Here is a 57,671-nt window from a genome sequence, read left to right on the forward strand (position 1 = left end):
TATCCGAGCAGACATCCATTTTACGAATACGCTTACGGGCTTGAGTGAGAATAAATTTGCAGTTATGGAACCAAGGGATGTTCTATATCTGGAAGCGGGCTCTGAAGGCATTATGGCCTATACAAAGGGTAGTCGTTACAGCATCAAGGAAACCTTGCACTATTATGAGAACATATGGGCGGCAAAAGGTTTTATACGAATCAACAAATCACAGCTCGTTAATTTGCTGCACGTTAAAGAAATTATCCCGTGGTTCAACTCCAGATATGTCCTTCGAATGGATAATAACACCGAGCTGGAAGTATCAAAAATGTTCTCGAAAAAGCTTAGGAACACACTCAATATATAGGAGACAACTATGGAGAAAATTAATTTGGAAAATGTTATAAAGTCCTTTTTTCTTGGCCTCTTCATTGGCATTATCCTGCAGTTGTATGGCCATGCAGAGGTGCTGTTCAAGTATAAGGTTGTAACGGTATTAGCCAGCGGAAGTGTAGGGTTCATCATTGGATTTATTACCGAATGGCTAACCTCCATACTCCCGATTCGAATGGCAAATTCCCGAACGTACTTCTTCATAAACAACCTGATTGCAGTGATCGTTACGACATTTATTATGGCATCCTTGCTTCTGGTCACAAGCAGTGAAATGGAGGACGAAGGGGAATTCACGCCAGTATTATTGATCGTGCTCAGTATTATTTGCATCGCAAATCTGTTTGATTATATGATGTATCGCCGAGCTCAGAATAAGTTGAAAACATTTAAAGCAATGATTGAAGATAATGAACTTTAGGGCAAAAAGCACAGCATATTTTCCGAGTTATGGAAGAGGTGTTGTGCTTTTTCTTATAATAAAGTAAGAACATGGTAATTGGTCTTGTTCGGTTCGGGAGGACATATACTAGGGGGCGTAGAATTACTCAGAATAAGTAGAAAAATAAAAAGTTGCTTTTCACCGCAAATGCCCTTAAACTATAATAATTATTAAATAATATTAATTATAATTATAGGAGCGATGAGCATGGAGATGGGTAATGGCAATGCGGGAAAATGCCCGATGCATCACGGCAGCGCGACAAGTCATAAATCGAGTGGTACATCGAATAAAGATTGGTGGCCGAACCAGTTGAACCTGAACATTCTCCACCAGCATGATAGAAAAACGAATCCGATGGGCGAAGGGTTTAATTATGCAGAGGAATTCGGGAAATTGGACTACCAGGCGCTTAAGCAGGATCTTCGAGATCTAATGATAAATAGTCAAGATTGGTGGCCAGCCGACTACGGACATTATGGTCCGTTCTTTATACGCATGGCTTGGCACTCCGCAGGCACTTACCGTACTGGCGATGGACGCGGCGGGGCTGGATCAGGCACGCAGCGCTTTGCTCCCCTTAACAGCTGGCCTGACAACGGCAATCTCGATAAGGCGCGTCGACTGCTGTGGCCGATTAAGCAAAAGTATGGGAATAGGATCTCCTGGGCCGACTTGTTCGTTCTAACGGGCAATGTTGCTATTGAATCTATGGGCGGCAAGACGTTCGGATTCGGTGGCGGACGTGAGGACGTATGGCATCCGGAAGAAGATATCTATTGGGGTGCTGAAACAGAGTGGCTGGGAGACAAGCGTTACAAAGGCGATCGTGAGCTGGAGAATCCGCTTGCTGCTGTTCAGATGGGGCTTATCTATGTGAATCCAGAAGGTCCCAATGGCAATCCCAATCCGCTTGCAAGTGCTCGTGATATTCGCGAAACGTTCAAGCGGATGGGAATGAACGACGAAGAAACTGTGGCGCTCGTCGCCGGTGGACATACGTTTGGCAAAGCTCACGGGGCGGGTGATGCCGCACATGTCGGGGCTGAGCCGGAAGCTGCTTCTATTGAAGCACAAGGCTTGGGCTGGATAAGCACTCACGGCTCCGGCAAAGGTCGGGACACCATCACCAGCGGTGTTGAAGGAGCTTGGACCGCGAATCCGACGCAGTGGGATAATGGTTATTTTGAACTGCTGTTTGGATATGAATGGGAGCTTACGAAGAGTCCGGCAGGCGCACATCAGTGGGCCCCTGTAAATCCTGCAGAGGAGCATCTTGCACCGGACGCAGAAGATTCGTCTATTCGTATTCCGACGATGATGACCACAGCAGATATGGCATTGCGTGTGGATCCGGAGTACGAGAAGATTTCTCGCCGTTTCTATGAGAATCCGGATGTATTCGCGGAAGCATTCGCTCGCGCATGGTTCAAGCTCACACACCGCGACATGGGTCCTCGCGCTAGATATCTCGGCCCGGAAGTTCCGGAAGAAGTTCTGATCTGGCAAGATCCTGTACGGGCTGCTGATTATGAATTAACGGACGCGGAAACAGAAGAGCTTAAATCCAGGATTCTAAGCTCCGGACTTACGGCTCGCGAGCTGGTAACGACGGCTTGGGCTTCGGCTAGCACCTTCCGCGGCTCCGATATGCGTGGCGGCGCTAACGGTTCCCGAATCCGTCTTGCACCGCAGAAGGATTGGGAAGCGAATCAGCCGGTGCAGCTTGCGAAGGTGCTCGCCACATTGGAGGCCATTCAAGCTGATCTCGACAAGAAAGTAAGCTTGGCCGATTTGATCGTGCTGGGCGGCAGCGCTGCAGTTGAAAAAGCTGCAAGAGATGCAGGCTTTGCTGTGACCGTTCCCTTCGCTGCCGGACGCGGCGATGCCACGCAAGAGCAAACGGATATAGAGAGCTTTGCGGTGCTGGAACCGCTCGCGGATGGTTTCCGCAACTATCAAAAAAAGCAGTACAGTGTCAGTCCAGCAGAGCTTCTGGTTGACAAGGCACAGCTGCTAAACCTTACCGCTCCGGAAATGACGGTGCTCGTTGGCGGCCTGCGTGTGTTAGGTGCAAATTTCGGCGATACGAAGCACGGCGTGTTCACTGATCGCGCAGGCACACTCACGAACGACTTCTTTGTTAACTTGCTTGATATGGGTGTTCAGTGGAAGCCTGCTGGCGAAGGCATATACGAGGGACGTGACCGCGTAACTGGTGAAGTTGTGCGTACAGCGACTATCGTTGATCTTGTATTCGGCTCGAACTCTATTCTGCGTGCCATTGCGGAAGTGTATGCGCAAGATGATAACCAAGAAAAGTTCGTGCGCGATTTCATCGCCGCTTGGGTGAAGGTCATGAACGCGGATCGGTTTGACTTGAATTAAGCTGGCCGAGAGCCAGGTCTTCGAATTTTATAAGCGTTAGGACCTCAGTCTCCACTTTGCAGTGGAAATTGAGGTCTTTTCGTTTAATCGGCATCAGGGGAATAGCGTTGTTTATCTGCATGATTCATTGATCTGATGCAGCCATCGCTGCAATTCTTGACCAATGACATGGGGATTTTCTTCTGTCAAATAGTGGAATCCTTTCCCGCTATCGCAGAGGGTCAGGTTGTGCAAATGTGTCCGGCACCAGTTGATCTGCGGCTCGCGCACGGTGCAGCCGGGCGTTGCATAGATCAGCAGCTTCGGTATAGGGGAGGCAGTAAACCAGGCATTGCGGTTCATCACAGCTTCCACGACTTCGGACGGATGTCCTTCTATCGGGATTTGGTTCGGGAACACCCACATCGGCTTCCGATCCTCCGGATTGCGGAAAGGCTCCCGATACTGTTCATGCTCCTCCGCCGTGATTGGCCGGTTAATGATCGTGGTCGTCATCCCTTCGATAAACACGCTGTTGTCCCGCATGAACGGCCAGCCCTTCTCCGGATCGCGCAGCGTCTGGAACAATGACTGTGCTTCCGCAGGGGAGAAGTCTGACCAAGCGTGATTGGGGTACAATGCTTGCGGTTCAATCATCGCAACAGCTTTGACCTTGTCGCGATGATTCATCGCGTACTGCAAACCAATCGCCACTCCCCAGTCGTGTCCGACAAGAACGATGTCGCTAAGTCCCAGTTCCTCGATAAACCGGGTCACATAATCGACGTGCTCCAGAAACGTGTATCCAATGTCCGGCTTGTCGGATCGGCCCATCCCGATCAAGTCGACCGCAATGCAGCGGTTGGAGTGCTGAACATAAGGAATGATATTGCGGAATGTGTACGACCATGTGGGATTGCCGTGAAGAAAGACGACCGGATCGCCGGTTCCTTGATCCATGTAATGTAGGCGATGATCGTTCACTATCCTATATTGCGATTCGAACGGATAGTCTTGTCCGATCGGCTGCGTTTCTAGTGTGGACATCAGGGATACAACTCCTCTTTGGTTAGATGCGTCTATACCCAGATTGTATCATTCTGCCGGAGACTGCTCATTGTAAAAATGCGACAGCTTCGGCCGAAGCCAACCAGGCTGTGCCCAATGCGCAGAGCCAGGACGTTAGGTGGTATGATGGGATTAACGATAACGATAATACCTTCATGTACGCGATGAGAGGAGATAATAATGAAAAGCATATTGTTCAAGTATATGACCAGGTTTACATCTCTTAACGAGGAGGAGCAGCAGGCTATCGCTGAAGATATCCTTGTTGAGGAATATAGGAAGGGAACTGTGCTCCTCAGGCAAGGGGATGTCCCTGCAACATGTTATTTCGTGTTGAAGGGATGTGTCCGGCAGCACTCGATCGATGAAGCGGGAAAAGAAGTCACATCCAATTTCTATACCGAGGAGCAAGCGGTCTCGATCTTCAATCGCCATCAACAAGATAAGTCATCCCCGTACACCTTAACTTGTCTGGAAGACTGTATGCTGGTTGTTGGTGATCTTGATGCCGAGAATAGCATGTTTCATAAGCACTCCCAATTGGAAACCATGGTACGCAAGATGGTGGAGGACAACCTGGGCGAGGTACAAGAGGAATGGACTTCATTTATCGCTTCGACACCTGAAGAACGCTACAAGGCGCTATTGCAAAAAAGACCTCAACTAGTCGATCGTGTACCCCAGCATCAGTTAGCGAGCTATCTTGGTATTACGCCCGAGTCATTAAGCAGAATCAAGAAGCGGGTCCAAACCAGTGATTTGTAGGGAAGTCGAAGTTGTCATGCGCTTCTGGAGAGCTTGCCTCCCCGGAGCAGCAGCCAGATGCCAAAGCCTAGCTCTCCTGCAGTCATTGGTATAATAAATACAAAGTTAAGTATGGCAATTACTCCATCATCGTGCGGAAGAAATGTTTTGCCTAGATGAATGACCATGTAGCCTATGGATGCAAGCAGCAATAAAATGCTGATGGTTTTAGGAATGCCCTCTGATTGTAAAGCCACATAGCCCACAATCAACAGATGTCCGCCAAAAACGATCAAGCCAATAGACCAAATCGCTTCGAATGCTTCCATGAATAGCATCACAAGGGATTGTGTTTGTCCGATCTCGAATGAGGATGAATCGTTCGTATGCCTCAAGAGAAGCTGCACAACGAGTAAGTTCAGTATGGCAATTCCCAATATAGTCGAATAGGCAAGACGGAGCCATGCGCCGAGCAATGAAAGGCTTTTATGAATGGGCTCCAGAAACACATACAATGCCCAAGCGACCAGAATGTCAGCAATCAGGATGATAAGCCAGCCAAAGATTGCACCTTTGAAAAGGGTGCTGGATGCTGCGATGTTGTTGAACGTGGCGCTGGCATCCCCTTGCACAACAAGGCTTCCATGGACAAAGCCATAGGAAAAAAATCCGGCAATGGCCATGATGATAAGCGAAATGCCGGCAGTTAAAGCGGAGTTTCGCTGATTGGATCGTTCTTCGACTGAGATCGTCATAATATAGCCTCCTGGATGACATTTTTTATTTTCATTGTAATCAGGAGGAATGTGTCTGGTCATTGACTTAAATCAAGATCATGCCCGAAGGGCGTATACCTTCAAGGTGACGCGACAGGAGTGTTCCGTGCGAACGACATTCCTGCCGCGTCTTTTTGCTGTCGGCAAGTACGTATAGGATTGACAAATGTTCGTGGATTTAATAACATAAAGCAATTAGAATTACTCTGTACAGAGTAATATATACAAAGTAAAAGACTTGGAGGAGTAAGAGCCATATGAAAATTGTTGTGGATTATTTGAAGGACAAATTATTTGTTGGCGGAATAACGATGCTTATTTTTTACCAAATTATTATGATCACCATTTACATGGGTGGCTATAGTGCGGTTCCCAGGAATTTAACGGAGCTGACTGTCGCGATCGTTAATGAGGATGCGGAGTATGGGGCTGAGTTTGCAGAGCGGATCAAAGAAGAATTGCCATTCAAGATGAAGAGCGATCTAACGCTCGACCAGGCCAAGCAAGAGCTTGATGAGCATGATCTATCTATGGTTGTGCATATTCCGGCCGACTTCACCAGCCATTTAACGAAGCCGGAGGAGCAGGTTCAATTAAATTTTTTCATCAATAACGCAACGGCTCAGACTGTAAGCAGCACGATGCAGACGGTTGCGAACCAGATTGCCAGCGAGCTCAGCCAACAGCTGAAAGTGGAGAGTATGCAGAGCATTCTGCAAGGAATGCAGGTGCCTGAGGAGCAAGCGGTCTCACTTGCTGAGGGCGCAGTCAACAAGGTGAAGACGAATATGATTCCATCCAATGTTCCACCTGCGGGCATGCATAACTTGATGGCGCCGATGTTCCTTACAATCGTGTCTTATGTAGGAGCGATGATCTTCTCGATGATGGCGGTAAGCACGCTGAATAAACTGAAGAGCAAGCACGGGAAATGGAGGGCCTTCTTTACCTTGCAAGGCCTTATTATGGGACTGTCACTCATTGGACCACTTGTCGGTCTTGGCATCTACTTCGCAATTCAAGGGTACGGGGCTGATGTATTCTTCCGCATGTGGCTGTCTCATGCCTTGGAAATGTTCGTGGCGGTACAAGTGACCAGTGTCATCACTATGCTGTTAGGGCAAGCGGCGATGCTGATCAATATGCCTTATCTACTGATTCAAGTTATTGGCACCGGAGCGATCATGCCTCAAGAAATGATGTCCGGATTCTTCAAGTTCTTCAGCAGCTTCTCTGTTCTGCATTACAGTGTGGAGACGGATTATAGCTTGCTCTTCGGCGGGGGCAACGTGGCAGAAAGCATCAGCATGATGGGCGTCATTGGCGCGGCAGCCTTACTTATCAATCTGGTCATTCATAAGCTCAAGGCGGCTTCTAATACGACAAAAGCGGAGATAGAAGTGGAGTCGGCAGCGTTGGTTGGGAACGCAAACTAAGAGAAACAGGTAAGAAGGAGACGGAGATTCCATGAGAACAGTTATTGAATATCTTAAGAGCAAATCAATCATTGGCGGCATAGCGATGACGATTTTCATCCAGGCAGTATTTATTACCATATTTATGGCCGGGTTCAAGCCTGCGCTAGACAATGTCTCAGAGCTTACAGTCGCTATTATCAATGAGGATACGCAGTATGGAGCAGAGATGGCCGCGAAGCTTGAGGGCCAGCTCCCGTTCAAGATGGTAAGCGGCCTGCCGTTTGGGCAGGCTAAGGAGGAGCTCGACGAAGGCAATCTCCATATGGTTGTGCATATTCCAGCGGACTTTACGCAGAAGCTGACGCAGCAGAACGAACAAGCAGAGCTGGATTTCTATATCAATCAATCCAATCCACAGATGACAAGCATGACCATGCAAACTGTCGCAACCCAATTCTCAGACGGTATCAAGAATCAGCTGGGGATGGAGACTATGAAAGGCATTCTCCAAGGGTTGAATTTGCCGGAAGACCAGGCGGGACAACAGGCTGCGAACGTTGCCAATAAAGTGAAATCAAACATTATCAACTCCAATACGCCGCCAACGGGCATGCATAACATGATGGCTCCATTCTTCCTGACGCTGGCAAGCTACGTAGGGGCTATGATATTTACGATGATGGCGGCAGCCCAGCTCAAACAAATGAAAATGAAGTTTGGCAAATGGCAATCATTTTGGGCGATGCAAACGGGGAATGCCCTTGTTGCCCTCGTTGTTCCGCTTGTCGGTCTAACGATTTATTTCTTATTTCAAGGCTATGGGGCCGATGTATTTGTTAGTATGTGGTTGACGAATGCCTTGGCGATGTTCGTTGCAATGGGCGTAACCGGTCTCTTTGCGATGCTGCTGGGTCAAGCCGGCGCCTTTATCAACATGCCGCTCATGCTGATCCAGACGGTCTGCAGTGGTTCGGTCATGCCACAGGATATGATGCCAGCAGTGTATAAATTCATCAGTCACATCTCCGTAACGTATTACAGCGTCCAATCGGGATACAGCCTGCTGTTTGGTGGCGGCGCTGCTGCAGAGACTATAGGCATGATGGGGATTGTTGGTGCGGCAGCCTTGCTGATTTCTATGGTCATTAACGGATTCCAATCCGCTTCCGGAGCGAATAAAGGCAAGCAGGAAGTTGAAGCAGCGGCCTAGGCTGGGGAAATAAAATGGTCGATAGCATGGGGTTCGTGATACGATAATGGTATCCGTCTTCCCTTTTCTATAACCGTTCAGGAGGTTCGCAATGTCACTTCAAATATTCATTCTAGGTTTATTGAGCAAAGAAGACCATCATCCTTACAGTGTGAAAAAAATGATTAGCAAATATACGAAGGATGTTCTGGAAATTACGGACGGAAACCTGTACTATAATTTTGATTTTCTATATAAAAAGGGTCTCATTCAAAAAGTGCAGGATGTTCAGGGGGACAACCGGCCGAGTAAAACGACGTATGGGATCACGGAAGAGGGCCGGAAGGCACTTAAGGAAAGTATATATGAAACCTTTAAGCATGCCAGGTCCATTCAATTGTTGTACTCTTCGCTGCTATTCATTGATCTCGTAGATCATAGCCGCCTTTCCTATATGGTTAGTGAAACCATTCTCGAAATCAAGAAAAAAATCGAATGGATTGAAGCTCTTCATAAAGAAAGCAATGAGAACCTGGAATTTGACGAGTTTCGTCGTGTTGAATTTGCTGATTTTATTGTTATGAATTCTACCGAAAGCTTGAAGGCGGAGTTGAATGCATTTGAACGATTGCAGCTGCTGCTCCAGAAGCAATCTTGAATATACCAAGCAAGGACCCATTATACTAGCCCGTGGACTTGGAGGATGGTATTCCCGGTAACCAGTTGGCGCGGCAATCATATAGAAGTAAGCATTCCTGCGTCTTGCGCCCTATAGCCCGTTAGCGGTTATAGGGTATTTTTCTGTCCTTGGGGGAGGCGATCTGAAAATAAGCAATTTATAAGAAGCTATTTTCTCTTTTTCCAAACCGGTTACACTTTTATGATTAGTGGGTATAGAAGTACGCCAATCGGATGACATTAAAGAGACATGAAGGGGAGAACAATATAATTGAAGCCTGTCATACAACTCCTGCATTTTGGCTATCATCAGGCAATGAGCTGCATATTTCCTGTTGCGATCTTTGGAACATTAGCGCTCTCTAGCGTAATAGAGGTGCCTTTCATCCATCGTTATGATGCCATCCTGCTCGTATTGCTTGGCGTGCAATATCTCATGTACCGCAGCGGATTAGAGACACGTGATGAAATCAAAGTCATCTGTGTATTTCACTTTATTGGCCTGGTGCTGGAGCTGTATAAGGTATGGATGGGATCATGGTCATACCCTGAGCCAGGGTTTACGAAGCTGCTTGGCGTCCCGCTCTATAGCGGGTTTATGTATGCGAGCGTAGCCAGCTTTATGTGCCAGGTATGGCGGAGGCTTCGGATGGATATGACCGGCTGGCCTGGGTTTGCGCCTTCGATGCTGCTAGGCGGGGCCATCTATTTCAACTTTTTTACCCATCATTTTATTCCCGATTTTCGGTGGTGGCTAATGGGGCTTGTATGCATTGTTTTCTGGAAAACCTGGATCATATATCGTGTACGGACTGTAACTTACCGCATGCCCTTAACGGTTTCTTTTATCATTGTAGGTGTGTTCATCTGGTTGGCAGAGAATATAGCTACATTGCTCGGGGCTTGGCAATACCCTGACCAGCACGAAAGCTGGAAGCTGGTTAGCTTCAGCAAGATCAGCTCGTGGTTCCTTCTCGTCATCGTCAGCGTCATTATCGTAGCCCAGCTCAAACATGTCAAGGCCAATCGAACGGCGAACGATTCAAGCCTTTAACCAGGGGATGCCCGGTTCAGGGAGATGAGATATTTCTGGCGTTAATCCTGCTGCCGCGCATCCGGTAGATATAGCAATCCAAGAGAAATCCAACTGCCAATTCATGCTATAATAGTTTGGTAAGTTGTGTATCTCAGCCATCTAAGGAGGTTATGTAATGGGAACAAGTAATCCGGTAACGATAACAGTGGAAGCGATCGTTCATGCTCCCGTCGAAAGCGTGTGGGAATACTGGACAGAACCGAAGCATATCACGCAATGGAGCAAGGCTTCCGACGACTGGCATACGCCACACGCAGAGAACGATCTGAGCGTCGGCGGCAAGTTCGTCACAAGAATGGAAGCCAAAGATGGCAGCTTTGGTTTTGATTTCGGCGGAGTATACGATGAGGTGAGCACTTACGAGAGCATCGCTTATACGCTCGGCGACGATAGAAAAGTGAAGATCGCGTTTATTCGCCAAGGCAACGACACGCAAATCATCGAATCGTTCGAAGCGGAGCAGACCAATGCCGTAGAGATGCAGCAAGCCGGATGGCAGGCGATTCTGGACAATTTCAAGAAATACGCGGAAACAGCTAAAGCAGAGTAAGAGGCTTTCAATGCCTTGGAATTGAGATGGGCACGGCGGGCTTCCCGTCAACCAGGCTTCAAACCTGTGCCAGTGACTGACTGCAACTGACTGCAACAGATTCGGTTAGTGGAGTGAGGGGAAGCCTGCGAAAGAGCAGGAATTTCGGCTAAAAGAAGCCATTGAGGGCAAAATGCCTGCGATTAGGCAGGAATATAGGGCGGATTGGGCTGCTATCGGGAAAACTTGACGAGATGCCTGCGCTTTGGCAGGCATTCGGTCTTCAGCAGGCTGAAATGAGGAAAAGCATGCCTATTCGCAGGTATGTTCGCTGCCGTCGATGGATATCCATAGAATGCAAACAGGAACCTTCAACCCCACTATAAAAGTGGAGCTGAAGGTTCTTTTCTAACCCTTGTATAGTTCATGCGAAATAGAAACGTGGATAGTTTGTAATATTTCTGTATGAAAGCGTTTGTATAATATAAATTATTTGGAAATTCATCGGTTGTATTCGCTAATTTTCGGCAAAATTCCTGTTTGTTAATGATTCTTTATGCCCTTGATTATCTGATAAATACAAATAATCCTGATTTATTTGCTATTTATGATCGTTTAGTCATGGTTTCGGTGGATCATATCGATGGGCGTTCGCAAGACGTTCGCTTTCTCGATTTGGGATGTTGGTTACTGTCCAGCCAAGCCCCTATTGAAATGCCGGAAAGCTTACATAGAAAGTACTGGTTCATAAGACCTATTGACGGCTTGGGATGCGAGTTTGAAGAGTTGGCTGGAAACTGCCGCGCATCGGTCCTATTGTCAGAATTGACAGTTGGTTGATATATATGACTATGTATCTACTAATATTGCAAGGGAGGAATATTATGTTAAGCAAGTTTGTAAAATGGACAGTTGTCGCTTCCATGATGACGCTGTCTATCGCCGCTGCAGGTCCGGTATCAGCAGTTGCCAAAGAACCGCAAAAGTTTGTGGACGAGCAGCTGTTGAAAAATCCATCGGAGGAAAAAAGGGTCATTGTACAGTACAAGCCCGAAGCAGCCGCAGAGCGAAAAGCAAGCAAGAAGAAGTATAAGAAACATAAGCAATACAAGCATATTAATGCCGAATCGATGACCGTAACTCCACAGGAGCTGGAGGAATTAATCGCGGACAAATCCATTCTTTCCATTGAGGAGGATGGCATTATTCAAGCCGAGGCTCAAACTGAGGACTGGGGAATCGATCGCATACAAGCGGATAAGAGCTGGGCGAATGGTCTTACTGGCGATAACGTAAAGGTTGCCGTATTCGACACCGGGATAGCCGATCATGACGATCTGACCATTATGGGCAAAATTAATTATACGGTCAGCAGCACGGATGGCGATCTTAATGGACACGGGACGCATGTGGCCGGAATTATCGCAGCGCACGATAATACGATTGGAACGGTAGGCGCCGCTCCTGATGTTGACCTGTACTCGGTCAAAGTGCTTGGAGATGACGGTCAAGGCCTTTTTTCGTTCCTGTTCGACGGTCTTGACTGGGCCATCGACAACGATATCGATATTATCAATTTGAGCTTATCCTCAGCGACCTATTCACCGCTATTGGAGGATGCATTCGATACCGCCTATAATAACGGCATTCTGATTTTCGCTGCGGCAGGGAACAACAGCACGAACTCCAGCGGCGATGATACTACACGCTATCCTGCCGGTTTTGATTCTGTAATTGCGGTCGCTAATGGAAATAAATTGGATGAGAGAAGTATAGACTCCAATAAGGGTCCTCATCTGGAGTTGACTGCGCCGGGCACAGCCGTATACAGCACAGCTATCGGCAATTCCTATACGTACAAGTCCGGTACCTCTATGGCATCGCCGTATGCAGCCGCGGTCGCTGCCTTGTATATGGAGCAGTATCCTACGTATACGAATGTGCAGATCAGGAACAAGCTTATTGAAACGGCCTATGATCTGGGCGTTCCAGGGCGCGACAGCTCCTACGGCTATGGATGGGTTCAGGCGCCTTTCAGCACGCCATATGGAACTGGGCTTTATGCTGAATATTATAACAATGCGAATCTCACAGATCTCGTCATGACAAGGATTGACAGCAAGGTTGTATTCGATTGGGGATGGGGCAGTCCGGCAGCTGGCATTGACCCGGAAACATTCAGTGTAAGATGGTCAGGTCAGGTGCTTCCGCTGTACTCTGAAACCTATGAATTCTCGACGAATGCAAACGACGGTGTTCGTCTGTGGGTCGACGGTCAATTGATTATTGACGATTGGAACAATCACCCAACCCCAGCATTCAACACTGGAACCATCTCGCTTACAGGCGGGCAGAAATATGACATTGTTATGGAATTCTATGATAATGTCGATCACGCAGGCGCTGAATTAATATGGTATAGCCCTAGTCAAGCTTATGAAAATGTTCCTAAGCGACTGCTCTACCCTGATGTGCCTGTGTCTGGTCCGGCAGCACCAACCGGACTTACAGCAACGGCCGGTGTGGGCTCTGTGGCATTGAGCTGGACCGCTTCCACCGGAGCAACAGGCTATAATGTCAAACGCTCAACAACAAGCGGCGGCCCTTATACGACAATCGCTTCGAATGTAACAGGAACAAGCCGTTATGATATCGGTCCAGCGAACAATATGACCTATTATTATGTTGTCAGCGCTCTGGACGGTCCGGCGGAAAGCGCGAATTCCACCCAGGCCAGCGCTCTGGTAGAGGCTAGCGGACTACGTGGCGAATATTTCAACAACATGGATTTCACGAGTCCGATAGCATTGCGCACCGATAACAACGTCAACTTCAACTGGGGTACGGGCAGCCCTGCACCCGGTGTTGATCCCGATACATTCAGCGTGCGCTGGAAGGGAATGATCAAGCCTCAATACACGGAAACCTATACCTTCTATACCAATACGGATGACGGAGTGCGGCTGTATGTGAATAACGAGCTGGTCATCGACAACTGGACGGATCATGCGCTCACGGAGAACAGCGGAACGATCACACTGACAGCCGGACAGAAATACCATATTAAATTGGAATACTATGACAACATCTTCGATGCGGTAGTACAACTGTCGTGGTCAAGCAGCAGCCAGTCGAAGCAGATTGTACCATCGAACCGTTTGTACCTGCCATAATGGTCTGACGACTATAGCATCCTCTTTGGAAATTTCGGTTTCCACTAGGCGAAAAACATGCGAAACGGCATTTATTTGCTCGTTTCTGGCTCCATGAAGGTAAAATGCCTGCCAGCGTGCAGGCATTTTACCTTCATTTTCCCTTATCGGCCGATTTCCTCTCAAATTCATGTATCATCGCAGGAATTTAACCATTTAGGAGTCTTATAACTGAAATTCATGCACATTCGCAGGAATCTTACTCTACCACTTTTGCATGGGAGGAATATTAATGTTACGCAAGTATATGAAATGGACGATTGTCGCGTCGATGATGTCTCTATCCATCGCCGCTGCAGGTCCGGCATCGGCAATTGCCGATGAACCGCACAAGGTTGTGGACGAGCAGCTGTTGAAAAATCCGTCGCAAGAAAAACGGATCATCGTGCAGTACAAGCCCGAAGCTGCCGCAGAGCGAAAGGCGAGCAAGAAGAAGTATAAGAAGCATAAGAAATACAAGCATTTCAATGCGGAAGCGATGACCGTAACTCCACAGGAGCTTGCGGAATTAATCGCGGATGAATCCATTCTTTCTATTGAAGAGGATGGCATTATTCAAGCAGAAGCTCAAACTGAGGACTGGGGAATCGAGCGCATACAAGCGAAGCAAGGCTGGACGAATGGCCTTACAGGCGATAATGTCAAGGTCGCTGTATTCGATACCGGGATAGCCGATCATGACGATCTGAACATTGCGGGCAAAGTCAACTTTTCAACCAGCAGCACAGCCAGTGACCTTCATGGACACGGGACGCATGTGGCTGGAATTATCGCGGCACTCGATAATACAATCGGAACGGTAGGCGCCGCGCCAGATGTCGATCTTTATTCGGTCAAGGTGCTTGATGATGACGGCAATGGCCTTTATTCCTTCCTCTACGATGGTCTTGATTGGGCCATCGACAACGATATCGATATTATCAATATGAGCTTAAGCGGAGCAACCGATTCACCAGCAATGGAGGAGGCATGCGATACCGCCTTTGCTAACGGCATTCTGTTGATCGCGGCGGCGGGCAACAGCAGCTCGAACTCAAGCGTCGATGATCCGCCGCGTTATCCGGCTGGTTATGACTCCGTCATCGCGGTTGCTAATGCAGAGCAGACGGATGAGCGGAACATATCGTCCAATATAGGCCCTCATCTGGAACTGACTGCGCCTGGCACAGCTGTGTACAGCACAGCTATCGGCAACTCCTATACGTACAAGACCGGCACGTCAATGGCATCGCCATATGCAGCCGCCATCGCAGCCTTGTATATGGAGCAGTATCCTGCGTATACGAACGCGCAGATCAGGAATAAGCTTATCGAAACCGCCAGTGATCTGGGCGATCCGGGGCATGACAACTTCTATGGCTATGGAATGGTTCAAGCGCCTTTCAGCGAGCCTTCGGGAACGGGGCTTTATGCGGAGTATTTCAATAACGCAAATCTTACAGGTCTCGTAAAAACGAAAGTGGACAGCAGCGTTTCTTTCCTTTGGGGATGGGGCAGTCCGGAAACCGGAGTGGATCCGGATTCATTCAGTGTGAGATGGTCGGGCGAGGTGCGTCCGCTGTATTCCGAAACCTATAATTTTTCCACGATTACAGATGACGGTGTTCGCCTGTGGGTCGACGGTCAATTGATCATTGACGATTGGAACATGCAGACGCTAACTACCAACACCGGATCCATCTCGCTTACAGGCGGGCAGAAATATGACATTGTTATGGAATACTTTGATGATAGCGACAGCGCAACCGCCGAGTTGAAATGGTCAAGCACCCATCAAGCTTCACAAGTTATTCCTAAGCGCCTGCTCTATCCTTCCGCGTCTGTTCCGGATGCGCCAACCGGGCTGACAGCAACAGCAGGCACGGGTTATGCGTCATTGAGCTGGAGCGCTTCCAGCGGTGCAGCAAGCTATAATGTCAAGCGTTCGACAACAAGCGGCGGTCCTTATACGACAATCGCTTCGAACATAACGGCAACCAGCTATAACGATATCGGTCTATTGAACAACACGATCTATTATTATGTTGTCAGCGCTGTGGACAGTCCCGCAGAAAGCTCGAACTCCGCTAAGGCAAGCGTCCTGATTGAGGCGAACGGAATTCGCGGCGAATATTTCAACAACATCGATTTCACAAGTCCGATGGCATTGCGCACCGATGCCAACATCAACTTCAATTGGGGTACGGGCAGCCCCGTAACCGGCGTTGATCCCGATACATTCAGCGTACGCTGGACGGGCTTGATTAAGCCGGAATTCTCCGAGACCTATACCTTCTACACCAATTCGGATGATGGGGTACGGCTCTATGTGAACAACCAGCTGATCATTGACAACTGGACGAACCATACTGTCACTGAGAACAGCGGTACGATTACATTGGGAGCCGGACACAAATACGAGATTAAAATGGAGTACTACGACAACTCCTTCGATGCCGTTGCACAATTATCGTGGTCCAGCAGCAGCCAGTCGAAGCAAATTGTACCATCGAGCCGCTTGTACCTGCCATAATAGCTGCCCCTTAGCGGGCGGGGAAGTACAACTGGAGAGGCTGTCCCCTTGGGGATAGCCTCTTCCTGTTGTCTGAACCAGCTAGACGCTTACTTTGACAACGACTTTGGTGATTGGCCCTTGTTCACTCTGGGCGATTGCCACTTTATGAGCTTCACCGGGATAACAGACCACGAAATCCCCTGCTAATAGAAACAGAGTGCCGCTAGATCGCCCCGAATAGAATCCAATATCATTGTTCTCATCAAACGCGTTGTCCGGAACAAGGTTATCGACGGCAGCGAACGCTATGCCTTCAGTCCCGCTGATAATGAAATGGATATCGGCATATTTGCGATGAGCTTCAAACACACAATCCATCTCCGCCTTCGAGGTGAGTGCAATGACGTTTGCATACATGTGCTCGCCATCCAGTTCAATTCTCCCCGGACTTAAACTAGAGACGTCCAGCGTGCTTATAAAATGCAATGCTTCTGAAAGAGCTCCTAACCCCTCGTATTTCGTATAGTTTCTAATATGGTCATAAATCATCGCTGTCGCTCCCATTCGAATAGAGTCCGTTCATGCTCTTAATTCTAGAGGTTATGCGACGTTTAAAAAACGGGCTGGAACGACAATTAGTAGCATTCTGCAACCATATTTTGATCGAATCATAGACATTTGATATTGAAGTATTGGGTATTCTACTGAATAATAGCTGTAAAGTTTGCTCAAGATATGGGGGATGAACGGCATGTCTGAACAAGTACTGCGCAATTCGTTAAGACTCAACTTTCTATATGCAGATAAATATATTTTTCCGTCGATGTGGATCTATCCCCGGAATCGGGTGCCTTATTCGATGCTGCGCCTGATCCAGAATGGGAAAGCCAGGATTACCATCGACGGAGAAGAGATCGTCGTACAGAAGAACCAAATCTTATATGTCCCGCAAGGCTGTGAAATGCATTGTCAGGCGCTTGAGGATGATTTTACGTTTATCAGTATACGTTTTACTGCGGCAATTCCTTTATACGATACGGAGCTGTGGCCCGAACGATTAGGCATTCAGAAGATCACGGAATGTGATGAACCGGAAATTCATGAATATTTCGAGAGAATCGTGTCGGCGAAAACTTCATCTACTGCAGGCAAGTCTTTTCGAATGAGGGGATACCTGGAGCTTATCATGGCTTACTTGGTCGATTGCGGCGCCGGGATATTGAGTGATGCCGAGGCGAAGCTTGCGGAGGAAAGATACCGGGAGCAGTACAAGAATCGGCACCTGCCCAATCAGATTGCACAGAGGAACATGAAACCTGAGCTGAAAATGGATACCCGAATACAAAGTGTCGTTGAATATCTCATTATGCATCACGACAAAAGTTTAAACATTCAGCTCCTGTGTGAGATGGTAAGTTTGAGTGAATCCTCATTGCGCCGCTTGTTCAAAGAACATACGGGGAAGTCGCCCAGCGAGTTCATTAATGAGCTGCGAATGATGACTGCTGCAAGAAGACTGCTAGAAACGGATGACCGAATTTCCGATATTGCGAGCAAGGTTGGTTATGATGATCCGAATTATTTTGCACGAATGTTCAAATTAAATTTCGGAATAGCGCCTCGTGGATATCGATCTATATCCAGGGAATAAATCACCTTTTCACAAATTGGTAACCTAACACAACATTCATATTATGATCGTTATGTGCTATTAATTAGCGGTTTATTGTCTACAAAGTTGCCAGCATCTTGTCTATAATCGGTCCATAAAGCCAATTGGCCTTATAAAAATAAGTGACGGAGGGGTTTGAATGAGACCGATCAGAGGAATAGTGTTGGCTGTTGTCTTGTCATTATTAATGGGTGTACTCGCTGCGTGTTCGGGTGCTGACAATAATAATGCGCAGAAGGACACTTCAACTTCCGATGGAACGAATGCAACGGAATTAAAGGGCGAAATTGTCATGTGGCACTCCTTCACCCAGGGCGGCAGGAATGAAGTCATTAAGAAAGCTGCTGCTGATTTCATGGTCAAGCATCCGGGTGTGAAGATAACACTCGAAGTGTTCCCTTGGGGCGACTTCTACACGAAGTGGACGACCGGTCTCGCTTCAGGCCAAGTGCCGGATGTAAGTACAGCGCTTCCAAATCATGTTGTGGAGATGATCGATGCCGATGCCATCATTCCATTGAATGATCTGATCGACAAGATGGGACGCGACCGTTTCTATGAAGCGCCGCTGAGTGAGGTTACTAAGGACGGACAGAACTACGCCATTCCTCTTTACTCCCACGCTCAGGTCATGTGGATTAGAAAAGACTTGCTGGAGAAGGCCAATTTACCGGTACCTCAAACGTGGGACGAGCTCTTTGAAACGGCTAAGGCTCTGCACAACCCGCCTGAAGTATTCGGACTCCCCGTTCCTATGGGCACAGGCGACATGATGGCCACACGATTCTTGAATTACTATGTTCGCACTGCCGGAGATACGCTTCTTACGAAAGACGGCAAAGCAAATTTGACGAGCAAAGCAGCTATAGATGGCATTAATTATTGGGTGAAGATGTACAAAGCGGTTTCACCGGAAAGCTCGATTAACTTTAAAGTTCTTGATCAAGCTACGTTGTTCTATCAAGGAAAATCTGCCTTCGACTTCAACAGCGGATTCCATATTGGAGGCGTGGCAGCAAACTCGCCAGAGCTTCTGGACGTCATCGACGCAGCTCCGATCCCCAGGATGAATGCCAATGACCCGCTTCCGGCGGTAGAAACCTCCAATACCCCGCTCGTTGTATGGAAGGAATCCAAGCATCCTGAAGTGGCCAAAGCGTTTATCGAGTTCCTGTACGAGAAGGATCGTTATATTGAGTTCCTGCACTCTGTACCAGCAGGCATGCTGCCGGCAGTAAAGGAAATCTCCACAGATACAGCATTTCTATCCGAGCCAACGATCAAGAAGTTCTCTCATGCGGTTGAAGTGATCAGCGAAGCTGTTGGGGTAGGAACGGCTGTTGGCATGGAGTACGGTCCTGCGCCTCAGTCCGGTCTATTGACAACACAAAATGTGATCGAAGAGATGTTCCAAGAGATTGTGTTGAAGAATACCCCCGTCGAAGCCGCTGCTGGAGCTGCCGAGAAGAAGCTGAATGATTTATTCGAGGGGCTGGAATAAATAACGTTGAATAGTTTGGTGTGCAGAGCAGGTCAATGCACTCCCCGCTTATAAAGGAGTGATGAGGTGAAACGATACAGACGGTTGTTACAAACGAACGCAACAGGCATGTACTTCATATTACCGGCTATCCTTGTCGTGGTGCTCCTGCTGATCTATCCGATCCTGTCCAGCTTGTATTTCAGCTTTACGACAAAGCATTTGATCAGACCGCAAGTGAAGTTTATTGGCTTCGAGAATTATATTTCGATCCTGACCAATCCCGACTTCTATGTTGCATTCGCCAATTCGATTAAGTGGACGATTGTCTCAATAACAGGTCAACTGCTGGTTGGATTCACTGCTGCGCTGGCTTTGAACAGGATCCCGAAGCTGAAAGGGTTATACCGTACCTTATTAATCATCCCGTGGGCCTTTCCCGTCATTGTAATCGCGATTTCGTGGAAATGGATACTCAATGGTGTATCCGGCTTTATCCCGAATATTCTGGTGAATATAGGCGCTACAGATGAGCTGGTGCAGTTCTTCGCCAATCCGGATCTTGTATTCTGGACCGTGGTTGCCGTGAACATTTGGTTCGGCGCGCCCCTGTTTATGGTGAATGTGCTGTCTGCATTGCAGACTATTCCGGCAGAGCAATACGAGGCAGCACAAATCGATGGTGCCAGTTCTTTTCAATCCTTCTGGCATATTACGCTAAGGCATGTCAGGGTGGTCATTGGTCTATTGCTGGTGCTTAGAACGATCTGGATATTCAATAACTTTGAACTCGTTTATCTATTAACCGGCGGCGGTCCTGCCGATCTGACGATGACCCTGCCAATATTCGCCTACAATACGGGTTGGGGCTTGAAGCAGCTTGGTGTTGCGTCCGCCATTACGGTGCTGCTGCTCATATTCTTACTGTGTGTATGCTTCCTGTACTTTAAATTGCTCGACAAGTGGGAAAAGGAGGATGAGATGTAATGGGCATGAAACGAAGATGGTTGGGTAATAGCGTATCTTATATCTACCTTACGATTCTCGCGGCTGTTGCTACTTTCCCGCTGCTGTGGATTATATCGTCATCCTTCAAAAGCCCAGGGGAAATGGTCGGCAGCCCATTAAGCTTCTTCCCGAAGGAGCCGACTCTTCTATACTATGACCGCGTCCTTAATGTATTGAATTTTGACGTCAATATCGTCAACAGTATTATAGTTGCACTGTCTGCAACGTTCATTTCGATTGTGATTTCTGCACTTGCGGCTTATGGGATTGTAAGGTTCTTTCCCAGAGTAGGCAAGGTGATGACGCGGGTGCTGATTACGACTTATTTGTTCCCGCCGATTCTTCTGGCAATCCCCTATTCCATTCTTATTACGAAGGTGCAGCTTGCCAATTCGCTCGTGGGGCTGGTGATCACCTATCTCTCTTTCTCCATTCCGTATGCGGTATGGCTGATGATCGGTTTCTTCCGAACGGTGCCGTTAGAGATTGAAGAAGCGGCGCGGGTGGATGGTGCGAACAAGCTGATGGTATTCTATCGGATCGCCTTGCCCGTCGTGGCGCCCGGGATTGTCGCTGTCGCGGTGTATACGTTCATTAATGCATGGAATGAATTCCTGTTCTCCTTAATTCTGATTAACAGCACGGGCAAGATGCCGGTTTCTGTCGCGCTGTATTCCTTGACAGGCGCGGAGATTCTGGATTGGGGCGAAATGATGGCGGCTTCTGTTCTCGTCATACTTCCTTCTGTTATATTTTTTCTGATTATTCAGAATAAGATTGCTGGCGGACTTACACAGGGTTCTGTCAAATAATGATCGATAGGAGCGAGGCGTACTGTGTCGGATAAATACGATATTAGCAAGTACAAAGGTGTCACGGTGGCGTTAAATGCGGCTTATGATCAAGATGGCAATGTGAATGCGGATGCTGCTGCGCAGCTTTGCAATCGGTATGCTGATATTGGCGTAAACGGGGTCTATGTATGCGGTTCTACCGGCGAGGGCTTTCTGATGTCCCTGGAAGAACGCAAACAACTGACGGAAGCAGTTGTCCAGGCGGTGGGGAGCCGCATGTCGATTATCGTTCATGTAGGCGCAGCGGCATCACATGAAGCGGCCCATCTGGCTGGGCATGCGGAACAATGCGGCGCGCACGCGATATCTGCAGTGCCAAGTGTCTACTATCGGCTTTCAGAGGCAAGCATAGAGAAGCATTGGGACACGATTATGGAAGCGGCAGACCTGCCCTTCTTTATATACAATATCCCTCAATTGACCGGGTATGATTTGTCGATGACGCTCTTCGAGCGAATGATGAGCAAGGAGCGGGTGCGCGGCATTAAGAACTCATCGGAGAGCACCTATCAAATTCAACAATTCCGTGCGGCTGCCGGTGATGATTTCATGGTATTCAACGGACCGGACGAGCAATATCTTGCTGGCAGGCTGATGGGGGCTAATGGAGGGATCGGCGGCACTTACGGCTGTATGCCGGAGTTGTTCGTAGAGCTTGAGCGTCTTATTCAAGCTGGCGATCTCGAGGCTGCCGGGCTGTGGCAGAAGCGGATTAATGAGATTATTCGCAGACTCATTTCCTTCCCGTCGCTTTACGGGGCATGCAAGACGATCATCCGCAAACGATTCGTTGACATCGGCAATCCGCGGCTACCGTTCCTGCCCGTTGCTGACAATGATGCTGCAATTAACGAGCTTGGCAATCTCATTAATCGTTATGTCGAAGAGATTAGAAATGATAGTTTCGGAGGGAACCATAGATGAATAGTAAAGGATACGCCGTGATTGGCGCAGGTTACTTTGGCGCGAGACTTGCAGAAATTATTACGACGATAGAAGGGGCTCGTCTTGTAGCCGTACTGGATCCCGATAATGGAGCCGAGGTGGCGGCAAGGCTGGGCTGTGACGTCGAGTCAGATCTGGATGCCATCTGCAGCCGTGAGGATGTAGATGCTGTTGTTGTCGCAACGCCTAACTACTTGCATAAGGAGCCGGTGCTTATCGCAGCGAGGTACGGCAAACAGGTTTTCTGCGAAAAGCCGATTGCATTGTCTTACGAGGATTGCAATGCGATGATCGAAGCGACAAAATCGAGCGGCGTCCTATTCGTTGCAGGCCATATTATGAACTTCATGAACGGGGTCAGAACGGCCAAGACCTTGATTAACGAAGGAAAGATCGGGGAGCTTCTATTCTGCCATGCCGAGCGGATCGGCTGGGAAGAGCCGCAGCCGACCTTTAGCTGGAAGAAGCTAAGAGACAAGTCAGGCGGACATCTCTATCATCACATTCACGAACTGGATTTGGTTCAATTTCTGATGGGCCCTGCGAAGACGGCTTGTATGGTGGGCGGCAATGTGGCGCATAACGGAGAAGGCTTCGGCGACGAGGACGACATGCTGCTGATTACCCTTGAATTTGGAGCGGATAAATATGCAACGCTGCAGTATGGCTCTGCGTTCCGCTGGAATGAGCATTATGTGAAGATTAATGGTACCAAAGGCGCGATATTGGTCGACCTTCAGGATGTGAAGGTGATCTTGAAGACCGAAGAAGGCGAAACCCGGTATCTGCTGCATGAATCGCAGGAAGAGGATGACGATCGGACGGCAATTTATAAAAATTTCGAGGTGGACAGCGCGATTGCGTATGGAAAACCGGGCAAAACGCCGCCGATGTGGCTGGATTCCATTATGAAGAAGGAAATGAACTATCTCCATTATCTTGTACAAGGCGGGCAAGCGGACGAAGAGTTCGTTCCGTTAATTGACGGTACTGCTGCGAGAGCGGCTATTGCTACCGCTGACGCCTTAACTTTGTCGCTGCAAGAGAACCGCAAGGTCGATGTTTCCGAGGTAACGGGATAAAGAATTGCTGCTAGGGTAATTAGCCAGTTAGGTTGAACTAGAGAAAGAACAACAGCGATCGCAAGAACATTCCCCTGCGCTGCAGCCTGGAGGTTCCTTTCAATCGTTCATCTAATATGGTTATTGAAGAAGAGATCAGAAATGATAGTGTCGGAGGGAATCATAGATGAAGAATATAGGTTATGCAGTTATTGGAGCGGGTTATTTTGGCGCGAGACTTGCAGAAATTATTACGACGATAGAAGGGGCTCGTCTTGTAGCCGTACTGGATCCCGATAATGGAGCCGAGGTGGCGGCAAGGCTGGGCTGTGACGTCGAGTCAGATCTGGATGCCATCTGCAGCCGTGAGGATGTAGATGCTGTTGTTGTCGCAACGCCTAACTACTTGCATAAGGAGCCCGTGCTTCTTGCAGCGAAATACGGCAAACAGGTTTTCTGCGAAAAGCCGATTGCATTGTCTTACGAGGATTGCAATGCGATGATCGAAGCGACAAAATCGAGCGGCGTCCTATTCGTTGCAGGCCATATTATGAACTTCATGAACGGGGTCAGAACGGCCAAGACCTTGATTAACGAAGGAAAGATCGGGGAGCTTCTATTCTGCCATGCCGAGCGGATCGGCTGGGAAGAGCCGCAGCCGACCTTTAGCTGGAAGAAGCTAAGAGACAAGTCAGGCGGACATCTCTATCATCATATTCATGAGCTGGACTTGGTTCAATTTCTGATGGGGCCTGCGAAGACGGCTTGTATGGTGGGCGGCAATGTAGCGCATAACGGAGAAGGCTTCGGCGACGAGGACGACATGCTGCTGATCACCCTTGAATTTGGAGCGGATAAATATGCAACGCTGCAGTATGGCTCTGCGTTCCGCTGGAATGAGCATTATGTGAAGATTAATGGCACCAAAGGCGCGATATTGATCGACCTTCAGGATGTGAAGGTGATCTTGAAGACCGAGGAAGGCGAAACCCGGTATCTGCTGCATGAATCGCAGGAAGAGGACGACGATCGGACGGCAATTTATAAAAATTTCGAGGTGGACAGCGCAATTGCGTACGGTAAACCGGGCAAAACGCCGCCGATGTGGCTGGATTCTATTATGAAGAAGGAAATGAACTATCTCCATTATCTCGTACAAGGCGGGCAAGCGGACGAAGAGTTCGTGCCCTTGATAGACGGCACTGCTGCCAGAGCGGCTATTGCTACCGCTGACGCCTTAACTTTGTCGCTGCAAGAGAACCGCAAGGTCGATGTTTCCGAGGTAACGGGATGAATACCATATTGGAACGTTTGAAGGGCAAATTGATCGTCTCCTGTCAGGCGCTGGAGGACGAGCCTCTCCATGGCTCCGTCCATATGAGACAAATGGCAGTGGCGGCTATACAAGGCGGGGCAGCAGGAATCCGCGCGAACAGTCCAGCCGATATTAGGGCGATCAAAGCGAGCGTCAATGTTCCGGTTATCGGGATTTATAAGAAAGTGTACCGGGATAGTGATGTGTATCTAACGGTGACGATGGAGGATGTAGAGGAGATCGTCGCAGCTGGTGCAGATATTATTGCATTCGACGCCACCAATCGCTTGAGGCCGTCGGGACAAAGCGCACGCGATTTCATTATGCAGGTGAAGGCTCGTTATCCCGAGATGCTGTTAATGGCTGATATCTCCACGCTTGAGGAAGGAATCGAAGCCGCGAGCTGCGGAGTGGATATCGTCTCGACGACATTCGCAGGATATACGCCTTACACGGCGCATATCCAAGCGTTCAGCTTCGAGCTGCTGGAAGGCCTATTGCAGCAGGCGGGCAAGCCGATTATTGCGGAGGGGAAGATCGATAAGCCGGAGATGGCTGCGGCGTGTATTGCACGAGGCGCATTCGCCGTTGTAGTGGGCTCCGCGATCACGCGCCCGCAGCTGATTACGCAATCTTATGCCAGACAGATTGATGCGGTTAGTGCCCGGTAAAATAACGTACAAGTGAACGGATCTCGCCACGCATACCTGTAAAGGTTGCGCACCAGGGCGAGATTTTTTATATGGGGAATGATCCGAAGCCCTGGCTCACGTGGGGCTTCAAAAATAGTCGAAGAACAACGGAATTTCTCGGGCGTATGAGTTACCTACACCAGCTAATGTAGGGTTTTTCTGTTGGAGCGGGTTTATAGGTTTAAGATTATTCGCGGAGAAACGTACCATAAGTAACGGCAAGTTTTTCCCGGAAAGGTGCTTTAAGCGGATCAGGCTTTCTAGGAGTGACTCCGCAGAGGAGATTGCGGCCATCCACGTTCAAGCTCATCCTGTTGCTTGCTCCCAAAAAGCGCCTAAATTAACCGTTACAACCTCGATAACCTCTTCCACCATCGACTCTAGCGTGCGGGATTGAGCCTCCCTGCTCCGCTGTAGGGCCGACCCGAATATGCCCCAACTGACCACAAGAGCCGTAGCTTCCAGCTTTTCTTGCGGGCCGCTCTGTTTAGGCCCCGATTGTAGCCATTGGAGCAGGAGACGATACAACTCCTTTTGCATGGCGTTCTCCAGCAGCGGCTCAAATTGCTTGTCTCCCGGCGTGAGGTACTGTCGAAATCGTACTAGAAATTGAAAGACGGTCTGAACAAGGACATACAGATTGTCCGGACTGAAGGCAGCATCATCCGGCAGTCTTTTTCTAAGAATGAGCTGAAACTTCTCCGTCATCCAATAAGCGAGAAAAGCGAATTTGTCTTCAAAATGGGCATAGAAGGTTGCGCGGTTGACGGCCGCTTGATTCGCAATATCGTGAACAGAAATGGAATAGATGTTTCTCTTTTCGTCGAGCAGATCGTTAAAGGCTTGAATAAACAACTGTCGGGTTCTCTTTACACGGGGGTCGCTTGGATTTACCGGCATGCTAAACCACGCTTTCTTCGGATCTCAAAAACAAACAAAACGGCGATTGTGTCGGGAAAGCAACGAAACCGGCCTTTTGCTGATTGTTGACCGGGCTCCGACCCTTTATCTTTTACTTATGCGATATATGGTTACACAAATCCGTATAGTTAGCAAACTTTTTTCAGAGAAGAAAGGGTGAGAGTAACATGCTTATCGTTACTGGAGCGAATGGGAAGTTAGGCAGGGACGTGGTCGAGCAGCTGCTTAAGCGCATCCCGGCTGAGCAGATGGGTGTCAGTGTTCGGGATGTGAGCCAGGCGCAGGATCTGGAGGAGCGCAGCGTACGTGTTCGTCATGGCGATTTCGTTGAGGCGGAGAACTTGCTGCATGCTTTTGAAGGCGCGTCGCAGGTTCTCCTTGTTTCAACCGGTATTTTGGGAGATGCGGGGATCCGTCAGCACCAAACCGCGATTGACACAGCAAGGAAATCCGGTGCCGGACGGGTTCTATACACGAGTCATATAGGCTCTTCTTCGACGTCGTATTTTCCGCCTATGGTTCACCATGCAGCGACAGAAGATTTGCTTGAAGAGTCGGGTATGCGCCACACGTCTCTTCGCAACGGTTTTTACGCTTCCTCATTGGTTGGATTAATAGGCGATGCCATCCAAACGGGCGAGTTGATTGTTCCCGAAGACGGTCCGATTGCCTGGACAACGCACTCGGATTTGGCCCAAGCTACTGCAGTGATCTTAACCGAGAAGAACTGGGATGGACCATCTCCGAATCTAACGGCCTCTGAAGCGATTGACATGGAGGGGGTTGCGGCGATGGTATCGGATATCGTCGGTCGGCCTATCTATCGAAAGGTCGTAACGGACGAAGAATATCGGGCGTATCTGACTGCACAAGGTTTTCCGGAAGTGCGCATTGCAATCACCTTGGGTTTATTCCGTGCCAGCCGTAACGGGGACTTTGCGCAAACGAGTAACGCTTTAGCTGACCTGATCGGGCGGCCTCCGTTGACGCTAAGAGACTTTTTAAAAGAGTCTTTACCTCTATAGACGTGCTGTGAATGCTATTTCCGGTTTATTCGTGCAAAGAAAGGGCGATCCAGCAAAGGATGGCCCTAAACTTGCCATTATAGACAGCGTGGTGAACTGTACCATAAATAATAGCCATTACCCACCTATCCATGTAAAAATAGCTGCGATCAATAAACCAACCCACCCAGGATGTCTGCCTTTTGTACCGATAAAGACCAAAGCTGAGCCTGCCAGCATAGTGCCAGCTACTATATTAGCAACTAATGAAAATGTAGTATCGTGCAAGGAGTGACGTGCAAGCCACAATAGGAGGAAAGCCATCCCCCACCCAAAGACCGTAAGCGCATGCCAGGTAGCCCAGATAATGCGCACATTAGATTCCCTCAACACACTACCTCCGTCAGTCGGTATGAAGCCACCGCGCTTCATCTTGCGGAATATTAAGAGCTCACCTAGCACACTGTGAATCAAGCCAACCACAAAGGTAATGATTGAAGCACTAAATATGAACCAATTCATATTAAAGTCCCCCCAGATTAGAAATCAGGTTTTAATTACAGCTTAGCATACATTTATAACAAGGGACCTCAAAGGATTAACGACAACTTGCCGTTACAACGATAGTGGATAAATTTTAATTTCTGTATAATAATTCAGATAGTAGTTTATACTTGAAAATTTATATTTTGAACAGGGAAGGAAGTCAACCGTGCTGTTTCGAAAAGCTGTTACAACCGATATACCGCAGTTAATTACATTTCGTAAGATATTGTTATGTCATGAGGACAACAGTAGTATGGATGAAACATTTAGCAACTACTTTGATTCCTCCTTATCAGACAAGTCGCTCGTTGTATGGGTTGCTGATGACGACGGAGTAGTTGTATCATCAGTATGTTTTTGCTTATGTCGCATGGCACCACGATTTGAAAATCCTTCTGGATTGGTTGCATACATGACTAATGTTTTCACAATCCCCAATTACCGCCGTCAAGGTATAGTATCCAAACTTGTTAGTGAAGCAATAGACGATTTGAAGTCACAAGGAATTAGAAAAATCCTGCTGCATTCGTCCGATATGGCTAAACCGATGTATGAAAGTCTTGGTTTTGTTGAAGGAGAGAACTATATGTCAATGAATATTTGATGCCAGAATCTTCTCTAATAAGCGCTCTCCATGCTAGCAGCGAACAAACGGTAGATCCTCTTTTACCAGGCAACACGAGGAGAATCATATTGGTGCATATTGTTCGATCTGGGAAGCGCTTGTTTGTCTCGTATTTATGCACTATATAGCGCCAATCCTCCCGCGCGGTTTTGTTTGCTCCTCGTCCGGTCATTTTATTAGCAAAACTAATGTATTTTATTGGAATAGTTAATACCCAATCATTACATATACGTGGTATTCTAATACTAATCCGAGTTTTTTTATGTGAATAATATAAATTGACATATTGGGGGTGATCACATGCTTTTATCAGAACGATTGCCATTGGCAGCAAGTTTGTACCCTGAGGCGCCGGCGCTTTTGCGTCATGGTCAGATCCTGACTTATGGGGAACTTTATCATCATGTTAAACAGCTTAGTTGCGCCCTGTATTCGGAGGGTCTCCGGCCCGGTGATCGACTTGCTCTTCTTGGGGACCCGGATCCCCAACTCGTTCTTGTGCTCTATGCTGCGGTTGAGATCGGTGTCATTCCGCTCGTTCCGTCCCCTTTGCTAACTGCAACAGAGATCGCAGCCATTATTGAGGATGCGGAACCGCTTGTCTTGATCCATGACAATCGTTATGCCGATACCGCTAACTCCACAGTACACCTTCTCTCTAAACCTCCGAAACTGTTTACAACGGAAGAAGGTTCCGCGACTTCTGCATCTCTGAGTTCTCTCCTACAGAAGGAGCTTGCATCACCTCCAGCCGGTGCTTGCAAACGAAGTGCAGATGATACAGCCGTTCTGATCTATACAGGCGGAACAACGGGTAGACCAAAGGGGGTCATGCATTCGCATCGTGGCATGTCGGCCTGGAATCAATTCACTCCATCGGTCGGGTTCGGTTATGATATGGGACGCCGTGTGCTGGTACTCAACATATCGCATCTTGTCGGGCAATTCCAGCTGTGGGCGACCATGGCATCCGGAGGCTGTCTGGTGTTTCTGGACGAGTACCCGGCCAACGTGCACCGCATACTGGACGCAGTGGAACGTGATCGGATTACGCATCTCAGCACGGTCGGCAAACTGCTTCGCGACCTTACACGCGAGGCGTCTGCAACTGGCCTGGATATGACTAGCCTGAAGGTGATCGGTTGCGGAGGATCCATCCTTGCATCGGAAACGCTGCGGGAATCGATTGCTCAATTCCCAGGAGCGTTGATTGTGAACAACTATTCACAGGCGGAATGCGGAATGTCTATCAGCCGGTTATTCCCCATCCATCATCTGAACGAACCGGCGCGTCTTCGATCCGTGGGCCGTCCAGCCGATCTAGCCGCCCAAGGAGAGCTGGCTTTTCAAGTTCGGATTATCGACGAGGAAGGCCGGGAGGCTGATATAAACGAGCCCGGCGAAATCGTTGTTCGCGGTGCGCAGACGATGATTGGGTATTGGCGCCGACCGGAGGCGTCTAATGAAGCGATGGCGGACGGCTGGCTTCGGACCGGAGACGTCGGCTGTCTGGATGCCGATGGTTATCTTTATGTATGGGATCGACTGAAGGACATGGTTATCGTAGGCGGCTCCAACGTATACTGTGCTGAAGTGGAGCAGGTGATCTCAGCTCATGAGATGGTTAGTGATTCAGCAGTAATCGGTCTCCCACTTCCCTGTGAAGGCGAGATGCTTGTTGCTTGCGTAGTTCTGCGGGACGGAGGCAGCTTGAGTTTGGAACAACTGCAGACGTTTTGCGAATCAAGTCTCGCAAGGCACAAATGGCCAACCCGGCTGTTCATCCTGGATACTTTGCCTCGAACGGTCGTGGATAAGGTGGACAAAAAGCAGCTGCGCAAGCAAGTTGGCCTGAATAAAGTTAATGAATGGAGCATGTTGGGGCTTGATGAGAGGCCAGGGCTAACCCCGTAAAACCATGTGAATAACTCCTTGAAATAGCAGCTAAATCTTAAGATTTCTTTTTGTATATCATGTTTTATTTAAGTGCCTACTTCCAACATATCTATCTTAGGTTTATTATAGTCCTAAGGTTCTACATAAAAAGCATGCATCAGCGAATAATAAGACAATTATTACAATTGTCGGAAATACAATTTGGATTATAAGGGGATGGGTTCCATGCCTACTGTTAAAAACTTTGACCGCAAAGTAATTTCTCTCTTGCAAGAGAAGATACAACTAATCCAATCGGAAGAAGGAGCCGTATATCTTGTGGGCCCCATTAAGCTCCCGGTTAACTTATTTGGGGAAACGGTTGAATTTAATTGGTATTGCTGGCTGAATTGCAAAGAAGTGACGGAAGACTTTGAGCGCATCATTGCCAAGTTATCTGACATCAATTTAGCGGAATTTCAGCAATCAAGTGTCCTTGTCTATGGGGATTTTCCCCACACGGAGCAGGCCTTGATCCGGTTTCACTCCATATGCCATACCGGAGATATATTCGGCAGCAAGCGATGCGACTGCGGCTATCAGCTCAAACAGTCGATGAAGCATATTGTCGAGCATGGCAGCGGTGCATTATTCTATCTGGCTAACCATGAAGGAAGAGGCATCGGGCTCTTTAGTAAAGCGCTGGCCTATATTCTTCAAGAAAACGGATACGATACCGTGGATGCCAATCTTCAGCTTGGTTTTGTTGATGATTCACGCGATTACAGCGATGCGATAAAGGTTTTGAAGGCGTTACGATCTAAGCCAGTTACACTGCTTACAAACAATCCGAAGAAATTAGATGCGCTCCTAGAGGCAGGTCTGGACGTTGATGACCGGGTGCCGCTTTGGGGAGATGTCTCCGAATATAACGAGAAATATTTGAAGACGAAAATTGTGCGGGCAGGGCACCTGAATGAAGGAGAGGGATGCTGCGATAATAACTAGACTAGCCACGAATTGAACATGAAGCTCGCTTTGCAATATGCGCTGGCTATGAAAGGGCAGACCGACAGGGTAGATCCGTCCGAAGTTTGCAAGTTTTAGGTGAGCTGCTCCACGGACTTTTCTCTACAAATCTGAATGCCTGCCAAAGTGCAGGCATTTTCGATTTCTAGTCCACTGAAGACCGCATGCCTGCCCTTTCGCAGGCTTCTGCCTCTACCTGTTGAGTTGAAGTCAGCGCCAGCTTCAAAATTCCATCATAAGCCACGACGGCACAGAATGGCATGATGAAGATGACATACACCGCCGTAATCATGACAAGAGCGGTAGCGATCAGCAGCGGCGACATTTCAAGCAGCACAGAAAGCGGTGGTGGCAAAGTGACCTCAACGGATGGTACAATCGTGGTGCCTGTAGGAAGCTCAGGCGAGTTGAGTCTGCCCGGAGAGGTAACGATTCTACTGAAGATGATCGCTCGCAAGAGTAAGCAAGCGGGTTAAGTAAAAAGGAGGAACGGGAATGTCACATATCGTTGATTTTAAAAACGTGTCTACGGTTGGTTTAGAGTCTTCACCTGTAGTAGAAACGCTTGCTGGTTTGCGTGCTAATGAAGCCCGTTATTTTATGACCAAATACAAGCATGAGTTCACGGTTGTACCGGCTAGTGAAAGTCAGGAGAGCCTTGATTATGTGAACCGAATCCTGAAAGAAGAGCGTAATATTGAGTTTGCGGCCAAACCTTTGGAAACGTCGCGTTTTCAAGTGGAAAATATCAAATTTACCTACGTCTTTTATGAGGACGGGCTTGCGATCAATGTTATGTACACGGTGGATGACCCTAAGAAGCGGGCCGTTGGTTTTAAGCTTTCTGAGGGGATGGAGATACCACAGGAGTTAGAAGGGAAGTTTAAGTTCGCTAGGCAGAAGTCTAAGCTGGCTGGAACAATTCGAGGCTCGTTTTTTGTAATCAAAGGAGAATATTAAGTAAACAAAAGCGCATGTGAAGGAATATATGAACAGAGGGTGTTCCTTAGCTATTCAAGGCTTGGGGGACACCCTCTTCCCCGGCCCGTGACGAACAGTCGCAGCAGGTCGAGCAGCAGGCGGTTATGATCGTATTGAGGATGCGGCAAGGAATATGGCGCAAGTAGAGAAAGCTACCTATGTTCTGATTCCCGCAGTTCATGGAAAGTTTAAGGGGATAGACGAATTAAGATCGTCCCATTATGAGGGGTTGTCCCGAAACCATTTTTGGATATCTCTGCCCCCGTTTTGCATGTAATAAAGGGTTGAAAAAAACCTTCAACTCCACTTTTATAGTGGTTATGAAGGTTTTTTTGTGCATTTTATGGGTTGGACTCACTCAAACACTGAGACATACGAAACACGATATGCGAGCTACCAGGCGAAACATGCGAAACCGCATTTATTCTCTCGTTTCTAGCCCCATAAAGGTAAAATGCCTGCCAAAGTGCAGGTATTTTACCTTAGTTCTCCATCGAAGGCCGATTTATCCTCACATTCATGCATGATCGTAGGAATTTAACCAGTATGGCGTCTTGCAACCGAAATTCATGCACATTCGCAGGAATCCTACTCTGTCACTCTACAGAAATCTTAAAGAGCGAGGAATGCTGCTTGCATAATCAATGAGCCATTGAGGGACAGTAATACAAACATCATTTACCATGAAAGAGAGATGAATCCATCTGCTTACGGCTGTTTTCTTAATGATTACTTGTGTCATGTATGCGTTCATCTATCTGATCGACACGATCGGTTTGGAGAAGAATGAGATTATGGGGCTTGCGGTTAATACAAATTATTTCCAAATCTCCATATATATCATTGGCTTATCCTATTGCATCTGGAAAGATTGGCGCGGTATTGCCGTGAGGAACCAGAATTAATCGACAGGAGGTAGCGAAATGAAGGAGGCGAAATTCGTCGTCTCGCCCGTGCAGTTATTCGCAGTTATCATATTGTTCGATCTGGGTAGCGCCATCGTCATGAATGTGGGATCGTCAGCTAAACAGAATGCCTGGATCGCGATTGCAGCAGCCACCGTAATCGGATTGGGTCTATTCGGCTTTTACCGAATATTGCAAGCCAGACAGCCTTCCTATGACCTGTTCGAGCTTGTCCGATTATCGTTTGGGCGTTGGCTCGGGAGCTTTATCATCGCTATGTATGTCGTTTATTTTCTATACGTTGCGGCGAGAGTAATGCGCGACTTTCTCGAATTGTTATCGAGCGCAGTGCTTGAGAATACCCCGACCGAGGTGCTTGCATTTTCATTCTCGATGGTCATTGCATATATGATATGGCTGGGGTTCGGCGTTATTATCAGAACGGCCGAATTCTTTTTCCCCATTATCATGGGCATTATCCTCGTCCTGTTCCTATTGATTCTGATTGACCGGGATTATCAGTTCTTTTATTTGAAGCCAGTGCTGGGGGATGGACTGATGCCTGTTTGGTCTGCGATCTTCCCGACGCTAGTAACGTTTCCTTTCGGCGAATTGATTGTTTGTCTCGTATTTATGCAATACTTGGCGCCAGCCTCTCGCGCAGGAAAAGTATCCAGCTTCGCTATCGGCATTTCCGGATTGATTCTGGCGGGTACGGCAGTTCTGGAGACGATATCGCTTGGTGTGAAGATGAAGGAGCGCACGAATTTTCCTTTCCTGGTTACGGTGCGGGACGTTTCATTCGGTTATTTCTTTGAACGGATGGAAATGGCCGTTGTCTTCGTTATGTTGATTACGATTCTTGTGAAGGTGTCTTTGTTCCTGTTCGGTGCGCTTAAAGGAATCGAGCATTTGTTCCGGGTACCCTACCGCACGGCTGCATTTCCTGTCGCGTGCCTGGCAGCTATATTTTCGATCAAGATAGCAGATACGTTTGCGGAGCATACCCTTGAAGGACTATCGTTCGTGCCTATGTTCATACATATTCCGATGCAGCTTATCATTCCGTTAGCCCTGTTCATCATACTGGTAGTGAAAAGAGCCCGACATCGTTAAGAAAGGTGGATCACTATGAAGGCAGGATGGAATGAATGCAAGCAAGAGAGCCGATTTGCTGCAACGCTCTGTACAGATCCGAAGCAAACACTGCTTCAATTGCGAGAGCTGTTCGGGAATCCGCCTGACTTTCAGTCTACGGCGATCCGAATCGGTTCGGCGAATGGATTCATATGCATGCTCAAAACGATGGGTGATCCCAAGACGATGTCGGATAAGCTGCTCGTTCCGCTTATGGAAGGGACTGCGCAAGGAAACAGCCCTCTTCAATTCCCGCAGCTGGAGCAAATGAGACAAGAAAGGCTAGGCGTGCTGCCGTTTGTCTATGCAGCAACCATTCGTGAAGCAGCAGAGCGAATGTTGGCTGGCGACGCGATCCTCTTGGCTGAAGGCATAGACAAAGCGTTATGTATCGAGATTGGCGGCATAGCGGCTCGATCGATCGCAGAACCGAAGTCGCAGCGTGTCAACCGCGGGTCCGACGATGCATTTACGGAAGCGATGGATACGAACATCTCATTGATAAGGCGGCGACTGCGCAATCCGCTTCTTCGAATCGAGCCGTTCACAGCAGGAGAAGAGACCCGTACTTCAATTAGCTTCGTATATTTGGAGAACGCGGCTGCACCATCGCTCGTGTCCGAGTTCCGTTCACGTTTGACAGCGATTAAGGTGAGAGCCATCTATGATTCCGGGAATGTAGAGGATTTGATCAGAGACAAGGGCTCCTGGTTTTTCCCGACAGTGCTGGATGTGGAGCGACCTGACGCGGTGGCGTCCATGCTGGTGGAAGGCAACTGTGCAGTCATTGTGGATGGCAGTCCATACGTTCTCATCGGCCCGGCGGTATATGGAAATTATTTCATATCCGCTGGCGATTATTACTTTCGGCCCATCTTTGCCAATATGATGCGGCTGCTGCGGCATACCGCATTTCTGCTCTCTTTGTTTCTGCCTGCGTTCTATCTCTGCGTCATCAATTATCACTCGCAGATGATTCCGACTGCTTTGCTTTACTCCATCAGCGGACAAGAGCAGGGCTCGCCCTTTCCGATCGGATTCATGCTTATTGCAATGACGCTCATATTCGAGGTGCTTAGAGAGGCAGGTACTCGAGTGCCGAAAAGCATCGGCCAAGCCGTTCCTCTAGCCGGTGCTATTATACTCGGCGAAGCGGCTGTCCAGGCCGGAATCGTATCGAGTATTATATTGATCGTTGTAGCTTCAACAGAGTTGTGCGGGTTGGTCACGCCTCACTATGAATTTAGCAATACGGTTCGAATCATCCGGTTCGGATTGCTGTTGCTTAGCTCGGTACTAGGCATTTATGGCATCTTCTTAGGCTTGGTTGTCCTGGTCATCCATTTGGCGAGCTTGCATTCGTTTGGTGTTCCTTATCTCAAGCCGTTTGCTCCGTTTCGATGGAGGCAGCAGAGGGATATGCTGGTACGATTCTCGCTTCAGAATGAGGATTCATCGTCATGATCAGAAATCTGGTTCGCAATGTGCTTGTACTTGGCCTGCTCAGCTTGACTGCAACGGGCTGCTGGGATATGCGTTCGGCCAACGAGTACGTCATCGTCAGCGGCATGTCCGTGACTACAGGCGAGGGAGCAAATTATCATGTCTATCTCCAGATGATTAATGCGCTGGAGTTCGCCTCCTCCCGTGCCACAGGAAGTACTCCAACGTACTCCATCGATGCAGAAGGGAATACGATGGACGAAGTTTTCAGCCGAATCGAGCAGAAGACAGCCCGCAAGCTGGAGCTAAGCCATATGATGCTGCTTATATTGGATGCCAAGCTGCTTGCAACGGATAAGGGCCTTCTTTTTTTCGAGTTTCTGGAATCAATGAAGGACATACGAAACGATATTCAACTGGTTGTATCTCACCGGGTAGCCGCAGCGGAATTTACAAAGCTCTACTTCCCGGAGAACAGGGTATCAACTGTGAAAATCCGCATGGGTCTTGATTCTGTTGAGTCGAATTGGGGAGGCTCGCCGAACACGAATTTGAAGCAATTCATTGCAGCCATTACGTCGGAAGGCCGGCAGCCGGTGATGTCGTCTGTTACGATTGAGCTTCCATCGAAGCAGCAGCAATCAGTAGACGCCGGGAAGAGCACAGAATCGCCCACCGAATTGGTGATCGACGGGACAGCTGTTATGCGCAGAACGAAGCTGGTCGGATTTTTGAATACAGAAGAAACACGGGATTTACTATGGACACAAGATCGGATCAAGGACACGTCATTAACGGTACAATGTGGAAAAGACCAGTACGCACAGGTCCGGATCGGGAGATCCAACACGCGCCTCAACGTAGATTATATCGACAATCATCCTAACATCAAGATCAGAATCAATATCGAAGGAGCCATCAGCGAGAACCAATGCGAATCAATCATGCTGAGCAAGACTTCGGGATTTGAACAAATACAGAAGCTGACGGAGAAGGCGATTCAGAGCCATGTCGAAGCGACGGTAGCCAAGGTACAGAAGAAATACGGCGTCGATATATTCGGGTTCGGCGAGAAGCTGATGGCCAGCCACTACCAAACATTCAAGAAAGTGAAGTCGCATTGGGATGATGAGTTTGTCAAGGCGAAGGTGACTGTGGATGTAAAGGCTGCTATCATGCGTGACGGTATGATATCTGAAAATTTATTTCGAGATATTCCTGGTCAATCGGAATAAGTGTTAGAGGAAATGGGGCTGGCGTATTGAGTACCCCGCACGTCATTGCACGCGCAGGGCACGTCCTTATCTAGGAAGCAGATTCATCCTTCACATGATATCGTCCTCTTGGCACTACCAACGGAGATCCCGAAACGGGGTCTTCGATTACTGTGCAATCCAGCCCGAAAATGTCTTTAACCATTGTGCTTGTAATAACCTCTGCCGGATCACCCTCAGCGACAAGCTTTCCTTCATGTAACGCAACAATATGGTCTGCATAACGCGCGGACAAGTTGATATCATGCAGCACCATTACAATCGTAGTGCCATGTTTGCGGTTCAGGTCGGTAAGCAGGTCAAGAATCTCGACTTGATAGGTGATATCCAGGAAGGTTGTCGGTTCATCGAGAAATAAGATATCGGTTTGCTGTGCCAGCGCCATTGCAATCCAGACGCGCTGCCGTTGACCGCCTGAGAGCTCATCAATATTATGATTGGCAAACTCGGTGATGTCCATAATTCTCATCGCTTCGGCAACGGCCTCATAATCCTTTTTGGTCCATCCGCTGAACAATGACTGGTGTGGAAACCTTCCTCGCCCAACCAAATCCGCTACAGAAATGCCTTCCGGAACGATAGGGGATTGCGGCAGCAGCCCGACCACTCGAGCCAATTGTTTCGGTGGGATCTTGCCGAGCGGCCTGCCGTCCAGCGTGATTGTCCCCGATGCAGGCTTGATAAGCCTGGCCAGTGTCTTAAGAAGCGTAGACTTCCCGCAGCCATTAGATCCAATAATAACGCTTATTTTATTGCTAGGTATAACAAGGCCTACACCGTGGATAACCGTTTTATTCTCATAGCCCGCTACGATTTGATCGGCTTGAAAAATATGCGTCGGTTTCATTATAATTCTCCCTTTCGATTCATTCGGATTAGCAAGAAGATCAGATAAGGCGCTCCGAGCAATCCGGTAATGATGCCTACGGGGTATCTGTACTCAAAGGCAAATTGTCCGATTAGATCTGAAGCCAGGACGAGATTGACGCCAACCAGTGCTGCTGGAATTACGTTCGAGAAGCCAATTCCGACCAGTCTTTTCGCGATTGGCCCCGCAAGGAAGGAGACAAAGGCTATTGGCCCTGTGGTAGCAGTAGCAATAGCAATCATGAAGACAGAGCTCACAATGAGCGCAATTCTTGTCCTGTCCGTGTTCACGCCGAGAGAAGAAGCCGATTGTTCTCCAAGCTCCAATATACTGAGATGTTTGCCCAGTACAATAACGACAGGCGCAAAGATGATCACGGTTATAACAAGAGGCGGGAGCTCGTGCATCTGGGAGCCGTTGAGGCTGCCTGTGAGCCATCTGAGCGCTGCGGGAATATCTTGTTCCGCGCTAACGAGCAGAAGGTAGGAAATTGCAGCATCAAGCATGGCTTGGATGCCAATCCCGACAAGGATTAATCGCCCGATCGAGAATGACCGTCCTCTGGATAATACATAAATCAATATGACGGTAGCAAGACCCGCAATTACAGAAGCAGCGGAAACAACAGCTCCGCTTGTCTGAAGTACGGTGATGCAAAAAACAGCAGCCGCGCTCGAGCCGGAAGTAATGCCGATGACATTCGGATTCGCAAGGGGATTGCGCAGCATCGTCTGGAAGGTGTGTCCGGCAATACCGAAAGCAAATCCGGCCAACAGACCTGCCAGCATTCTCGGCAAACGTATAGTATTCACCGCAAAAGACACGCCTTTGAGCTGTTCCCCCGACAGCGCTCGAATGACATCCTGGACGGGATAGATGGTACTCCCAAGTAAAAGCATGGCACAGCAAAGCAAGCATGCAAGTGCCGCAAGAAGGCTGGTAACGAGTATCCATCGGCGGCGTCTTTGACGTCTGCCCGACATAATAAATGCAAGTGATTGCTCTCTCATAATGAACGCACTTTCGAGCGCATCGCTACAATGATTAGTATTGGGGCCCCTATAAATGCTGTAACGACACCGACTTCAAGCTCTCCAGGGCTGCCGATGAGCCTGCCGCCTACATCTGACAGGGTCAAAATAATAGCTCCGGCAATCGCTGACATCGGTATAATTAAGCGCAGGTCGGGGCCAAGAATAAGGCGAATGATGTGGGTGGACAACAGTCCAATAAAACCAATCGGCCCTGCCAGCGCAGTAGTCGCGCCGCACAGCAGCACACCTGCAATAGCCGCAATGAGCCTCAGTGTTCCTGTACGAACGCCCAGTCCAGTCGCAACATCGTCTCCCAGCGCCAATGCATTTAATGCCGGAGCGGCAATAAAGCCGATCAGTATTCCGACGAGCAGAAACGGGATGAAAGTGCCAATAGCGCTCCAGGTTCCCGAGCCGACGCTTCCCACCTGCCAGAACCTGAATTGATCCATGACACTAGAGCGTGGAATCATAATGGCGGTGACCAGCGAAGTCAGAGCGGCGCTTGTGGCAGCTCCGGCCAATACAAGCTTAATGGGCGTGGCACCGCCACGCCCCATTGAGCCGATTCCGAATACGAACACTGCAGTAATCGCAGCCCCTGCTAAAGCTAGCCATATATATTGATTGGCGGTGCTAATGTTCAAGAACGCAATGCCGCATACCACGAACAAGGATGCACCTGTGTTCACTCCCAGTATACTCGGGTCGGCAATCGGGTTGCGAGTGACCGCTTGCATAAGCGATCCGGAAACTCCGAGAGCTGCACCGCAGAATAAACTGAAGATGGTTCGGGAAATTCTCTTGCGAACTATGTTTGCCCCATAGGAGTCTGCGTCCTGATGAAATAATCCGTCGATCAGTTCATGGAATCGCACTGGTCGAGAGCCTAAGACCAGTGAAGCGAATACGGTTAAGACTAGCAAGATCATACAAATGACCAGAACCAAGGTGAAATGCCTCGGAATATGTGAGCTTAGCCGGTTGTTGTTCGGAATCGATGTGCTATTCATTGATCTTGTCGATAGCCCCTGCGATTAAGCCCAAATATTCTTCAAGAGTATAGGATATCGAAAGCGGATTGGGATTCCCGGAAGCTGCCAGAGGCGTGCCGTCGCCAATGAACACAACAGAACCTCTCTTGATCGCCGAGATTTTGCCAAGCAGGGGATCGGCTTTAACGGCTTCATATAATTTTTCATCGCCATACCCGATTATGATATCCGCATCATTCAGCGCTTCCGCATTCTCGGCGCTTAAATTAAATGAGAAGTTGGTTGGATCTGCAATCTGACTCGTAATGCTCTCCGGATACGTCAAGCCAAGCTCGATCAGAAACGCGCCACGAGGATCTACAGGCGTATAAATGTGGAAAGTGGACGTATCTGTAGCCGAGAAGTTGGCCCAGACAACTTTTTTGCCTTGCAGCTGGGGATATGCGCTTGCCTTGTCCTTAATGAGTTTCTCGGTGTCCTTAATGAGTTGTTCGCCTTCTGCCTTCATGCCCATGCCTGTTGCATTAAGCATAATTTGCTCCCGCCATGTGGTGACCCAAGGTTTGGACTCGTAAGGCACAACCGGAGCGATTTGGCTAAGAACATCGTAGTCTTCTTTGGTAATGCCTGAGTAACCCGCCAGAATGACATCGGGGTTTGAATCCGATATCGCTTCAAAATCAAGGCCGTCCGTATCCTGATAGATATTAGGCTCATTTACGTTAAGCTCCTTGAGCTTTTTGGCTGTCCAAGGGAGCAGTCCGCTGTCATCCTGAACGCCGTAGTTCGCTGCCGAGAAGCCGACGGGTACAACACCGAGTGCGAGAGCGACATCATGATTAGCCCATTGTATAGTAGCGACACGTTCAGGCTTGCTTTCAATAACCGTTTCGCCGAAAGCATGCTTGATTACGATTGGATATTGAGTATTTTTGTCCTGGGCAGCGGGAGCTTCTGTTTGAGGAGTTTCGGTACTTGCCGAATTACCCGCAGTCGAATTGGATGGCTGATTAGAACAACCTGCTAGCGCTATTGCAAGCAGCGCGGAAATGAACAATGTGGCCAGTGAGAACTTTCTTGTTGTGTGCATGTGTGGACCCTTCCTTGTCATGAAATGTATTTTCGCAAACTATGATAATGATTATCATTGTCGCTAAAAAATATATATCCTCTCAGATCGATTGTCAATGAAAAAATATGTAAGTGATCGTTGCGTCGATTGTCGGAATTTGGAATGCCACGCCTTGCACCCCATGATTTCGTATACTATATTGAGAGAAGTAATAATAGCGCTAGTCATCATTAATACGCCAAAATTAAAGGGATATGCAGCATGAATTCCACTGTAGAGCTTGTCTTGATGATTGCTTCAGTCATCATGACGGGTATTATTTTATTCACTATATATGGGTTTAGAAGGGAACGTGGGGTAGGTTATCTTATCGGCTTGATCGTGTGCCGGATGATATACTCCAGCAGTATCATTCTGGAGAAAAGCAGCTATCTATTCATAGAAAAGCTGGTCTTTCGCCATATGCAGAGTACGGCGCTCAATTTAATGGTGCCTTTCTGTCTCTTGTTCGTGTATCAGCTGATCGGTCGAGACAAGCTGTCAAAGCCGCCTTGGAGGATCATGCTGTTCACGGTATTTGTGCTGTGGTCGCTGCTGTCGTGGCTGGATCCGTGGCTTCATATGATCTATCGCATGATTGAGCTTGATAATGGACATTTAATGACGACGAGGACCGTCTATTCAGCCGCTTTCTCGATTGCTTGTTACTCTATTATCGCCGGATGTCTTTATTTCCTATTTCAGTATATAAGGAATATCCGCAACGATTTTCGCAAGCCGGGGATGTGGATTCTTTTTCTGAGCTCATTTCCGCTTGTTCTTGAGATTGTCAAACTTATGAATCCGGAATGGTCGTCCTGGCTGCTTCCGTTGTCCGTTTATTGTGGATTTACAGGTACATTGATGCTGGTTATTACACTGCGGATTAAATTCTTCTCAACCGTTCCGATTGCCAGAAATATTGTGCTGGATACGCTTCAGGAAAGTATTGTGATCGCGAATGCCTCAGGCAAGGTCATCGACAGCAATAAACAGGCCTCCACATGGTTTGCGGAGATGGGTTATGCGGCTGTTAATGGCCGGAATATGGCCGAGCTATTGGAGCCGTGGCCGGAATGGCATCAGCTGTGCAAGTCCATGCAGCAGGGACGTGTAGAGATTGATGCCTGGTTGGATGGAGAAAGAAAAATGTACGCTGTGAACGTATATCCGTTGCGAGTACTGCGCAACAAGGGACAGGGCAGCATTTCGCTGATCGTTGATATGACGGAGAAAGAGCGTCATCTGGAGCAGATTGCGCAGCTCAACCAGATGAAGGATCAGCTGTTCACGATCGTGTCGCATGATATTCGCAGTCCGCTGGCACTGCAGTATCAGCTCATAGAGTTGCTGGAAGAAGACAGGGAGCGTTTCGATCCAGATCATCGGGAAATCATTATGACGCTAGGCGATCAGATTCGCAATACACTTGGAATGGCGAATAACTTGTTGGAGTGGTTTCGCAGCCAGCGGGAAGACATGGCACTTCGTCCACAGATATTGGAGTTGTCTGAGGTTGTAGAGGATTGCTGTCAGATGTTGTATATAAAAAGCGAGGCTAAGCATATAGAGGTGAGTCATACGATTGACCCAAACATTGGGGTGTATGCTGACCGGGAAGCGCTTGGACTCATTATCCGTAATTTGTTATCCAACGCCATCAAGTTTACCGGATTGAATGGTCTAGTCCAGATCGATGCCCGGCTATCGGGGGACATGGTGACCGTCTCGGTACGCGATAACGGGGTGGGGATGGAAGAGGAGCGGGTTCGGCGGCTGTTTGCTGAGAAGGAGCTCTACTCATCGTCCGGCACCTTGGGGGAGAAGGGAGCGGGACTTGGACTGCTTGTAAGCCGGCAGTTCGTGGAGCTAGGCGGCGGGAGCTTATGGGCGGAGAGCAAAGCAGGACAAGGAAGCGTATTTCACTTCACTGTGAGAGGCGGCGGAGAGTGATGAGAGTCATCATCGTAGACGATGAGCCTGCCATGCTGCTTGCTATGAAGCGGCTACTGACGAATATGGAAGATGTGGAGCTTGCCGGAAGCTTCCGGAATGCGGCAGAGGCGCTGGACTTTGTTCGGGGTAGGGGCGACGTGGATCTCGCATTTCTGGATATTCAGATTGCTGCGGATGATGGTTTAGAGCTGGCCCGCAGCTTGCGCTTGATTCGTGCTGATCTTGACATCGTATTTACGACCTCCCATGCGGATTATGCAATGGATGCTTATGATGTTTATCCATTGGACTATATGGTGAAGCCGATTTCCAGACAGCGCCTGGCTCAGACGGTCGCTAGAGCGGTTGGCAGGCGCAGCGTTGCTTCTTCTGGTGCCGGGGGCCCTGGAGGCCTCACGCCTCAGCGGCTGACGGTTCGGGGACTCGGATGCCTGGAGGCCAGCAGCAAGGAAGCGGGCGCAGTGAAATGGATCTCCAAGAAAAGCATGGAGCTATTCGCTTATTTGCTCGTTCATCGCGGACGAAGTGTAACCAAAGTCCGAATCCTGGCGGATATTTTCCCGGAGATGCCGCTTAAGAATGCGGAGACGTATCTCAATACGGCGGTCTATCAGCTTAGAAAAGCGCTGTCGCTGCATGGGGCCAAAGAGATGGTCCTATCTTCGCAGGAGCAGTATCGGCTAGACCTGGATCAAGCAGATGTCGATTTCATTCAATTTGAGCAGGGTGTGGAGCAATTATCCGCAATCCATGCGGCCAATGAAGCAGCGGCAATAGAGCTGGAGAAACAATTTGCAGGCGAGCTATTGGAGGACAAATCTTATGTATGGGCAACGGCGGAACGTGAGCGGTTGGCGATTATGTATGATGCTTATGCGAAGCGTCTTGCAAGCTGGCTGCTGTCTGAGAAGCGTTATAGAGAAGCAGCACAAATTGCGAGAAGACTGGCAGCCCGCAATGAATTCGAGGAAGCGTCAGCGCTGCTGCTGCTGCAAATATTCGGAGCCATGGGAGATCGACAGTCTCTCCATAATTATTATGCGTATTATACGCAACTGCTGCGTCAAGAGCTCGGCCTCCAGCCTTCGGAGAAATTACGCCAGCTCTATGAGCAATACCAGTGATCGCCTCCTCGTAGATCGAGGGGGTATTTTTGTCGAGAATATTTTATCAGTTTTTGCTACATAATTAGTAGTAAATTTACACTGTAAAAATTATTTTTACAACCCTCACTCAGTGGCTTATAATTAGATATGATGAAAAAAGGAGGTTTGAAAAATGAACTACAACTATTTTGATTACCGCGAGTCAATTGCTGAAAATTTAATTTCTTTCTTGAGGCAGCGGGGCTTTTCCAAGTTGTCATTTTCCAAGCTAACGAATATTTCACGACCAACAATTGATCAAATTTTAAAAGGTGAGAGTCCAAGCCCGAAACAATACAATTCACAGATTACAAAAATCAATGAGACATTCCAACTGCCAGACGATTACTTTATTGTTTTTCAGGAAGAACCAATGACAACTTCGCGTTATGCTTACGCTTATTCTGACCACGGTCGGGATGCTGACAAGAGTCCCAAAACAATGGAACTTCTCAATGCGCTGGATGATATTTTGGACGTTTATTCCATTTATTTGAAGTGAGGAGGGGCTTGTTTTATGCGAATCACAAGCGAAAATCTGGATCACACGATCCATACTAATGAACAGATTGCGAACCAGATTATAGATCACATTCAATTCATTGAAAAACGTTTAATTAAGTGGCAGTCTCTTCCGATTGAGGAGCAAGCTTTTGAGATCCTAAAGGAACATAACTTGATTGAAGTTCCAATACCTGATGAAAATTGGGGTGGCGCAATTCGTAAGTTTAAGAATAACAAAATGATTCCCATTATTAATACTTATCAACCACGGTTGTATCAATACTTTATCTATTGGCATGAAATTTATCACTTGACTGAACGTGAAGAGATGCAAACTATGCATAAAGATGGTTACGAGATCTTCACCGAGTTTGATCTTAACGAGCGAAAAGCAGATTACTTTGCAAGTCAAATGATCTTTGGAAGAACAGATCTTTATGATTTCTTCCACTCATTAAACACGAATGATTTCATTGAGCGAATTGCACATTGCATGAAATCCTTTAGAGCCCCTTATAAAGCAGTCTTGATTGAACTGTATCAGATTGCCCATAAAAATAATCACATTCAACTGCAGAGTGAAATCAAAAAGCATTTTGATCTAAGTCATAAACCAACTGATTGGGAGATTATTTTTCAAGAGAATGGTCTGGATGATTCTTTGATTAAACCTTCATACGTGACGAATATGAACGCGATCATTAAAACAATCCAAGAAGAAATCAAAAAGCATCCTGATGTCCAGTTCTATCAAGATAACTTGAATTTAATTAAGGAATGGGAGCTAAAATACAAAAACGTTCAGCGTGAAGCCAAAGGAGTAGGGGATGGGCAACTATCGTGACCTAAGTCAGTTATTACGAGAAATGACTGATGCAAAGATTTTGATTTTGGATACAAACAATATCCAGTTTTATTATCAACACGAGAACGTATTGCCTAAGTCGGCAATCTTCGCTCCATATGACCTTATTCTTATTCCATGTTGGGTTCAAAATGAATATGGTCATCACGAAGGGAAATCAGCATATATACACTCCATCTCTAAGCCTTTGATTGTTATTGATGAGACTGAGGATTACTTAGAGATGATCGAATATAATGATCAGCGACTTTTAGAGTTATTCCGAGTTGCATCAACTGGATTTCGTGAAGCATTGCGGTTCATTCACATTTGCAAAAAAGATCATCCCATTTTACCTGACACATGGATAGATGACTTTTACGATCAAGGTTTTGAGACGAGGGAAACTACATCAGGCCTGACTACCAAGAAGAATGCTGGTGAAGTTTCAATTGTATCTCTGTGTTTCTTGTTGCTGTCTCACTTTAGCAATCATGTTGCATCTATTACTTTGGCATCTAGTGATTATGGTACATACCATCTAAAAGACAAGGTGCTTAGTGAAGCCAATTCACCACTATTACATCTTGGAATTTCGCTTGCGCCGCCAATTTCTTTTCAAAGTACAGACGTCGTAATCTACAACGCATTAAAAACAGGTCTAATCCAGCCTCAACAAATTCACGATTTACGAAATCATACAAAAGAGCGGTCGTTACTTTATCTCGAAAATTTTTCAGATCGAGACTCGGCAATTCACCATCACCTTGTTGACATCCCCACCTTCATTTCGATCTGTTCCGATCATGAAAAATATAAAGTGATTTTTTAGTACTTGGCGAGTTGAACCTACGACTCTGGTAATCGCCCTGATTCCTGCTGTCTCCGATTCATGAATACTAAGGACAATGCAACGCCCGCGAGGATAATTCCAAGCAATCGAAATCCCCCGAAACTGAAGTTATCTCCCATTACGATACCTATCAATAAAGAAGAGAGAATGGCTCCCAGGTTTCTTGCTGTACTAAATAATCCAGATACTACACCGATGATTTCTTTTGGAGAACTTCTGAATAAGGCCGCTTGCATTCCGACACTGTTTAGCCCATTGCAAATACCGAACACAGCTAGCGCCAAACAGACGCTGATAACCGGTGAAGTTTGATTCCATGTCACGATCCAGACGGCACCCAATGTCATTAGAATTGCGGCCACGAACAGTGCTGGCCTAGGCCCTGATTTGTCGATCCATCGTCCTGCTAGTGGAGAAGCAACGAGCGAGCACAAACCTAAGCTCAACATAAGAATCCCTGTATGGAACTCGCTGACATGACGTACCGTTTGCAAGTAGGATGGAATCCCGAAAAAGAGCGTATAAAAAAGCAAGTTAACAATCATAAACTCGACATTGACCCAAGTTATCGCAGGATATTTGGCGAGTGTGCGCAAAGGAATAAAGGGTGATTCCGCTTTTAATTCATGTCGTACAAAAACGCCTAATAGAGTAAGACCGATCAGCACGGCCACGACACTTATGAATGAGACAGGCTCAGATGGTTTTATCGATAGTAATCCCACTAGCAGGGGAATCAGACCCGTTGTGAAGAGCAGAATCCCTAGCGCATCAATCGAATCCAACCATTTGCGAAAGGACATGCTGTGTGCAGCGGATGTTGGCATTTCGTCCGTAGGAATCGTCCTCCAACAGAATAGAAAGCTCAGTAACACGAACGGAATATTGATGAAAAAGATTGCGGGCCAATCCCACCAATGAATCAAAACCCCGCCAATAAAGGGGCCAATGGCCGCCGCTCCGGATTGGAAGATGGTCAGGACGGATAGCGCAGTCGCTTGCTTCTCCTTAATATGAATTCGAATAACGGCCATTCCAACCGCAATCATCATGCTGGTTCCGATGGATTGCACAATGCGGAACACGATGAGCCAACCAAAGCTTGATGAGAAAGGAGCTAATAGTGATGCGACGAGGGCTACTATAAGCCCGGTAAGAAATATTTTCTTGCGACCGAATAAATCACTGGCTTTTCCCACGAGAGGATTAGAGATCGCACTTGCAATATAGAAGGTGAAAATAATCCAGGAAACAACGGTAAAGTCAAGTTGGAACACATGCTGCAGCCTGGGAATAGCAACCGCAATCATTGAAGAATTTAATGGGTTGAGCAGCATTCCTAGTCCAACGGAAATCATCAACCACCAGCTGCGAGCACTCATTTTGAGCTCCCCCCAAAGTGTTTTGATGATATCGTAATGGAAATCTGTTATTTATTCCAACGCATTTTATGCTATGATCTCATTGATTCAGAGGAATGAGTGGAGGGCGTATAATGGAACTTCTTCAATTGCAATATTTTCTCACGGTTGCTAGATTGGAACATATGACTGAAGCTGCACAAAGGCTGCACGTTACTCAATCGTCACTAAGCAAAACGATTGGGCGCCTGGAGGAGGATCTCGGAGCCCCTCTATTCGACCGAACAGGGAGGAAGCTGCGACTCAATGAGTTCGGAAGCAGATTCCTTCTCCGTGCAGAAAGGGCTTTGTTTGAGTTGGAACAGGGGAAGCAGGAGATTAGCGATTGGTCCAGTCCGGAGAATGGCTCCATCAAGTTGGCGGTGACCACCGCAAGCGCGTTGCCGAATATCCTTCGAGAGTTTCGGAAGAAGCGGCCTAATGTCCAATTTCATGTGCAAATGGTTAACACGCAGACAATGACTGCGCTTCTTCATCGGGGAGAGGTCGATTATTGCTTATCTTCACCCCCGATGCAAGAGGATGACATTGAGTCTCAAATTGTGTTTATCGACCCCATCCTTGTAGCGGTTCCAAAGGGGCATCGGCTGGCCAACCGAAACAGCGTATCCTTAACTGAACTTAGGGATGAATGGTTTGTCGGTGTAAAGAAAGGCTACGGTGCTCGCGATTTCGTGGACTCTTTATGCCAATCGGCTGGATTTGTACCCAGGTTTGTGTATGAGGGTGATGAACCTGCAAGGCTAAGCGCTTTTGTAGAAGCCGAGATTGGCATAGCCTTCATACCAAGCACTGCACGAAATTCCAAGGAAAATATCCAATATCTCCAAGTAAAGGAACATGAATTGGTACGGAAGATCGCTTTATCATGGCACAAAAGTCGGTATATTTCACGGGCTGCTCTGGAATTCCGTGAGGTAGTGGTAGCGTATTTCAGGACTTTATCCAGTGGTAACCAGTAAGAGGATTATTCTGCACATTGGGCAACGCAAGAGGGAGTAGGCGGGAAGTGTCCTTTGTAGGTTTATGGGATTTCATATCATTAGGAGGTCTAGGGGCAAAGAGCTCTTTAGAAAAGAAGTAGATTCACATCTATTTACCGTGAGCCTAAATGGATTTAACTTAAAAATCAAAATTGAAATGATTACACAAATATATATATATTTTTTTTAAAGCCTGAAACACTTATTCAAATGGCGAGGTTCTTTTATGAGAAAACTAGATTAAAAAGGGAAGAAGGATATTTTGGAGTTGGATATTTAAATGAGAAGAACATCTGGATTTAATGCTCGTTTGTTTTTCAAAGATGCCACTCCTTCATTTAAACCATATTCACGCATCGGGCGGTCGAGAACGGCCATCGTTAGACTATTCAAGCACGTCGCTCTGGCATTTTTGAAAAAAGCTCAATAATTTGACCATGATTCGTTTGGGGATGGAAGATATAGCCATCGGCGTCCTGTTATTACTGCTGCCCATTCGCGACTTCGTATTTCCGATCCGTTTATGACTGGTCGGACTTGGCTGCGCACCGATCTATTCGAACATGCTGCACCAGACGCCACATAACTTCGGCAGGAGTTATCCAAATCCGTCATGGGCGTCCAGATGGTATCGGCCTTTGTGGGTACATGAATTTCATTTACATCTCTTTAAAATACCTGAATCGGTAATAAGTCCCATACCCAACGATAAACAGATAGGCACAAACCAATAGCAATACCATTGTTAAATCTATATCCATCAAGGCCAATGCTGTGATCAAGGCTCCAAACACAAAAATCATCATGTCATATGCTTTCGCTTTTGCCCGATTAGCGATTGCCAGATTACGCTCGTCGTTCTTCTCGATCTCTAGCTGCTTGGCAGCGGCAGGATTATGCTTCATCACGTAGCGGTTCATGATTTCTCCCATACCGTGACCGAACATACCGGCGCCAAGTCCAACGCAGATATAAGGCAACGCTCGCAGCCAACCTTGCGGATCTTCAATTGTTTTGATGAAGTACAGACCGACTGCTAGTATTGCTACGCCTGCAAAGGTAATCAAATAAGACGAAACTGGTTTGTTCATACCTTGTCATCCTCCTCATAAATAAAGATTTCTTCGATACTCATACCGAAAAAACGGGCAATCTTGAACGCTAAAAGGATCGATGGGTTATAACGACCGTTTTCCAGCGAACCGATCGTTTGCCTTGACACTTCAAGTGCCGCTGCTAATTCTTCTTGCTTAATCCCGTGTTGCTTGCGGATTTCTTCCAAACGGTTGTTCAATACGTTCCTCCTCCTCATGGAAAGCTAGCTTTCCACAAGAAAAGCATATCGTGCAACGCGATCAATGTCAAGCGTACTTTCCATTTTAATAAATTTAATTCTTTATAAATCGAGGTACAGTGATTAATTGTTTAAATAAAAGTCTGAAAAAAAGTAAATCTTTCGCTTTTATTCTATAAATGACATGATAGATGTACGGGCTGAGAAATAGTAAAGGATGGAGGCGATAGTCGTGTCATCGCAATATCTTGTTAGGGAGTTCTGTGAGGATGACAACTTCGAGAGTTTTAACCAACTTGTGTGGGATGAGCATATAAGAAGAGGGAAACGAAACGGTGTAACAATGAAGGGTGATTTTTCTATTGACTACAGTCAAAAGATTATCAGTAAAGAACAGTATTTTTCTAATGATGATTCGTCTCATCCCATAAACAAAGGATATGTCCTTGAATCTGATGGAGAGCCTGTCGCTATATTGACAATCACCCTAGAGTTAGAAGGGAAAAATGGTACTATTCATAAGCTTGGAATTAAAGAGGGTTCAGAGGTATCATTAGAACCTTTGATAAACGCATGTAATACATATATTCAACACAATGGAGGAAATACAGTCTACTGTTATTCCGAAATATCGCCTGGTCAAATTCATAATGCAGATATAGATTTTTGGGTTAATTATGGATTTAAACCAGAGCCATACTATGCGCAATGGGTTGTGATGAATGATTTTTTTAAGTGGCAACCACCAGCGGATCTCGAAGTTGACCGGGTACTGCCAGCAACTGATCTTGACATTGATAGTATCTTAGAAATCCTTGAGGAAGACGGGGAGAGATATATTGCTGAGAATATCAGATATGAATTTTCTGAATGGACCCCTGAACATGTATTTATTAAGCTGTGCAATACAGATGGAGAGATTGATGGTGTTGCGTATTATAAAGTGAATCGAGATCGAGGAACGAATACGCTCGGTATACATATTCGGCCTAAAGCAAACGATCAAAGCCATTATCATGAGATCCGGCGATTCGTCCGCTGCACGTTAATGTCCATGAAACAGCTGAACTTATCCTATGCGGGTACACGAATGTCATCAAGGAATTTATTGAGTATCATTGCCTTGTGTGCAGAAGGATTTTCATTGGCACCTATCGGGACGGTTGTGCTCCATAGATCAGTGTAGAGGCGGGAGCAGAAGCCTATGAAGAAATATGTAAACGCTAAAGATATACTTCCGGCGCAACTGGTAGAAGAAATTCAAAGATACGTTGATGGCACTCACTTATATATACCGCAAAAATTACGTAAGGGCTGGGGGAGTCAGTCAGGTGCAAAGCAACGGCTTGAAATACGAAATTTAGAAATTCAAGTCTCCTTTCAATTAGGTATCAGTATTGAAGTCTTAGCGCCCAAATATGGTCTAAGCGAGGAGAGAATACGTTCAATTGTTTATTCTAAAACCACGGGAACCAGACATGATAAAGAATGATAGCTCGGCGTTGTTTATTTTTCAAAGAATAGGCCATCCATTACCTGAAGATAACATGTTGAAGCTATTTATATAGCTTCTTTTTTTGTGATTTTGAGTCATTCAGTAGATATTTTTTTAACCTGTAAACTTTTTATTTAGGATAACGTTGTATGGGGGAGGGAGGAGAGACATGGGCAAACAAACAATGGACGAATTTTTGCAGCAAGTAGGGACCATGCTTTACCGTTATTTAAGAAAACGCGGTCTTACTCATGAGGATGCAGAAGATATCGTCCAAGATACATGTTATAAATTTTTATTATACAAAGATGGAATTCGGTCAGATATAGTAATGAGCTGGTTATACCGAGTGGCGTCGAATCGATTCTACGATCTCAAACGAAAAGAAAAGCGTTATTCAACAGCTGATGTCGATGCACTTCCGCTGATCGTCTTGACGAATATTCCTGAAATACGTGTTCTTGAAAAAGAAAGAGCAAGGGACATTAGAGAAACGCTAGAAACACTGCCCCGTTTCCAACAGGAATTATTAGTCTTGAAATATGAGTTGGAATTATCGTACAAAGAAATTTCCTCTTTACTCATGATGAATGAGAATACGCTAAAAACTCATGTCAGACGGGCAAAGGAAAAATTTATTAAACAATTTCAGGAGGTTCTTCATAATGAATAATGAGACCAAAGATTTTGTGTTCGATGAACAACAGACTAGGAAATTAGTAAGGAAGGCCAAGCTTCGGTCGACAATGAAAATCATTGGGGTTTCGGTAATTGTTACGCCAATTATTCTTTTGATCTTGTTGTACGGATTAAGACAGTTATCATTACACAATGCTCAAAAGACAATGGATGAGATTATATTGTTTAATGAAATCAGTGCACCAAATGTTCATATCAGTAATCAAACAGCCAATTACAATTTGTTTGGGGGTGAAATACAGACACATACCTATAAGATGCTTGGGAACAGGCCTTACATTTGGGAGCCTATTGAAGGGAATTACAATGTCTTTGGAACCTATTCACCTCATTATGGTTCATACGGGGCCATACAATTGGATGGGTCTGCGTCATTGGCAGAATCCAATCAACTTGAAACATTTAATTCTTACACTGGAGATAGAGAGATGTTTTTTTACCATCCTGAGATAGCATATGAATGGTATAAGGACAGTGTCAGCGAACTTGGCCAATTGGAGGAGGCTCTATTAGTAGAACTAGGGTTATCTTTTGATCAACCATACAGTCTTGATGAGATTGAAAGCAAACTACCTCCTAATGTGCAAATAGTGTGGTGGTGGGCTGATACATATACGGATGATCGTCTAAATTATATGAGGCACGGACAGGATACTGTGAAGGCTAATTCCCCGTTTATTTATGGATTTCATTCCAAACAATCAAAACCCCGGCAATCTCAAAACGATTCTTTTGACGAGGTTGACTCATTTATTAAAAACATTGAGCACCTTCGAGAAAGTAAGAATTTCGAGTGGGAAGCAAACCAAGTATACCAATCATTAGTGGGGGAAGATGGAACTTTGGATAAAGGTGATATAAAAATTATTGGAGCCGTAGTGGCTGGAACGACAGAGCAACTGAAATCATTACAAAACCAAACCTACATTAAGGCCTCCACATTCGGGGTAATATCGGATCGAAAATAGGGTCAACGCCAAATAACCCCCGTCTCATACAGAGACAGGGGTTATTTGGCGTTCCTGCAAGCTTACAGCTTGTTCAACTGATCGAGAATGTCCTGGGGCTCCAGGCGCTGCATGAAATCCGGGTTGACATAAGCCGAACGGATGATACCGGACTTGTCGATTATGAATGTTGAAGTAACGGGAAGAATCCAGCGGTCGGTGGCGTTGTATTCCATCAGATCCCGCTTGAACTGATTCGTCATAATCTCCTGTATAGAAGGCGGAACATCGTACAGCAGGTTATAGAGGGCGGCCGCCATGCCATCCGTGTCGCTGAGGACGTGGAAGCGAAGCTCCTCCTTTTCTTGCTGGGAGAGCGTATTATCCGGACTTTGCGGGCTTAAAGCGATCAATTGACCACCGAGCGCTTCAATTTCCGGCAAGATGCTCTGGTAAGCCCGCAGCTGCATATTGCAGAAGGGGCACCATCCTCCGCGATAAAAGGTTAATATAACAGGACCCTTGGACAGCTGCTCGAACAGATTCACAGGAACGCCAACTGAATTATTCAGGGTAAAATCCTTCGCCTGCTGACCTTCCTGCAAGCCGTACACCATCCCCGATTGCTGCTGCTCGCGAATCAATCCAAATATTTCGTTGTGAACGTCCGTGGACGTTTTGGCCACGAATTGCTTTTTTGCTTCATCCAGGATTGGACTTAATTGTGTCATCCATGTCGCCTCCTCAAAAAAGATACCGAACGGTATCTTTAATATAGCACAAAGATTCCCTTATCGAAAGCAAATTTTTATTTGGTATAATGAAAGGAATCATTCCACATGTGGGCAAGGGGGATTTGACATGCTGAAGGGTGAGAAAACCCGCAAACACATTATCGCGAAGTCTGCCGAGCTGTTTAACCAGAAAGGCTATGCAGCGTCGTCCTTGTCGGATATTACAGAGTTAACGGGCATTAAGAAAGGCGGCATATACCGTCACTTCGCCAGTAAAGACGAAATCGCCCTTGAGGCTTACCAATATGCAGGCAGCATCGTGAATCAAACAATCAAAGACGCATTCGATGAGCAATCAACTGCGATGGGCAAGCTGCTTGTCTATCTGCAGGTGTACAGCAATGTAGTCGAAGCTCCTCCTTTTGCAGGCGGCTGTCCGCTGCTTAACCTGGCTACCGAGAGCGACGACGGTCATCCGGTTCTGCGTGCCAAAGCCCGCGAAGGGCTGGAGCGCACGTTGGACAATATGAAAGCGATCATCTCGGAGGGCGTTCAATCCGGTGAATTCAAGGCGGATCTCGATATCGACGCCTTAGCGACCTTTACGCTATCCGTCATGGAAGGCGGCATCATGCTCAGCAAGCTGGAGGGCGACAATCGGCATGTCCGAATGAATATTGCGAGTCTGACCGCATACCTGAAAGGGATGTGCTTGAGCAGCAAGGAGCAGGCTGGTGTAACGAACGACGGGAGACATTGAAAGGATGGAGTAGATGGAACTCGAGTTAGGGAATGTAGAGCAGGCGAAGGCCTATTTTTTCAAATGGAAGTGCAATAAGTACGAAATGAATCGGGAGGGTGATGTATGGCATACCTCCTATAAGAGACTTGTAACGTCAGAACTTGAGAATCAATGGACGAACGAGTACTTCGAGCAGTTGTTTGCCAGGCTAGAGCAATCATCAGCTGATATGAAATGGTGCTATTATGATGAAATCGCTGAATTGTTCTCAAGTAAATTGAAAATATCTGCCGATGTTGACAAGATTGTAGCGGCAACCCGCCATTTGCAATATTCTATACCTTCTGTTTCTAAGAATAGGATTGCGAGGGCCATTCTGGGGAAAATTCTTCCTCATCTCCCCAAGCTTGGACACTTGAAAAATGCCCGGGAGTTATTACAGATTGTTGAATGTTTGATAAGCGATCCGGAAGCAGCGGAGGAGGAGCAACTATTGGCTGACTATCGCCAATGCGCGAACTCGGTGCTGGAGATTACAACCGTCGATCAGGCCAAGGAATATTATATCCGCATGGGCTGCAGCCACAATCGGATGAAATATGACTATCAGGAAATGGTTGACTCTTACAATTCCATAGCTAACGCCAGGCTCGAATGCGATTGGATTCAGGAAGCATTTGGACGCAACATTACTTGTATTCAAAATAGAGAATATGGGGCAACAGAGTATAGCTTCTATCACGGAACGATCAATTATTTCGTGAACGGTGTTGTTGATAGGAACAATGCCAGCCAGTTGTTGACTGTAACCCGAACGATACAGGACTACGATAATCAATACTCTTATGTCTATTACGCAAGTGAAATTATTAAAACGGTTATACCGGCATTATTGGAACAACACATGATGGAAGAAGCAGAAGATTTCTTGGTGATCGCCAAAAACTTACTTCATGCCACGCCTGAGTTTTCTAGGGATTGGAGTTTCAGGGAAATCGAGAAAGAGGTAACGAGTCTTGAGGATCGATTAGCAACAGACCCGACCAGGCCAAATGATGACTAGGCGCAGCTACACAGCATTATTTTTCTCAGCATGAAAGGATGATGAAAGGTGAAAGCATGGCACAAAATCACATTTATGATAGGCATCATGGCAGCGCTATACTTATCGCCTTTAGCATCGACGGTATCGGCACAGGAGCGGTTTGGTGATCTTGACCACTCGGCCTGGGCGGAGGACAGCATTTATTATCTGGCCCAAAGGGGAACGATAGCCGGGTATGGCAATGGTCAATTCAAGCCATCGAACTCGATCACGCGGGCACAAGCCGTCACTTATTTAATCCGGGAGATGTATCCGGACAGAAAGTACACCTTGCCTGAGATCCAATATCGCGATTTGCCCAGAACACATATGTTCTATGGAGAAGTTGCGGTTGCGACGAGTCTGGGTCTGATTGGCGGCTTCGACGACGGAACGTTCCGTCCCGATGCGCCGATCAGCCGCGCAGAGACGGCTGCTATACTATCAAGGTTCTACAAACTTACGCCGGGGCCCGAAACATCGGAGTTAACAGACATTGACGGGCATTGGGCAACGGAGCCGATCCGTTTGCTCGCCTCGAACGGTTTGGTTGGCGGTTATTCTGATGCTACCTTCAGGCCGAACCGTCCGGTAAGCCGGGCCGAGTATGCCGTCTTCTTAACGAGAATCATCCGGATGGAGAGGGCTGAGGCTATTCAGTCACAGGATTGGGACAAGCTTCTCCAATACATGACGGTCAAAGAAAAGGTCGGGCAAATGCTCATGCCGGAAATCCGGATGTGGGCTGGCAAGCCGACCGTATCGGTCAATGCAGGAGTTACAAGCATGCTCTATGACCAGCAGCCAGGCGGGCTGATCCTGTTCAATAAAAATATCGTAGACGTTGCACAGCTGACAACGTTCAATCATCAATTGCAGCAGCAATCCGGCGATATCCCCTTATTCCTGGGCATTGATCAAGAAGGGGGTGTCGTCAATCGGATTCCGGGCGGAACCAATTTCCCCGGAAATATGGCACTCGGTGCGACCGGACAGCCTCAGCTTGCTCTGGATGCCGGGAAGGTTACAGGTACCGAGCTGCAAGCGCTCGGAGTTAATCTGAATTTTGCGCCGGTTCTGGACGTGAATGTGAACCCGGACAATCCGATTATTGGCATACGCTCATTCGGGTCCGACCCTGATCTTGTTGCAGATTTCGGAGTTCATTTCTTGCAAGGGCTGCAGCAATCCGGCGTCATTGCGGCGGTCAAGCATTTCCCTGGCCATGGGGACACAACCGTAGATTCTCATCTTGGCCTGCCCGTTCTAACCCATGATAGACAACGTCTTGAGGAGATTGAGCTGAAGCCATTCCGTGCAGCAATTCGCAGCGGGGCAGATATGATCATGTCCGCGCATATTGCCTTTACAGCGCTTGATGACACCACGATGAAGTCCAAGAAAGACGGTTCTGATGTTCCGCTGCCAGCTACTTTATCCCGCAAAGTAATGACCGGACTGCTTCGAGAGGAATTAGGCTTTCAAGGGGTTATTGTATCAGACGCATTCACGATGGAGGGGATTGCGGCGCATTTCGGAGAGGAAGCGGCGGTTAAGCTTGCCGTTAAGGCAGGCATTGACATCATTCTTATGCCTAAGGAAGTGTCCGGTGCTCACCAAGCCATCGTTCAAGCCGTGAATAAGGGCGAGATCAATGCTGCGCAAATTGACGCCTCTGTTAAGCGTATCCTCCGCTTGAAGCAGAAATATGGCTTGTTTCAGGCGCAGAGCGATCTTCAAACGAAGCTGCTGGAAGCCAAGCGGGTCATCGGCACAAGCGAGCACCGTCGAATAGAGCAATCCATCG

The 57,671-nt window shown here is 47.4% G+C and carries 56 protein-coding genes (2 of these 56 running past the window's edge); 43 read left to right on the forward strand and 13 right to left on the reverse strand.

The features are described 5' to 3' along the window. The 3 genes from K0T92_RS13335 to katG all read left to right on the forward strand — a co-directional run. Positions 1-349, forward strand: partial view of a LytTR family DNA-binding domain-containing protein gene (locus K0T92_RS13335; RefSeq protein WP_246628135.1) — the 3' portion only. The gene continues 152 nt to the left of window position 1, outside the view; 349 of the gene's 501 nt are visible here — the last part of the coding sequence; its start codon lies beyond the left edge, outside the window; the stop codon is at positions 347-349. A gap of 24 nt (positions 350-373) precedes the next feature. Further along, positions 374-796: a hypothetical protein gene (locus K0T92_RS13340; protein ID WP_246628136.1), complete on the forward strand. Its 423-nt coding sequence runs from the start codon at positions 374-376 to the stop codon at positions 794-796. Between the two features lie 234 nt (positions 797-1,030). Further along, positions 1,031-3,205: a catalase/peroxidase HPI gene (gene katG, locus K0T92_RS13345; RefSeq protein WP_219873056.1), complete on the forward strand. Its 2,175-nt coding sequence runs from the start codon at positions 1,031-1,033 to the stop codon at positions 3,203-3,205. Positions 3,206-3,316: 111 nt separating this feature from the next. Here the strand turns inward: katG and K0T92_RS13350 are convergent, their stop codons facing one another. Beyond that, on the reverse strand, positions 3,317-4,231 hold the full coding sequence (locus K0T92_RS13350) for a haloalkane dehalogenase (protein ID WP_219872977.1): 915 nt from the start codon (positions 4,229-4,231) through the stop codon (positions 3,317-3,319). A 201-nt stretch (positions 4,232-4,432) separates the two neighbouring features. Between K0T92_RS13350 and K0T92_RS13355 the strand changes: the two genes are divergently transcribed. Further along, positions 4,433-5,017, forward strand: a complete 585-nt coding sequence (locus tag K0T92_RS13355; RefSeq protein WP_219872978.1) for a Crp/Fnr family transcriptional regulator — start codon at positions 4,433-4,435, stop codon at positions 5,015-5,017. Between the two features lie 14 nt (positions 5,018-5,031). Here K0T92_RS13355 and K0T92_RS13360 read toward each other — a convergent pair whose 3' ends face one another. Continuing rightward, positions 5,032-5,751 (reverse strand): DUF4386 domain-containing protein, encoded by a 720-nt coding sequence (locus K0T92_RS13360; protein ID WP_219872979.1) that lies wholly within the window; start codon positions 5,749-5,751, stop codon positions 5,032-5,034. 278 nt (positions 5,752-6,029) lie between these two features. Between K0T92_RS13360 and K0T92_RS13365 the strand changes: the two genes are divergently transcribed. From K0T92_RS13365 to K0T92_RS13400, 8 genes are all read left to right on the forward strand, one after another. After that, positions 6,030-7,208 (forward strand): YhgE/Pip domain-containing protein, encoded by a 1,179-nt coding sequence (locus K0T92_RS13365; protein WP_219872980.1) that lies wholly within the window; start codon positions 6,030-6,032, stop codon positions 7,206-7,208. Between the two features lie 31 nt (positions 7,209-7,239). Next, on the forward strand, positions 7,240-8,400 hold the full coding sequence (locus tag K0T92_RS13370; protein WP_219872981.1) for a YhgE/Pip domain-containing protein: 1,161 nt from the start codon (positions 7,240-7,242) through the stop codon (positions 8,398-8,400). Positions 8,401-8,491: 91 nt separating this feature from the next. Continuing rightward, positions 8,492-9,037 carry a PadR family transcriptional regulator gene (locus tag K0T92_RS13375; RefSeq protein WP_219872982.1) on the forward strand — a complete coding sequence of 182 codons (546 nt, stop codon included), beginning with the start codon at positions 8,492-8,494 and terminating at the stop codon, positions 9,035-9,037. 291 nt (positions 9,038-9,328) lie between these two features. Beyond that, positions 9,329-10,111 carry a DUF817 domain-containing protein gene (locus tag K0T92_RS13380; protein ID WP_219872983.1) on the forward strand — a complete coding sequence of 261 codons (783 nt, stop codon included), beginning with the start codon at positions 9,329-9,331 and terminating at the stop codon, positions 10,109-10,111. Positions 10,112-10,268: 157 nt separating this feature from the next. Beyond that, the gene (locus K0T92_RS13385; RefSeq protein WP_219872984.1) at positions 10,269-10,703 is read left to right on the forward strand and encodes an SRPBCC family protein; all 435 of its coding nucleotides are present in this window, start codon (positions 10,269-10,271) and stop codon (positions 10,701-10,703) included. A 519-nt stretch (positions 10,704-11,222) separates the two neighbouring features. Beyond that, positions 11,223-11,522: a hypothetical protein gene (locus tag K0T92_RS13390; RefSeq protein WP_219872985.1), complete on the forward strand. Its 300-nt coding sequence runs from the start codon at positions 11,223-11,225 to the stop codon at positions 11,520-11,522. A 44-nt stretch (positions 11,523-11,566) separates the two neighbouring features. Next, positions 11,567-13,855 (forward strand): PA14 domain-containing protein, encoded by a 2,289-nt coding sequence (locus K0T92_RS13395; protein WP_219872986.1) that lies wholly within the window; start codon positions 11,567-11,569, stop codon positions 13,853-13,855. Between the two features lie 271 nt (positions 13,856-14,126). After that, positions 14,127-16,406 carry a PA14 domain-containing protein gene (locus K0T92_RS13400; RefSeq protein WP_219872987.1) on the forward strand — a complete coding sequence of 760 codons (2,280 nt, stop codon included), beginning with the start codon at positions 14,127-14,129 and terminating at the stop codon, positions 16,404-16,406. An 81-nt stretch (positions 16,407-16,487) separates the two neighbouring features. On the opposite strand, the gene K0T92_RS13405 is transcribed toward K0T92_RS13400, so the two are convergent. After that, on the reverse strand, positions 16,488-16,937 hold the full coding sequence (locus K0T92_RS13405) for a NanQ anomerase/TabA/YiaL family protein (protein ID WP_219872988.1): 450 nt from the start codon (positions 16,935-16,937) through the stop codon (positions 16,488-16,490). A gap of 202 nt (positions 16,938-17,139) precedes the next feature. On the opposite strand from K0T92_RS13405, the gene K0T92_RS13410 reads away from it, so the two are divergent. From K0T92_RS13410 to K0T92_RS13445, 8 genes are all read left to right on the forward strand, one after another. Then, a complete protein-coding gene (locus K0T92_RS13410) occupies positions 17,140-18,039 on the forward strand; it encodes an AraC family transcriptional regulator (protein ID WP_219872989.1) in 900 nt (299 codons plus the stop codon). A gap of 160 nt (positions 18,040-18,199) precedes the next feature. Next, positions 18,200-19,561, forward strand: coding sequence for an ABC transporter substrate-binding protein (locus tag K0T92_RS13415; RefSeq protein WP_219872990.1), 1,362 nt, complete (start codon positions 18,200-18,202; stop codon positions 19,559-19,561). Between the two features lie 66 nt (positions 19,562-19,627). Then, positions 19,628-20,527 (forward strand): carbohydrate ABC transporter permease, encoded by a 900-nt coding sequence (locus K0T92_RS13420; protein ID WP_219872991.1) that lies wholly within the window; start codon positions 19,628-19,630, stop codon positions 20,525-20,527. After that, positions 20,527-21,360, forward strand: a complete 834-nt coding sequence (locus tag K0T92_RS13425) for a carbohydrate ABC transporter permease (RefSeq protein WP_246628137.1) — start codon at positions 20,527-20,529, stop codon at positions 21,358-21,360. Before K0T92_RS13420 ends, K0T92_RS13425 begins: the two co-directional genes overlap by 1 nt. A 24-nt stretch (positions 21,361-21,384) precedes the next feature. After that, a complete protein-coding gene (locus K0T92_RS13430) occupies positions 21,385-22,326 on the forward strand; it encodes a dihydrodipicolinate synthase family protein (RefSeq protein WP_219872992.1) in 942 nt (313 codons plus the stop codon). Then, positions 22,323-23,429 (forward strand): Gfo/Idh/MocA family protein, encoded by a 1,107-nt coding sequence (locus K0T92_RS13435; protein ID WP_219872993.1) that lies wholly within the window; start codon positions 22,323-22,325, stop codon positions 23,427-23,429. Before K0T92_RS13430 ends, K0T92_RS13435 begins: the two co-directional genes overlap by 4 nt. A gap of 166 nt (positions 23,430-23,595) precedes the next feature. Continuing rightward, positions 23,596-24,702, forward strand: a complete 1,107-nt coding sequence (locus K0T92_RS13440; protein WP_219872994.1) for a Gfo/Idh/MocA family protein — start codon at positions 23,596-23,598, stop codon at positions 24,700-24,702. A gap of 8 nt (positions 24,703-24,710) precedes the next feature. Beyond that, positions 24,711-25,394, forward strand: coding sequence for an N-acetylmannosamine-6-phosphate 2-epimerase (locus K0T92_RS13445; protein ID WP_343223706.1), 684 nt, complete (start codon positions 24,711-24,713; stop codon positions 25,392-25,394). Between the two features lie 327 nt (positions 25,395-25,721). On the opposite strand, the gene K0T92_RS13450 is transcribed toward K0T92_RS13445, so the two are convergent. Next, a complete protein-coding gene (locus tag K0T92_RS13450) occupies positions 25,722-26,270 on the reverse strand; it encodes a TetR/AcrR family transcriptional regulator (RefSeq protein WP_246628138.1) in 549 nt (182 codons plus the stop codon). Positions 26,271-26,503: 233 nt separating this feature from the next. On the opposite strand from K0T92_RS13450, the gene K0T92_RS13455 reads away from it, so the two are divergent. Next, a complete protein-coding gene (locus tag K0T92_RS13455; protein WP_219872997.1) occupies positions 26,504-27,361 on the forward strand; it encodes an SDR family oxidoreductase in 858 nt (285 codons plus the stop codon). 117 nt (positions 27,362-27,478) lie between these two features. Here the strand turns inward: K0T92_RS13455 and K0T92_RS13460 are convergent, their stop codons facing one another. Further along, positions 27,479-27,862: a hypothetical protein gene (locus K0T92_RS13460; protein ID WP_219872998.1), complete on the reverse strand. Its 384-nt coding sequence runs from the start codon at positions 27,860-27,862 to the stop codon at positions 27,479-27,481. A 190-nt stretch (positions 27,863-28,052) separates the two neighbouring features. Between K0T92_RS13460 and K0T92_RS13465 the strand changes: the two genes are divergently transcribed. The 9 genes from K0T92_RS13465 (at position 28,053) to K0T92_RS13505 (ending at position 37,116) form a co-directional block, all read left to right on the forward strand. Next, positions 28,053-28,490: a GNAT family N-acetyltransferase gene (locus tag K0T92_RS13465; protein ID WP_219872999.1), complete on the forward strand. Its 438-nt coding sequence runs from the start codon at positions 28,053-28,055 to the stop codon at positions 28,488-28,490. Positions 28,491-28,811: 321 nt separating this feature from the next. Then, entirely contained in the window at positions 28,812-30,425 is a 1,614-nt protein-coding gene (locus tag K0T92_RS13470) for a class I adenylate-forming enzyme family protein (protein WP_219873000.1), read from the forward strand. Between the two features lie 207 nt (positions 30,426-30,632). Beyond that, a complete protein-coding gene (locus K0T92_RS13475) occupies positions 30,633-31,394 on the forward strand; it encodes a GTP cyclohydrolase II (protein WP_219873001.1) in 762 nt (253 codons plus the stop codon). A 281-nt stretch (positions 31,395-31,675) separates the two neighbouring features. Then, positions 31,676-31,891 carry a hypothetical protein gene (locus K0T92_RS13480; RefSeq protein ID WP_219873002.1) on the forward strand — a complete coding sequence of 72 codons (216 nt, stop codon included), beginning with the start codon at positions 31,676-31,678 and terminating at the stop codon, positions 31,889-31,891. A 19-nt stretch (positions 31,892-31,910) separates the two neighbouring features. Next, on the forward strand, positions 31,911-32,375 hold the full coding sequence (locus tag K0T92_RS13485; RefSeq protein WP_219873003.1) for a phage tail protein: 465 nt from the start codon (positions 31,911-31,913) through the stop codon (positions 32,373-32,375). Between the two features lie 746 nt (positions 32,376-33,121). Then, on the forward strand, positions 33,122-33,301 hold the full coding sequence (locus tag K0T92_RS13490) for a hypothetical protein (protein WP_219873004.1): 180 nt from the start codon (positions 33,122-33,124) through the stop codon (positions 33,299-33,301). Between the two features lie 18 nt (positions 33,302-33,319). After that, positions 33,320-34,417, forward strand: coding sequence for a GerAB/ArcD/ProY family transporter (locus K0T92_RS13495; RefSeq protein ID WP_219873005.1), 1,098 nt, complete (start codon positions 33,320-33,322; stop codon positions 34,415-34,417). A 15-nt stretch (positions 34,418-34,432) separates the two neighbouring features. Beyond that, positions 34,433-35,902 carry a spore germination protein gene (locus K0T92_RS13500; protein ID WP_219873006.1) on the forward strand — a complete coding sequence of 490 codons (1,470 nt, stop codon included), beginning with the start codon at positions 34,433-34,435 and terminating at the stop codon, positions 35,900-35,902. After that, positions 35,899-37,116: a Ger(x)C family spore germination protein gene (locus K0T92_RS13505; RefSeq protein WP_219873007.1), complete on the forward strand. Its 1,218-nt coding sequence runs from the start codon at positions 35,899-35,901 to the stop codon at positions 37,114-37,116. The genes K0T92_RS13500 and K0T92_RS13505 overlap by 4 nt, the downstream gene beginning before the upstream one ends. A 70-nt stretch (positions 37,117-37,186) precedes the next feature. On the opposite strand, the gene K0T92_RS13510 is transcribed toward K0T92_RS13505, so the two are convergent. The 4 genes from K0T92_RS13510 to K0T92_RS13525 are packed head-to-tail and all read right to left on the reverse strand — an operon-like array spanning position 37,187 to position 41,142. Further along, positions 37,187-38,002 carry an ABC transporter ATP-binding protein gene (locus tag K0T92_RS13510; RefSeq protein WP_219873008.1) on the reverse strand — a complete coding sequence of 272 codons (816 nt, stop codon included), beginning with the start codon at positions 38,000-38,002 and terminating at the stop codon, positions 37,187-37,189. Next, positions 38,002-39,033: a FecCD family ABC transporter permease gene (locus tag K0T92_RS13515; protein WP_219873009.1), complete on the reverse strand. Its 1,032-nt coding sequence runs from the start codon at positions 39,031-39,033 to the stop codon at positions 38,002-38,004. The genes K0T92_RS13510 and K0T92_RS13515 overlap by 1 nt, the downstream gene beginning before the upstream one ends. Then, the gene (locus K0T92_RS13520; protein WP_219873010.1) at positions 39,030-40,070 is read right to left on the reverse strand and encodes a FecCD family ABC transporter permease; all 1,041 of its coding nucleotides are present in this window, start codon (positions 40,068-40,070) and stop codon (positions 39,030-39,032) included. Before K0T92_RS13520 ends, K0T92_RS13515 begins: the two co-directional genes overlap by 4 nt. After that, complete coding sequence (locus K0T92_RS13525) at positions 40,063-41,142, reverse strand: iron-siderophore ABC transporter substrate-binding protein (RefSeq protein ID WP_219873011.1); 1,080 nt, start codon at positions 41,140-41,142, stop codon at positions 40,063-40,065. Before K0T92_RS13525 ends, K0T92_RS13520 begins: the two co-directional genes overlap by 8 nt. 243 nt (positions 41,143-41,385) lie before the next feature. On the opposite strand from K0T92_RS13525, the gene K0T92_RS13530 reads away from it, so the two are divergent. The 5 genes from K0T92_RS13530 (at position 41,386) to K0T92_RS13550 (ending at position 46,444) form a co-directional block, all read left to right on the forward strand. Continuing rightward, positions 41,386-43,116, forward strand: a complete 1,731-nt coding sequence (locus K0T92_RS13530) for a sensor histidine kinase (RefSeq protein WP_219873012.1) — start codon at positions 41,386-41,388, stop codon at positions 43,114-43,116. Beyond that, positions 43,116-44,243 (forward strand): response regulator, encoded by a 1,128-nt coding sequence (locus K0T92_RS13535; protein ID WP_219873013.1) that lies wholly within the window; start codon positions 43,116-43,118, stop codon positions 44,241-44,243. The genes K0T92_RS13530 and K0T92_RS13535 overlap by 1 nt, the downstream gene beginning before the upstream one ends. A 154-nt stretch (positions 44,244-44,397) precedes the next feature. Next, a complete protein-coding gene (locus K0T92_RS13540) occupies positions 44,398-44,766 on the forward strand; it encodes a helix-turn-helix domain-containing protein (RefSeq protein WP_219873014.1) in 369 nt (122 codons plus the stop codon). 15 nt (positions 44,767-44,781) lie between these two features. Continuing rightward, positions 44,782-45,612, forward strand: a complete 831-nt coding sequence (locus tag K0T92_RS13545; RefSeq protein WP_219873015.1) for a hypothetical protein — start codon at positions 44,782-44,784, stop codon at positions 45,610-45,612. Next, positions 45,596-46,444 carry a hypothetical protein gene (locus K0T92_RS13550; RefSeq protein WP_219873016.1) on the forward strand — a complete coding sequence of 283 codons (849 nt, stop codon included), beginning with the start codon at positions 45,596-45,598 and terminating at the stop codon, positions 46,442-46,444. Before K0T92_RS13545 ends, K0T92_RS13550 begins: the two co-directional genes overlap by 17 nt. 17 nt (positions 46,445-46,461) lie before the next feature. Here K0T92_RS13550 and K0T92_RS13555 read toward each other — a convergent pair whose 3' ends face one another. Continuing rightward, a complete protein-coding gene (locus K0T92_RS13555) occupies positions 46,462-47,847 on the reverse strand; it encodes an MFS transporter (RefSeq protein WP_219873017.1) in 1,386 nt (461 codons plus the stop codon). Between the two features lie 113 nt (positions 47,848-47,960). Between K0T92_RS13555 and K0T92_RS13560 the strand changes: the two genes are divergently transcribed. Then, a complete protein-coding gene (locus K0T92_RS13560; RefSeq protein ID WP_219873018.1) occupies positions 47,961-48,848 on the forward strand; it encodes a LysR family transcriptional regulator in 888 nt (295 codons plus the stop codon). A 680-nt stretch (positions 48,849-49,528) separates the two neighbouring features. Here K0T92_RS13560 and K0T92_RS13565 read toward each other — a convergent pair. Together K0T92_RS13565 and K0T92_RS13570 are read right to left on the reverse strand one after the other, a co-directional pair. Further along, positions 49,529-49,960: a hypothetical protein gene (locus K0T92_RS13565; RefSeq protein WP_219873019.1), complete on the reverse strand. Its 432-nt coding sequence runs from the start codon at positions 49,958-49,960 to the stop codon at positions 49,529-49,531. After that, positions 49,957-50,163: a helix-turn-helix transcriptional regulator gene (locus K0T92_RS13570; protein ID WP_219873020.1), complete on the reverse strand. Its 207-nt coding sequence runs from the start codon at positions 50,161-50,163 to the stop codon at positions 49,957-49,959. Before K0T92_RS13570 ends, K0T92_RS13565 begins: the two co-directional genes overlap by 4 nt. A gap of 232 nt (positions 50,164-50,395) precedes the next feature. Here K0T92_RS13570 and K0T92_RS13575 point away from each other — a divergent pair, with 232 nt between their 5' ends. From K0T92_RS13575 to K0T92_RS13590, 4 genes are all read left to right on the forward strand, one after another. Next, positions 50,396-51,349 (forward strand): hypothetical protein, encoded by a 954-nt coding sequence (locus tag K0T92_RS13575; RefSeq protein WP_219873021.1) that lies wholly within the window; start codon positions 50,396-50,398, stop codon positions 51,347-51,349. Positions 51,350-51,367: 18 nt separating this feature from the next. Further along, a complete protein-coding gene (locus tag K0T92_RS13580; protein WP_219873022.1) occupies positions 51,368-51,655 on the forward strand; it encodes a CD3324 family protein in 288 nt (95 codons plus the stop codon). A gap of 172 nt (positions 51,656-51,827) precedes the next feature. Continuing rightward, positions 51,828-52,331, forward strand: a complete 504-nt coding sequence (locus K0T92_RS13585; protein WP_219873023.1) for an RNA polymerase sigma factor — start codon at positions 51,828-51,830, stop codon at positions 52,329-52,331. After that, entirely contained in the window at positions 52,324-53,325 is a 1,002-nt protein-coding gene (locus K0T92_RS13590) for an anti sigma factor C-terminal domain-containing protein (RefSeq protein WP_219873024.1), read from the forward strand. The genes K0T92_RS13585 and K0T92_RS13590 overlap by 8 nt, the downstream gene beginning before the upstream one ends. Positions 53,326-53,387: 62 nt before the next feature. Here K0T92_RS13590 and K0T92_RS13595 read toward each other — a convergent pair whose 3' ends face one another. Further along, positions 53,388-54,035 carry a peroxiredoxin-like family protein gene (locus K0T92_RS13595; protein WP_219873025.1) on the reverse strand — a complete coding sequence of 216 codons (648 nt, stop codon included), beginning with the start codon at positions 54,033-54,035 and terminating at the stop codon, positions 53,388-53,390. A gap of 130 nt (positions 54,036-54,165) precedes the next feature. Between K0T92_RS13595 and K0T92_RS13600 the strand changes: the two genes are divergently transcribed. The 3 genes in view from K0T92_RS13600 to K0T92_RS13610 are tightly spaced (at most 48 nt apart) and all read left to right on the forward strand, a layout consistent with a single transcriptional unit that may run on beyond the window. Then, positions 54,166-54,798: a TetR/AcrR family transcriptional regulator gene (locus tag K0T92_RS13600; RefSeq protein ID WP_219873026.1), complete on the forward strand. Its 633-nt coding sequence runs from the start codon at positions 54,166-54,168 to the stop codon at positions 54,796-54,798. Positions 54,799-54,811: 13 nt separating this feature from the next. Beyond that, positions 54,812-55,843 (forward strand): hypothetical protein, encoded by a 1,032-nt coding sequence (locus K0T92_RS13605; protein WP_219873027.1) that lies wholly within the window; start codon positions 54,812-54,814, stop codon positions 55,841-55,843. A gap of 48 nt (positions 55,844-55,891) precedes the next feature. Next, on the forward strand, positions 55,892-57,671 hold the 5' portion of the coding sequence (locus tag K0T92_RS13610; protein WP_219873028.1) for a glycoside hydrolase family 3 N-terminal domain-containing protein. Its footprint extends 497 nt past the window's final position; only the first 1,780 of its 2,277 coding nucleotides appear in the window; its start codon is at positions 55,892-55,894; its stop codon lies off the right edge, out of view.

The organism is Paenibacillus oenotherae (assembly GCF_019443105.1).
GTDB classification, from domain to species: domain Bacteria; phylum Bacillota; class Bacilli; order Paenibacillales; family Paenibacillaceae; genus Paenibacillus_Z; species Paenibacillus_Z oenotherae.

What these genes read in the sequence shown, in the direction of transcription:
- katG (WP_219873056.1), top strand. Translation starts at nt 1,031, where the DNA reads ATGGGTAATGGCAATGCGGGAAAATGCCCGATGCATCACGGCAGCGCG.
- K0T92_RS13350 (WP_219872977.1), bottom strand. Translation starts at nt 4,231, where the DNA reads ATGTCCACACTAGAAACGCAGCCGATCGGACAAGACTATCCGTTCGAA.
- K0T92_RS13355 (WP_219872978.1), top strand. Translation starts at nt 4,433, where the DNA reads ATGAAAAGCATATTGTTCAAGTATATGACCAGGTTTACATCTCTTAAC.
- K0T92_RS13360 (WP_219872979.1), bottom strand. Translation starts at nt 5,751, where the DNA reads ATGACGATCTCAGTCGAAGAACGATCCAATCAGCGAAACTCCGCTTTA.
- K0T92_RS13365 (WP_219872980.1), top strand. Translation starts at nt 6,030, where the DNA reads ATGAAAATTGTTGTGGATTATTTGAAGGACAAATTATTTGTTGGCGGA.
- K0T92_RS13370 (WP_219872981.1), top strand. Translation starts at nt 7,240, where the DNA reads ATGAGAACAGTTATTGAATATCTTAAGAGCAAATCAATCATTGGCGGC.
- K0T92_RS13375 (WP_219872982.1), top strand. Translation starts at nt 8,492, where the DNA reads ATGTCACTTCAAATATTCATTCTAGGTTTATTGAGCAAAGAAGACCAT.
- K0T92_RS13385 (WP_219872984.1), top strand. Translation starts at nt 10,269, where the DNA reads ATGGGAACAAGTAATCCGGTAACGATAACAGTGGAAGCGATCGTTCAT.
- K0T92_RS13395 (WP_219872986.1), top strand. Translation starts at nt 11,567, where the DNA reads ATGTTAAGCAAGTTTGTAAAATGGACAGTTGTCGCTTCCATGATGACG.
- K0T92_RS13400 (WP_219872987.1), top strand. Translation starts at nt 14,127, where the DNA reads ATGTTACGCAAGTATATGAAATGGACGATTGTCGCGTCGATGATGTCT.
- K0T92_RS13405 (WP_219872988.1), bottom strand. Translation starts at nt 16,937, where the DNA reads ATGATTTATGACCATATTAGAAACTATACGAAATACGAGGGGTTAGGA.
- K0T92_RS13410 (WP_219872989.1), top strand. Translation starts at nt 17,140, where the DNA reads ATGTCTGAACAAGTACTGCGCAATTCGTTAAGACTCAACTTTCTATAT.
- K0T92_RS13415 (WP_219872990.1), top strand. Translation starts at nt 18,200, where the DNA reads ATGAGACCGATCAGAGGAATAGTGTTGGCTGTTGTCTTGTCATTATTA.
- K0T92_RS13425 (WP_246628137.1), top strand. Translation starts at nt 20,527, where the DNA reads ATGGGCATGAAACGAAGATGGTTGGGTAATAGCGTATCTTATATCTAC.
- K0T92_RS13435 (WP_219872993.1), top strand. Translation starts at nt 22,323, where the DNA reads ATGAATAGTAAAGGATACGCCGTGATTGGCGCAGGTTACTTTGGCGCG.
- K0T92_RS13440 (WP_219872994.1), top strand. Translation starts at nt 23,596, where the DNA reads ATGAAGAATATAGGTTATGCAGTTATTGGAGCGGGTTATTTTGGCGCG.
- K0T92_RS13455 (WP_219872997.1), top strand. Translation starts at nt 26,504, where the DNA reads ATGCTTATCGTTACTGGAGCGAATGGGAAGTTAGGCAGGGACGTGGTC.
- K0T92_RS13460 (WP_219872998.1), bottom strand. Translation starts at nt 27,862, where the DNA reads ATGAATTGGTTCATATTTAGTGCTTCAATCATTACCTTTGTGGTTGGC.
- K0T92_RS13470 (WP_219873000.1), top strand. Translation starts at nt 28,812, where the DNA reads ATGCTTTTATCAGAACGATTGCCATTGGCAGCAAGTTTGTACCCTGAG.
- K0T92_RS13475 (WP_219873001.1), top strand. Translation starts at nt 30,633, where the DNA reads ATGCCTACTGTTAAAAACTTTGACCGCAAAGTAATTTCTCTCTTGCAA.
- K0T92_RS13480 (WP_219873002.1), top strand. Translation starts at nt 31,676, where the DNA reads ATGATGAAGATGACATACACCGCCGTAATCATGACAAGAGCGGTAGCG.
- K0T92_RS13485 (WP_219873003.1), top strand. Translation starts at nt 31,911, where the DNA reads ATGTCACATATCGTTGATTTTAAAAACGTGTCTACGGTTGGTTTAGAG.
- K0T92_RS13490 (WP_219873004.1), top strand. Translation starts at nt 33,122, where the DNA reads ATGATTACTTGTGTCATGTATGCGTTCATCTATCTGATCGACACGATC.
- K0T92_RS13495 (WP_219873005.1), top strand. Translation starts at nt 33,320, where the DNA reads ATGAAGGAGGCGAAATTCGTCGTCTCGCCCGTGCAGTTATTCGCAGTT.
- K0T92_RS13500 (WP_219873006.1), top strand. Translation starts at nt 34,433, where the DNA reads ATGAAGGCAGGATGGAATGAATGCAAGCAAGAGAGCCGATTTGCTGCA.
- K0T92_RS13505 (WP_219873007.1), top strand. Translation starts at nt 35,899, where the DNA reads ATGATCAGAAATCTGGTTCGCAATGTGCTTGTACTTGGCCTGCTCAGC.
- K0T92_RS13510 (WP_219873008.1), bottom strand. Translation starts at nt 38,002, where the DNA reads ATGAAACCGACGCATATTTTTCAAGCCGATCAAATCGTAGCGGGCTAT.
- K0T92_RS13515 (WP_219873009.1), bottom strand. Translation starts at nt 39,033, where the DNA reads ATGAGAGAGCAATCACTTGCATTTATTATGTCGGGCAGACGTCAAAGA.
- K0T92_RS13520 (WP_219873010.1), bottom strand. Translation starts at nt 40,070, where the DNA reads ATGAATAGCACATCGATTCCGAACAACAACCGGCTAAGCTCACATATT.
- K0T92_RS13525 (WP_219873011.1), bottom strand. Translation starts at nt 41,142, where the DNA reads ATGCACACAACAAGAAAGTTCTCACTGGCCACATTGTTCATTTCCGCG.
- K0T92_RS13530 (WP_219873012.1), top strand. Translation starts at nt 41,386, where the DNA reads ATGAATTCCACTGTAGAGCTTGTCTTGATGATTGCTTCAGTCATCATG.
- K0T92_RS13535 (WP_219873013.1), top strand. Translation starts at nt 43,116, where the DNA reads ATGAGAGTCATCATCGTAGACGATGAGCCTGCCATGCTGCTTGCTATG.
- K0T92_RS13540 (WP_219873014.1), top strand. Translation starts at nt 44,398, where the DNA reads ATGAACTACAACTATTTTGATTACCGCGAGTCAATTGCTGAAAATTTA.
- K0T92_RS13545 (WP_219873015.1), top strand. Translation starts at nt 44,782, where the DNA reads ATGCGAATCACAAGCGAAAATCTGGATCACACGATCCATACTAATGAA.
- K0T92_RS13550 (WP_219873016.1), top strand. Translation starts at nt 45,596, where the DNA reads ATGGGCAACTATCGTGACCTAAGTCAGTTATTACGAGAAATGACTGAT.
- K0T92_RS13555 (WP_219873017.1), bottom strand. Translation starts at nt 47,847, where the DNA reads ATGAGTGCTCGCAGCTGGTGGTTGATGATTTCCGTTGGACTAGGAATG.
- K0T92_RS13560 (WP_219873018.1), top strand. Translation starts at nt 47,961, where the DNA reads ATGGAACTTCTTCAATTGCAATATTTTCTCACGGTTGCTAGATTGGAA.
- K0T92_RS13565 (WP_219873019.1), bottom strand. Translation starts at nt 49,960, where the DNA reads ATGAACAAACCAGTTTCGTCTTATTTGATTACCTTTGCAGGCGTAGCA.
- K0T92_RS13580 (WP_219873022.1), top strand. Translation starts at nt 51,368, where the DNA reads ATGAAGAAATATGTAAACGCTAAAGATATACTTCCGGCGCAACTGGTA.
- K0T92_RS13585 (WP_219873023.1), top strand. Translation starts at nt 51,828, where the DNA reads ATGGGCAAACAAACAATGGACGAATTTTTGCAGCAAGTAGGGACCATG.
- K0T92_RS13590 (WP_219873024.1), top strand. Translation starts at nt 52,324, where the DNA reads ATGAATAATGAGACCAAAGATTTTGTGTTCGATGAACAACAGACTAGG.
- K0T92_RS13595 (WP_219873025.1), bottom strand. Translation starts at nt 54,035, where the DNA reads ATGACACAATTAAGTCCAATCCTGGATGAAGCAAAAAAGCAATTCGTG.
- K0T92_RS13600 (WP_219873026.1), top strand. Translation starts at nt 54,166, where the DNA reads ATGCTGAAGGGTGAGAAAACCCGCAAACACATTATCGCGAAGTCTGCC.
- K0T92_RS13605 (WP_219873027.1), top strand. Translation starts at nt 54,812, where the DNA reads ATGGAACTCGAGTTAGGGAATGTAGAGCAGGCGAAGGCCTATTTTTTC.